Raw genomic sequence first — 57,671 nt, 5'->3', positions numbered from 1 at the left:
ATCTTTTCGTGCTCTCCGGCAGAGGGACCTACTGGATGGGCAGCGCCGCCAACGGGGGCGTCTTCGCTCCCGGCCAATTGCTGTTCTTCAAGCGCGGAATCATCCACGCGATGCCCGAACTCATCGAAGGTCCGGTCGTGTTCTTCTCGGTCGACACGCCAAGACGCGATCCCAAGGACATCATCTTCGTCAATCCGGAAGACGGCACGCCGGAAAGCTTTATCCAGGACAAGAGTAAGTAAAGCTCATCCGCCAGCCGCTGGATTTGCGCGACTGGCATTATCCCATAATCCCGATTAATCGAAGAACGATACGAGTTGCGCGGCATGATGGCGCAACGAATTTGGATCCCGGCAAATCGCATCTATAGTCTGGAGGGAACAGCTGAAGCTCCGTCCGGCCTCTGATCATGTTGGTTCGCCATCTATCCTATTTTGTCACCCTCGCTCGCGAGCGGCATTTCGCACGGGCCGCGGAAGTCTGCCATATCGCGCAGCCGACGCTCTCAGCGGCGATCCGCACGCTTGAGGAAGACCTTGACGTCCGGCTTGTCGTCAGAAATCACCGCTTCGTCGGTCTGACGCCCGAGGGCGAGAAGCTCCTCGTCTGGGGGCGCCAGATCCTGACGGACTACAACAGTCTGCGCGACGATCTTAACGGCCTGCGGCGCGGATTGACGGGCGTGCTGCGGCTTGGCGTGATCCCCGCGGCGATGCCGGCGATCTCATTTCTCACCGCGCGTTTTTCCGCCGCGCACCCGAAGGCGAGCGTCGAGATTCAATCGCTGACTTCACGGGCGATCCAACGCGCGCTCGACGCTTTTGAGATCGACGGCGGCGTCACCTATCTCGACAACGAGCCTCTCGAAAACGTGCGCCGGACCCAGCTCTATCGCGAGCGTTATGTTTTCGTGGTCAATCGTCTCCATCCGTTTGCCGCTCGTGCCGCCGTCACCTGGGCCGAGGCCGCGGCCGAGCCGCTTTGCCTGCTCAGCGAGGACATGCAGAACCGCCGTATCATGGATAAGGTCGCCGCCTCGATCGGCGTGACGTTAAGGCCCACCGTCGTCAGTAATTCCTTCCTCGGCGTCTGCTCGCATCTGCGTCACGGTGAATGGTCGAGCATCGTGCCGCACAATTTTTTTTATGTATTCGGCCAGGCGCGGGATCTTGTCGCGATCAATCTCATTGAGCCAGCCCATGCGCAGGCGATCGGCCTCGTCCTTTCGGACCGCGACCCGCCGTCGCCGATGGCCGGCGCGCTCCTCGCCGCGATAAAGGATATTGACCTCGACGCCGAATTCGACGCCGCCATGAAGTGGATCTGATCGAAAGCGCCTATCAGGCATTCCAAGCTTTTCATTGGCTTTTTTCCAAGCAATACGTAAGTCTTCGCATCGTTCGATGTGACAGACATTAAATAGAATTGTCGCAACTTCTCGAACGGGGAAACGTTCTTAATCCAGCGGCGGCTTAGAACAACCTATAACTAGGAAGTTCAGTGGTCTTGTCTGCTTGGAAATATGCGCTGCTTTAGGTGAAAATGCCTGGCAGCGAGGGCGTTTTCTCTTTTGCTTTCAGCTCAAAGGAGGAAAATATGGCAAAAATCGTTTGCGTTCTCTATGATGATCCGGTCGATGGATATCCAAAATCCTATGCGCGCGATGATCTGCCGCACATTGATCACTACCCCGACGGGCAGACTTTGCCGACGCCAAAGGCGATCGATTTCCAGCCGGGCGCGCTGCTCGGAAGCGTCACGGGCGAGCTTGGCCTTCGCAAATATCTCGAATCCCTCGGCCACACTTTCATCGTCACCTCGAGCAAAGACGGCCCCGATTCCGTGCTGGAGCGTGAGCTGCCGGACACCGAGATCGTCATTTCGCAGCCGTTCTGGCCGGCCTATCTGACCGCCGAGCGCATCGCCAAGGCGCCGAAGCTGAAACTGGCGATCACCGCCGGCATCGGCTCCGACCACGTTGACCTGCAGGCGGCGATCGATCGCAAGATTACAGTGGCGGAGGTCACCTACTGCAACTCGATCAGCGTCGCCGAACACGTCGTGATGATGATCCTCGGGCTCGTGCGCAACTACATTCCGTCCTATCAATGGGTGGTGAAGGGCGGCTGGAACATCGCCGATTGCGTCGAGCGTTCTTATGACGTCGAGGGCATGCATGTCGGCACCGTGGCGGCCGGCCGCATCGGTCTTGCGGTGCTGCGCCGCCTGAGGCCCTTCGACATGCATCTTCATTATTACGACCGGCATCGCCTGCCCGAGGCGACCGAGAAGGAGCTTGGACTGATCTGGCATCCGACGGTCGAAGACATGGCGAAGGTCTGCGACGTCGTCACCATCAACGCACCGCTGCACCCTGAAACCGAGCATCTCTTCAACGACGCGCTCTTGGCCAAGATGAAGCGCGGCGCCTATCTCGTGAATACCGCGCGCGGAAAAATCTGCGACCGCGACGCGATTGTCCGGGCGCTCGAAAGCGGCCGGCTCGCGGGCTATGCCGGCGACGTCTGGTTCCCGCAGCCAGCGCCTAAGGATCATCCCTGGCGCAGCATGCCCCATCATGGCATGACCCCGCATATCTCGGGCTCCTCGCTCTCGGCCCAGACGCGCTACGCGGCCGGCACGCGGGAAATTCTCGAATGCTGGTTTGAGGGAAGGCCGATCCGCGACGAATATCTGATCGTCGACGGCGGCAAACTGGCAGGGGCTGGGGCACATTCCTATAGCGCCGGCAACGCAACCGCCGGATCGGAAGAGGCGGCCAATTTTTCCAAAGCCAGCTGATTTCTTGGCGGCGCCCCCAGCGCCGCCTCCGCTGCGCCCCGCGCTTCCTTGTCGCGCATTCGATCGAGATCGAGCGACGGAGCCTCGAAATCAAGTCATCCAGATCGTTGCATTGCGCCGCGGAGCGTAGGGCTGGCCATTTCCGGCTCACGCCGCCATTCCCACTTAAAAAAGACGGCGACCCTCGTTGCTGCCCCGCGACGATCCGCTTAACGCCCACGACCCGCGTCTTGAGCCTTGATGAGAGGAGGCTTATTCCTCGGTCGGCCGGACCATAGCCCTCAATTATTTCCAAATCGACCCATTCGAGCCTTGACCGGGCGCCCCCTGAGAGGACTATTCCGGAGCAGGAAGGGATCGGCGGCGAAAACGCATCGTTCACTGGAAAAATGCGAGATGAGATGGATGTTGACGCCTTGGACGCTTTTTGGGCGTTCCGCCTTTCGACCGACTATCCGGGCCATAGATGGATCGTGTTTTGACGAGTTCAGGTAAGCCCGAACGGATCGTTATTTGCGCCCTGCAAACCTATTCGAAAATAGGCGGATTGCAGAATTTCAATCGCCGGGCGTTCCAGGCCCTCGCCGAGAGGGCGCAGCTGCGAGGGCAACCGAACCCGGCAGCGCTCCTTTCTGGAGATGAGCCCGCGTCGATCACGCCGATCCCCGGAATCGAGTTCATCCCCGTCAAGGATAGCCTGATTTTCCTGTCGAAGGCCGTTTGGCGCGGCGCGCGAGAGGCGGACATACTCATTTTATGCCATGTCAGACTGGCTATTATCGCGCCAGTCGTGCGGCTGTTGCGGCCAAAACTTCCGATTCTCATGTTTGTCCATGGCATAGAGGTGTGGACGCGGCCGCAACTGCCGAACTGGCATTACTTCGACCCCTGGTTCTTGCCCGCCGTAACGCGAGTCGCCTCCGTCAGCGCATTTACCGGCGCCACCATGTCGCGGGTTTTTAAGATCCCCGCCGGCAAATTCCGGCTTCTTCCCAACGCGGTCGACCTCCTTCCGGAACCGCCAGGCCCGCGGAAGCTCGAGGGGGCCACGATTCTTTGCGTTTCCAGGCTCAGCGCGCGCGATCGCAAAAAAAACGTCGATCAGGTGATCCGAGCCATCGCCAAGCTCAAGGATCTTATACCGTCCCTGAGGTTCGAGATCGTTGGAGACGGGAAGCTGCGAGCCGAACTCGAAACACTCGCAAAAGATCTCGGCGTCTTCGACAAGGTCACGTTTCTCGGACAAGTCGAGGACGAGGAGTTGAACGCCGCCTATGCACGGGCGACGGTTTTCGCCATGCCCTCCTCGAAGGAGGGGTTTGGGATTGTCTATCTCGAGGCCTGGTTGCGCGGCCTCCCGGTCATTTGCAGTTCGGAAGGGGCGTCAAGTGAAGTCGTGTCGGACGGCGTCGACGGTTTCGTCGTTGACCCAGACGATGTGTCGATGATCGCGGACCGGCTGCACCGACTGCTGACGCAACCCGAGCTTGCAAAAGCGATGGGCGAAAATGGTCTGCAGAAGGTCCGGCGGAACTATCTGGATGCAAATTTCCGCGCAAATCTCAACGCCATCCTCGATGAACTCGTCGATGAGGGAACGCCTCGAGCCCCGGCTCCATGCGAAGTTGGGAACGCGTGAATTCGCAACGCCAAATGAGGCGACAAAGCAGAGGGCGGCGAGGCGGGCAAATCGTCGCAGCTTGTTGAGGGGACGCGCCTTCGCCCTCGCTGGTTGAGCCAACAGCTACCATTCGATGCCTGACGATGCTAGCCTTCGAACGAGCCCGACGAAGCGGCAAAATCTCGTCGCACATCGCCTGCAAGAACTTTCCTGGAAGATTGCGCGCTGTGCTCTCTAACCTAAAATTGAGATATGCTTCGAGGAGGCATAATTTCCCTCAGCGATGATGATAGCTGAACGAGATAGCAGCGAGGCGCTGGATGTTGGAACCACTCGAAGCTTCTAAAGCCAATGCTTTACATGGCGGTCCAAGCTTCTCGCTCAAAAACCGGATCATCCGCGCGGTGTGGAATTTGACCTGGCTGCTGCTGGCGTCATGGACGCCGCCTCCGCTGCATGGCTGGCGGCGCTTTCTCCTGCGCGCCTTCGGGGCAAAGATCGGTCGTGGCGCCCGCATTTACGGCAGCGTTAAGGTCTGGCTTCCGTCAAATCTGGAAATGGGCGACCATTCGACCATTGGCTGGAACGTCAATTGTTATTGCCAAGGCAAGGTCACCTTGGAAGATTATGCGAGCGTCTCCCAATATAGTCACCTGGTGTCGGGAACGCACGATATCGACAGCCCGACTTTCCAGCTCTATACGCGGCCAATCCGCATCTGCCGATATGCGTGGGTCGCATCCGATGCGTTCGTCGGTCCTGGCGTGACCGTTGGAGAAGGCGCGGTTCTCGGCGCCCGAGGCGTCGCCTTCAAATCCCTGGAGCCATGGACCGTCTATGGCGGCAATCCGGCTCGTGTGATACGCAAGCGAAGATCCGCCATCGCGCAACAGCCAAATGAAATTCAGTCGGCCGATTGACATGGGCGCGACAGAATCCGGCACTGCGGTGGTGGTTGGCGTCGGCTCAGAAAAGGGCCTTGGCGCGGCGCTCGCGCGCCGCTTCGCCAAAGAAGGATTGCGCGTCATTCTCGCGGGACGAACCGCAAAACGCCTCGAGGCCGTCGCAGCGACGATCATGGACAGCGGCGGCCGCGCCCTGCCCTGCCAAAGCGATGCGACACGAGAAGAAGATGTCATCGCCCTCTTCGACCTAGCCGCAGCCGAAGGCGACCTCCGGCTCGTCGCCTATAATGTCGGCGGCAATGCGATGACTCCGCTTCTGCAGACCGATGCGATCGTTTTCGAAGCGATGTGGCGGCAGAATGCGCTCGGCGGATTTCTGGTTGGCCGCGAAGCCGTGGGAAAAATGCTTCCGCAGAAACAAGGCACGATTGTCTTTACGGGCGCGACAGCGTCCTTGCGGGCGCGGCCGCCTTTCACCGCCTTCGCATCCGCCAAAGCGGCGTTGCGGGCGGTGGCGCAGGGTTTTGCCCGCGAGTTCGGCCCACAAGGAATCCATGTCGCCCATCTCGTGATAGACGGGGTTATCAGCGGCGAATACGCGCGCAGCGCCTTCCCCGATTTCGTTCGCGCCAAAGGCGAGGACGGCCTGCTCGACGCCGATGCAATCGCCGATAGCTTTTGGGCTTTGCATCGCCAGCCAAAAAGCGCGTGGACGCATGAACTCGACCTCAGGCCATTCAAAGAACCGTTCTGATTTATAAATCGCGGCGCCGATCTAAGGCTGCGCGCCGGTTGCGAGTTCGGCCAGAGCCGCGAGCTTTTCGTCGAGCTTGAGGGCGGCGGCATGGACGTCATCGTTGCGAAGCCGCTCCATCAACGACGAGGGAAGATCATAGATAAGCCTCGTGCGGTCCGTCGCCGGATCTTCGAGGATCAGAGCGCGTACGGGCACGTTCAGCGCCGCGCCAAGATCATAGCGAACCATCGTCGCAGCGATGAGCGGATTGCCGAGGATATAAAGCCTCGCTCGCCCGCGGATGGCGAGTGCCTTCATCCAGGCGCTGTGATCGATGTCAAGGAATCGCATGAAACCGCTTGGCCCCTCAAAAGCGTGCATGCGCTTGATGAAGTCATCAGCGTTGCCTGCGGATGCGGCCACGGCGTCGCGAAACTGATCGTTGGTGACGACGCCAGTTGCGTCCTCGAACGCCGTGACGACCTCGTCGAACGTGCGCCCGCTCAGATATTCAAGATGGATCAGCGTGCTCTGGTCTTGCATCCGATGCTCCTTTTGCCGTAGCCGAGTGCGGAACTCGCGCCTATGCTGAGCGCGCGTCGGACGTCATTTGACGATAGCGCATCGACGCTCGACCAAGACGAATGAGATGCGACATGAATGCGATCCCCGAGCCCGTCGATATCGCCATTCTGGATGACTATCAGAATGTCGCGCTGGACATGGCCGACTGGTCGCAGCTTCAGGGCCGCGCAATCGTGACTGTCTTTAATGACCACATCGAGGACCCCGAGGCGCTGGTCGCGCGCCTGCTGCCCTTCGACATTATCTGCGTCATGCGCGAGCGCACGCCTTTGCCGCGCGCAATCCTTGAAAAGCTTCCCCAGCTTAAGCTGATCGTCTCCACTGGCCGACGCAATGCTTCGATCGACGTCGCCGCCGCCACTGAGCGGGGCATTCCGGTTGCGCGCACTGGCTACTCGTCCGATGCGACAATTGAATTCACATGGGCCATGATCCTCGCAAGCGCGCGCCACATCGCGTCCGAGAATGCTTCGCTGCGCTCTGGCGGCTGGCAACGCTCGATCGGCGCTCACCTGCGCGGCAGGACCCTCGCCATTCTCGGACTTGGCAATATAGGCGCGGAGGTGGCGCGCATCGGCGCTGCGTTCGGCATGAAAATCATCGCCTGGAGCCAGAACATGACGGCGGAAAACGCGGCGGCGGCAGGCGCTGAATTCGTCGCGAAGGACCAAGTCTTCAGTCAGGCCGACATCCTCACCATCCATCTTGTTCTCAGCGGCCGGACGCGAGGCCTGGTCGGCGCGCGCGAGCTCGCTCTGATGAAGCCGACCGCGCGACTCGTCAACACTTCGCGCGGACCGATCGTCGACGAAGCCGCGCTCATCGACGCGCTGCGGGCTCGCAAAATCGCCGGCGCCGCGATCGACGTATTCGACGTCGAGCCTTTGAGCCCTCTGCATCCTTTCCGCTCGCTCGATAATGTGCTCGCGACCCCTCACATCGGCTACGTGTCCGATAGCGCCTACCGCACCTTCTATTCCGACACTGTCGCCGACATTCGCGCCTTTCTCGACGGCGAGCCGTTCCCTTTGTCGCCCCCGCCGCGAGTCTGAGTCCGCTCTCGGAATCGATGCTGAGAGACGGAGCCTTGGGGGGCGGCGTTCAATCGCCATCGCCGGCGCCTCGCGTCGTTTTCATGCCTGATCCGCAGACCTTGTTAAGGCAGCCTAAATATGATGATGGACATCATACACTGACTGACGAAAAACTCAAGGGATCAATCCGGTTGCGTAGGGCGGCTCAGGCCGAGGCTCGCAAAGCGCGGTTTTTGCGGACGCCGACCAGCGATTCCCCCGCCGGGCCGTTGCCCTCTCCCGTGGCCTTCTCGAAGCTGATTCTCAGAGCGCGCAGACGCCTGTCGTTTTGCAGCGTTCCGCGCGGCCGCTCGAGAATCGCATGGCCAATAAAAAAGACGCCGCTCATCGCCCAGCCAAAGGCCAAAGGATGAAGCGGCGTCGCTTGAGTTGGGGACCTGCCATCGAAACAAGGAGATTAAAGCAATTGCGGCGCCAGATAGTTTCGTGGCGTGAAAATGATTTAACTTTGCCCCCGCGCGGAGAAATCCTCCTCGGGGCCTCGCGTCGGGAGGCTCGCTTGGTCCCGCCGGCCACCGCGGCGAAGCTCAAGCCATTGCCTTTGGCCCCGCTCCAATCGCAATCGCGATAGGCATATTTACGGGCGGAATGATTATATGCTGCGCAGCCGCAAATCGCGCGCCTCGTCAAGCTGGGCTATTGGCTTGCTTGATGACGCGGATTATGGGATATTGGTAGAGTAAAAATTCAAGGTCTGTTCGAGATAAGGTTTCGCCCAATGGCGCCAGCTAAGCTTATCTTTTCCATCCTGGGGCTCGGCATCGCGGCGCTGGCCCTTCCAGCCGCCGGCCACGCGAATTCATTGGGCACGGACGACACCTTGGGTTTCTGGGGCCGTCCCTATCCTTATGGTTACGTATACCACCGGCCGCCGGCGGAATGTTTCGACGTTCATCCCGTGGAGACGCCGGACGGTCCGCGGCTCGAAGAAACCTGGATTTGCGGAGCGCCCGTTTCTGCTCGCTATTGAGGCGCCTCTGACGCCGTTCGGCCCATCGCCCGGCGGCGCCTGTTTTCTGGCGTCCTGACACTCGCCAGGACTATCCTTTCAGCGCCTCCAGTTCAGCGCGCAGTTCCGCCGGCTCGCCAACCCGGAACTGCGCGGCGGTCATCGTCCGAGCCGCTCCGACGCGAATCGAAATTCCGCCCCGCGCATTGACAAAAACGAAGCCGCTCTCATCGGTCAGATCGTCGCCGATGAAAACGGGCGTTCGCCCGGCGAAAGGCGCGCTCGCCAGCAGAGCTTCGACGGCCGTCGCTTTGGTGTGGTCCGACTGCTTCAGTTCAGCCACCATCTTGCCCGGCTGCACGGCGAGCCCTGGACTGTCTGCGACAGATTCAAGCATCGTCAAAACCTCATCCGCAAGTTCCGGCCGCTGACGAAAATGCAGGGCAAGGGTCGCGCCCTTGTCTTCGAGCCTCAGGCCGGGATGAAGCTCGGCAAACGCGCGCAGCTTCGGCCGCGCGGCGTCCATGACGCCGCTGTGCGCAAAAATCCGGCTGCCGTCGACGAAACGGATCTCCGCGCCATGCAATCCGGCGGCGGGCAAAACCAGCGGCTCGAAGATGCGGTCGAGGTCGTCGATCTTGCGGCCGCTGACCAGCGCCAGAGCCGCCCCGGCTCGCCCGGCGACGTCCTGCAGCAGCGTGCGCAAAAACGCGTCAGCCGCGACATCCTCGGGCCGCGGCCTGATCTCGAGCAAAGTGCCGTCGACATCGAGAAAATAGGCCGAGGTCCGAGGCGGCGCCAGCCTTGCCAGTTCGCCCGATAGCAAAGACCGGGGAGCGGCGCTCAAAGCTACCACGCCCCTGTATTGGCCATCGAGGCCCAGGGCTCCTGTTTCGGCAGCGCGCCGCCTTTCTGCAACAGTTCGATCGAGATGGCGTCGGGCGAGCGAATAAAGGCCATGTGGCCGTCCCTTGGCGGTCTGTTGATCGTGACGCCCGCTTTCATCAGCCTGTCGCAGGTCGCATAAATATCATCGACGGCGAACGCCAGATGGCCGAAATTGCGGCCGCCGGTATAGACCTCGCTATCCCAATTATATGTCAGTTCGATCAGCGGAGCTTGCGATTCTTTGGCGCGAACCGCATCGCCGGGCGCCGCCAGATAAATCAGCGTGTAGCGGCCAGCTTCGCTTTCCACACGCTTGATTTCAACAAGGCCGAGCTTGTCGGTATAGAATTCAAGCGACTTCTCAAGATCCGAGATTCGAACCATCGTATGAAGATATTCCATGTTCAATTCTCCCTTTCCGCCGCTGCCCGGTCGCGGCCCGCGACGCTCCGTCGAACTGGCGAGCCTATAGCACGAAGCGCGTCGCCTGCCGCCCCGGGCAAGCTGCCGCAGCGCGGCGGACGAAGGAAGCTGTTCCGATGAGCGACAGCGTGAACGTCGAAAAGGCCGATCAGAGACTAAAGGAAGGCGCCGCGCTCGCGTCGATCGCTGTCAGCGCGGCGATGACGATCGCCAAGCTGATCGCCGGCCTCTTATCGGGCTCGCTCGCCGTGCTCTCCGAGGCGGGACACAATCTCGCCGACGTCGCGACAACGGCGCTCACCTATTTCGCAATCCGCATCGCCCACAAGCCCGCCGACGATGAGCACCAATATGGCCACGCCAAGGTCGAAGCTTTGGCCGCCTTGATCGAAACCGGATTCCTCTTCGCGCTTTCGGCCTTCATCCTGGTGGAAGCGGTGCGGCGGCTTTATAGTCACGACGTCGAAATCAGGGCGGGCTATATCGTTTTCGCGGTGCTGATGGCCTCGATCGTGGTGGATCTGATCCGCTGGCGCAGCCTGAGCAAAATCTCGAAGGCGACAAAAAGCGAGGCGCTCGCGGCGGACGCGCTGCATTTTTCGAGCGACATCATTGCGTCGCTGCTGGCCATCGGCGGTCTCGTCGCGGCGCGCTTCGGTTTCCCGCAAGGCGACGCCATCGCCGCGCTGGGGGTCGCCGCCTTTGTCGCCGTCGCCGGCTATAAGATCGGCCGCCGCACGATCGACACGCTGGTCGACGCCGCGCCGAAGGGTTTGACCGAAAAAGTGTGGGCCATAGCCGCGTCGGTTCCCGGCGTGATCAGGATCGAGAAGGTCCGGCTGCGGCCCGCCGGACCGCAGGTGATCGGCGATATAGAGATCACAGTCGCCCGCACGCTGTCTCTCGAGACAATGGCGACGATCAAGGCGAATGTCGCGGCGGCGATCAAAGCCCGGCATCCGGAAGTCGCCGTCACCATCTCGACGCAACCGATCGCCATCGACAGCGAAACCATCATCGAGCGCATTCTTCTCATCGCCGCCAAACGCCATCTGCCGGTGCATCACGTCACTATTCAGGAAATCGACGGGCGGGCGTCGATCAGCTTCGATGTCGAACTCGACGGCCGCATGCCGCATCGGAACGCCCATGAGATCGCTTCCGGGCTCGAAAACGAGATCAGCAAGGAACTCGGCTCCGGCATCGAGGTCGAGAGCCATATCGAGCCTTTGGAGCCGCGCCAGCTTCCAGGCCATGACGCGGAGCCGAAGGTCAGGGCGGACATCGAGGAGGCCCTGATCAAAAAAGCGCATGACCAGGGCGCCGAGCTGCGCGACATCCACAATGTTCGCGTACGGCGCACGCCGTCGGGACTCGTGGTGAATTATCACTGTCGCGTCGATCCGGCGCTTTCCGTCGACGAGGTGCATGACCAGGTCGATGCGCTGGAGCGCAAAGTCCGCGCCGCCTTCAAAACGATCATCCGGATCGTCGGCCACGCCGAGCCGGCAGAATGAAGGCGCCGATGTCCGCCGCGTCCCCCCGCGCCGCCATCGCGACGCTGGCGGCCCTAATGCGCAGCCGGCGCTTTGCGCCTTTGTTCTGGTGCCAGTTTTTTTCCGCATTCAATGACAATTTCGTGCGCAACATGCTCGCGATGCTCATCCTGTTCAGGCTTGGCGAGCAGGGAGCGGGCGTGCTGGTGACGCTCGCGGTCGGCATATTTGTGCTGCCATCGCTCCTGCTGTCGGGGCTCGGCGGCGAGATGGCGGACGCGCAGGATAAGGGACGTCTCGCGCGCATCTTGAAGGCCGCCGAAATTGGGGTTCAGCTTGTCGCGGCGGCAGGGCTGTGGCTCGCGTCCCTGCCGCTGCTTTATACGGCGCTGTTCGGCCTTGGCGTCATCGCCGCGCTGTTTGGCCCCCTCAAATACGCCATCCTGCCGGATCTCCTGAAGACCGAGGAGCTTATCGCCGCGAACGCTCTGGTGGAGGCGGCGACCTTCGCCGCCATCCTGCTCGGGCTTATCGCGGGAGGTCTCTCCGCGGCGCGCTCGTCCGAAAGCGTCACGCTGCAGCTTCTGCTCATCGCCCTCGCCTGCTGGGGTTTCAGTCTTTTCATTCCAGCGACAAGCCGCGCGGCGCCGGGCCTTCGCATCACGCCCAATATTCTCGTCTCGACTGGCGCGCTTTTGCGCGAGGTCAGGCGAGAGCGTCAGCTGTGGAGCCGCAGCGTCGCGGTTTCGTGGTTCTGGATGACGGGCGCGGTGGCGCTATCCCTGACGCCGGTCGTCATCCGCGACAGGACCGGCGGCGGCATCGGCGTCGAAACCGCCGTCAGCGCCCTCTTCGCAATCGGCATAGGAATCGGCTCGATGGCGGCGGCGCTGATCGCGAAGGGCCGCATCCTATTGCGTCCGGTTCTCTTCGCCGCGATCGGCATGGGGCTGTTCCTTATCGATCTCGGCGTCTCGACCTCAAGACTTCCCACCGCGCGCGCAACGATCGGGCTCGAGGCGTTCTTCACCTCGGCGGCGGGACTGCGCGTGTCCTTCGACGTCGCGGGGCTCGCCTGCGCGGGCGGTCTTTTCGTCGTGCCCCTGTTCACCGCGATTCAGGCCGACGCCCCCGCCGCTTGGCGGTCAAGAATCGTCGCCGGCGTCAATGTGCTCAATTCCAGCTTGATTGTCGCAGGCGTCGCAGCGACAGCCGCGTTGCAAAGCAGGGCCGTCGGCCTGTCCGAACCGTTCTTGCTCGGAGGCCTTGGCGTCCTCACTCTCGGCTTCGCAATTTACGTTCGCAGATGCGTGGCTGCAGCCGCTTGAAACATATGAAACCCAAAAGCGCCAAAAAGCGTTCATCGGGCGCCAAATGGCGTGGATAGAGGGGAGGAGTTGCACTGATAGGAGTTATCAGAATGAACATGATTTCGAAGACCGTTCTCGCTGGCGCGCTCTTTGGGCTGTGCCTCGCCGGCGGCGCCAGCGCCAGCGCGCGGGAAAGTGGTTACCCTTGGGGCAGTCCAATCGCGGCTGGGTCCGTCAGCCCCAACGGCTCACTCGGCCCTGTCGCCGCGCCATCGCTCTTTCATGGCCGTTCCGTCGCAACAGACGCGCGGCACGAATACCAGCGCCGCGCCGAGATGGGCAGCAGGCGGTAAGAACCGGCCGCTGCGCGCTTCCGGATTTCCATCACGGCGTTTTGCGCAAAAACGTTCCGAACCCGCGCGGACCGTCGCCGACCTGCATTTCGGCCGTGACCTTCAGCGTTTGCGCGTCGATCGCGAAAACGTCATTGGAAAACCAGTTCACGACATAGACCGTCCGCCCGTCGGAACTGGCTTGCAGCCCATCGGGATATTCACCTACCGAAACGCGCCCGACGGACTTCAAAGTTTCGAGATCGAAGGCCGAGACAGTGCCGCCATATTGGTCGCTGGTGAAGCCGCGCCCGTCGGCGAGAGCGACGACATAGGGCCGCTTTCCGGCTGGCGCCGTGCCGATCAGTTTTCGCGCCTGAAGGTCGACGATCGAAACATCGTTGCTTTCGACATTGGCCGTATAGACGCGCGCGCCGGCGGCGTCGATTGTGACGCCAAAAGGATGAGCGCCTACTTTGACGGTGGCGATGGCGTTGAAGCTCTTGGCGTCGATGATCGAGATGGCGTCGTCGTCTCGGTCCGCGACGACGATCAAGGCGCCGTCCGGCGACACCGCGACGCCGGAGGGCGATTTTCCGACGCTGGCGGTGGCGACGATCGCCCGCGCGGCAACGTCGATCTTATAAATGCGCGGGAGATAGAATCCCGCAACATAGATGAAGGCGCCGGTCGGATCGACGGCGATGCCGAGCGGCGTATCAGGCACGTCGATTTTCGCCCTGATCGCGCGGGAGGCCGCGTCGATCACAGAAACGAATTTGCCCTCGGTGCTGGTGACGAACGCCGTTTTGCCGTCGCGCGACATGGCTATTCCGGCCGGTTTGCCGCCAACCGAAATATGCGCCGCGACCTTATGCGTCGAAAGGTCGAGCACGCTCAGCCCGTCGCCATTCTGCTCCGTGATGAAAGCTTCGTCGGCCGTCGCCGGGCCGTGGCGCAGAAAGACGCCCAGCACGGCGAACGCGACCAGCGCCGCGCGGCGCATCGAAAACACGCCTATTTGGCCGAATCGATTTTCGTCTTGAGGGCCGCGAGGCCGCTCTTGTAGAGGTCGGAGACGGCCTTGATCGCAGCTTCGTCGTTGAGGTCCGGCGGCGGATCATTGTTGGGATAGCCGCGATAGAAGGCGCCGTGCCATTCGACGGTGCTCGTCTTGCCATCGTCGCTCGGCCGCACATCAATCGTCGATGAATAATTATTGACCGGCAGGACCTTCACGTCGATTTTCGGGACGTAATAGGAATAGCTGTATTTGTCGGCGTCATATTTGGTCAGTTCCTCGTCGATGGAGGCGCCGCCGCCGAGGTCGATGTGACGCTTCGCCGTGCCCGGGGTATTGCCGCCTTCGCCGGTCGTCGCCTTGACGACAGGAAGCCAGCTCATATCCTGAAAATTGCCGATGACCGCCCACACCTTCGCCGGCGGCGCGTTGACCTCAACTGTTTCGGTAACCTTCTGGCGCGTCGGCCCGTGCGCCCATGCCCCGCCCGGCAAAGCCGAAACGATCAGGGCGGCGCCCAACAGAGCAGACTTCAGTATGCGTTCAGCCATTGTTTCGCGTCCCTTAATAACTTGTTTGCGTGCTGATCCTTTGCATCGCACCCGCACTTTACGCCTCGCCGGCGCAAGCCCTATGATCGGCTCGACCCGCGAGCCCTTTTGCCGCCGCCTTGTGTTGAGGTTTTGATGCGTACCGACAGTGCCGAACCCGTTCGCCTGAAAGACTACAAGGCTCCAGACTATCTGATTGACGCGGTCGATCTCGATGTCAAGCTCCACGCGACCGCGACCCGGATCGTCTCGCGCCTCAGCATTCGGCCCAATCCACATGGCCGGCGCGACGCCGCGCTGGTTCTGGACGGGGACGGGCTCAACGCAAGGCGGATCACGCTGGACGGCGAGGCGATCGACCTCGACAAAGCCTTGCTCAGCCCGGATCAACTGACGCTCGCAGCGCCGCCGCAGCGGCCGTTCGCACTGGAGATCGAGACGGAAATCGATCCTTCGGCGAACACGCGCCTGATGGGCCTCTATCGCTCGGGCTCCGCCTATTGCACCCAGTGCGAGCCGGAGGGTTTTCGCCGCATCACTTATTTTCTCGACCGGCCTGACGTGCTCAGCGTCTATACGGTGCGCATCGAGGCGGATCGCTCGGAGGCGCCGCTGCTTCTCTCCAACGGAAATTTGATCGAGGCGGGCGATCTCGAAGGAGGCAAGCGCCATTACGCGGTCTGGCGCGACCCCTTTCCAAAACCCTCATATCTGTTCGCTCTGGTCGGCGGCGATCTTGGCTCCGTTCACGATGAATTCATCACGAAGTCGGGCCGCAAGGTCGCGCTTGGCATTCATGTCGAACATGGCAAGGAGCCGCACGCCGCTTACGCCATGGACGCGCTCAAGCGGTCGATGGCCTGGGACGAAACCGCTTTCGGGCGCGAATATGACCTCGACGTGTTCAATATCGTCGCCGTGTCCGATTTCAACATGGGCGCGATGGAGAATAAGGGCCTCAACATCTTCAACGACAAATATGTGCTCGCTTCGCCCGCGACCGCGACGGACGCCGATTACGCCCATATCGAGGCCGTGATCGCGCATGAATATTTCCACAACTGGACTGGCAACCGCATCACCTGCCGCGACTGGTTCCAGCTCTGCCTCAAGGAAGGCCTCACGGTCTTCCGCGACCATGAATTCTCCTCGGACATGCGCTCGCGCGCGGTTCATCGCATCGCCGACGTGCGCGCGTTGCGGGCCGCGCAATTCCCCGAGGACGCAGGCCCGCTCGCCCATAATGTGCGGCCTGAGACCTATCATGAGATCAATAATTTCTACACGGCGACGATCTATGAGAAGGGCGCCGAAGTCATTCGCATGCTGAAAGTGCTGATCGGAGAGGCGGCCTTCGCCAGGGGCATGAATCTTTATTTCGATCGCTATGACGGGACGGCGGCGACGATCGAAGACTTCATCTCCTGTTTCGCGGAAGCCGCCAACCGCGATCTGACGGCGTTCTCGCGCTGGTATCATCAATCCGGAACGCCGCTCGTTGAGGCGAATGGCGCTTATGACGCGGCGGCGCGAACGTTTACGCTTGAATTCCGGCAATTCTCGAAGCCAACGCCGGGACAGGACCACAAGGAGCCTTTCGTCATTCCGATCGCGCTTGGCCTCGTCGGCCGCGATGGCGATTTGCCGCTGAAGGTCGGCGCCCAGAACGGAGCCAGCGCGCTGGAGATTTCACGCGCCGTCTTCGAGCTTTCGGCTCCGAGCCGGAAGATCACTTTCCTCGACGTGCCGAGCCGTCCGGTGCCTTCCCTGCTGCGCGGCTTTTCGGCTCCCGTGCGGCTCGACTATCCGGCCAGCGAAGCCGATCTCATCACGCTCATCGCGCATGACAGCGACAGCTTCAACCGCTGGCAGGCGGCGCAGACCTACGCCAGCCGGCTGTTGCTGCGCTCGGTCGCCAATATCCGCGCCGGCGGCGAAGCGCGCCACGATCAGGGCTTCATCGACGCGCTCGGCGTCGTCCTCAATAAAAGCTCGGATCCCGCCTATACGGCGCAGATGATCACCTTGCCGAGCGAGGCCGACATCGCCCGCGATATGGGCGAGGATGTCGATCCCGACGCCATTCACGCCGCGCGCGACGCGTTGCGGCAGGCGATCGGCAAAAGCCTCGCCGCCGGTCTTCTCTCCGCCTATGCGCGGCACGCCGAGAACGGGCCTTATTCGCCTGACGCCGAGGCCGCCGGCCGCCGCGCCTTGCGCAACGCCGCGCTCGATCTTTATTGCGCGGGCGAGCCGGTCGAAGGCGCCCGCCTCGCCGCCCGCCAGTTCGAGGCCGCCGACACCATGACCAATGAGATCGCCGCCCTCGGCGCGTTGGCGCAGAGGGCGGGCTCGTTGCGGGAGGGGGCGCTCGACACATTCTATCGCCGCCACGCCGCTGAGGCTCTGGTCATCGACAAATGGTTCGCGCTGCAGGCGATGATCCCGGAAACCGACACGCTCGAGCGGATTCAGAAGCTGATGCGCCACGCCGCCTTTTCGCTTCAAAATCCGAACCGGGTGCGCTCGCTTATCGGCGCCTTCGCAACCGGAAACCAGACGCGCTTCAACGCGCCGGACGGAAGCGGCTATGATTTCGTCGCCGGCGTCGTGCTCGATCTCGACCAGAAAAACCCGCAGGTCGCCGCCCGGCTGCTCGCCGCCTTTAAGAGCTGGCGCTCGCTCGAGGCGAAACGGCGGGGGCTCGCAGAGGCGGCGCTGCGCCGCATCGCCGCCGAGGGCGCGCTTTCAGCGGACGTCAAGGACATTGTCGAGCGTTCGCTCGGCTAGCTGATCCGGCACAGCGCATAGGAACGCATCAGGACGATAAGGGAAGGAGAGGGCTTTCGGACTTTAAAGGGTCGGAAGCCTTCCTCACGCGCCGCTTTCAAGCCAAAGGACGAATGAATGAGCGAGCAGCTCTGGACCGCCGTCGACGCTTATATCTGTGACCTTCTCGCGCCCGGCGATCCGGCGCTCGACGCCGCGCTGGAGGCGAGCGCCGCCGCCGGCCTTCCCTCGATCCAGGTGGCGCCCAATCAGGGAAAGCTCCTGCAGCTGCTGGCGCGCATCCAGGGGGCAAGAAGCATTCTCGAAATCGGAACGCTCGGCGGCTACAGCACGATCTGGCTCGCGCGGGCCCTGCCGCCCGAGGGGCGTCTGATTACGCTCGAGGCCGATCCCAAACATGCTGAAGTCGCGCGCGCCAATTTTGCGCGGGCAGGACTTGCCGGCCAGATCGAACTGCGTCTCGGCCAGGCGCTCGATACGCTGCCGCAATTGTCGATGGAGCGCCTTGGCCCCTTCGATCTTTTTTTCATCGACGCCGACAAGGCGAACATTCCGGCCTATTTCAACTTCGCCCTTGGTTTATCGCGCCGCGGGAGCCTCATCATTGTCGATAATGTCGTGCGCAACGGCGCGGTGATCGACCCTGACAGCGCCGATCCCGACGTCCAGGGCGTGCGGCGGTTCAATGAGATTCTCTCCCGCGAAACGCGCGTCGCCGCAACGGCGATTCAGACGGTCGGCGGCAAAGGCTATGACGGTTTCGCGCTGGTGCTGGTCACCGCTGATCCTTGAGCGAAGCCGCGCGGCTTAAGGCTGCGCGAGGGGCCGCGCCTTCGCCGCTGCGGCGCTTGGCGTCCTTCACCTACGCAATTGTTTTTACGATCTTTTCGCCCCGGAGGCGAGCTGTTTCCCGGACGTAGGACCCACGCGCAAACGCTTCTTTTTCAAATACTTACGCAATTGACGCCGATTTTTTGCGAGAGCGCATCAGGATCTGCCGTCAACCTTAAAAATTACATTCATTCTTAATGAATTTTCTGGACAAAAAAGCGAAGTCGGAGTCTCATGATTCTCGACTCGGAGAGATGCGGCACATCACTCCGGTCAAGTTTCGAGGGGGCCTGACATGGCGCGTGCAAACGCGGCTGATGCGTCTGCGCATGCAGACGCATTGCTAGAACTTGCCGGGACTCCGGCGCTTCACGCCGCGTCGGCGCGGACTGCGCTCTCCGGGATAGGAAGTCTCGAGATCTGGGTGCGTCGCGGCGTTCCCGCGATGGTCGTTCTCTTCATCGCCGCCCTCATCGCCATGACGAGCGTGATGGCGCATGATTCCTATGACCGCACCGTCTCCGACGCCCTTTCAGACCTCGAACTGCTCTCCGCCGTCGTCACCGACGATCTTCGCGACATTCTGAAACAGACGCCGCAGAGCGATATCGGCGCCGCGCTCGCTGATACGGTCCCCTCACGCGCCATCGCCCGCGGACAGCAGGTGCTGATCACAAACCTCGCCGGCGACGTCATCGCATCCGCCCCAGGCTCCGAACGGGTGAGAGGCTCACTCACCGACTATCTTGGCGTGGCGCAACCGCTGACCATTTTCGCCGAAAAGGCCGGTGTCCTTCGCATCAATCTCGCCGACGGCACGGACGCCCTCGCGACCGTGCGCAACTTGCGCGCGCCGCTGGGGCAGATCGCCTTCATCGCCCCGATGTCGTCGATCCTCGCCGAATGGCGCACCGCCGCGTTGCGCACCGCCGTTCTTCTCGTCTCGACCACTCTCGTGCTCATCGCGCTCGCTGTCGCCTATTTCTGGCAGGCGTCCCGCGCACGCGAATCCGATCGCATCTGCGATCGCGTACGCGATCGCATCGACACCGCCCTGACGCGCGGCCGATGCGGGCTTTGGGACTGGGATCTCGCGCGTGGACGGATCTACTGGTCGGATTCGATGTATGAAATCCTCGGCATGGCGCCCGTCGGCAATTTTCTCTCCTTCGGAGACATCAACACGCTGGTGCATCCGCAAGATGGCGATCTTGCCGCCATCGCGGAAATGCTGACCGCATCGAAAGCCGAGAGCGTCGACCACGCCTTCCGGATGCAAAATGTCAGGGGCGAATGGGTTTGGCTGCGCGCGCGCGCCGAACTCGTGCGCGAACGGCCGGGATCAACGCCACATCTCGTCGGCATATGCGTCGACATCACTGAGCAAAAGACGCTTGCGGAACGCTCCGCCACGGCTGACCTGCGCCTGCGCGACGCTATTGAATCGGTGTCGGAGGCCTTCGTCCTCTGGGACGCCGACAATCAGCTCGTTATGTGCAATTCGAAGTTCCAGAAATTCCACAATCTGTCGAGCGAGGCCGTCACCGCCGGAACGCCTTACGCCCAGGTCATGGAACGGGGCACGCCGCCGCTCATCCAGGCGCAGACAGCGCTCGGCGAGAGGCCTCAGGCCGGCGCCCGGACCTACGAAGCCCGGCTCGCCGACGGGCGCTGGCTACAGATCAACGAACGGCGCACCAAGGACGGCGGCTATGTTTCCGTCGGCACCGACATCACCACCCTGAAGCGTCATGAAGAACAGTTGATGGAGAGCGAACGCCGTTTGATGGCGACCGTCGCGGACCTGCGCAAATCTCGTCAGACGCTGGAAGTCCAGGCGCAGCAGCTCGCCGATCTCGCCGAGAAATATCTCGAACAGAAAGCCGAGGCTGAAACGGCCAACCGCGCGAAGTCGGAATTCCTCGCCAATATGAGCCATGAATTACGAACGCCCCTTAACGCCATCATCGGTTTCTCCGAATTGATGCAGCAGGAAACGTTCGGCCCACTCGGCTCCAGCAAATATGTCGACTATTCCAGCGACATCAAACAGAGCGGCGAATATCTGCTGGCCGTCATATCCGATGTTCTCGACATGTCGCGCCTCGAGGCGGGCCGCGTGCGCCTGCAAAAGACCGATTTCGACATCGACACGGCGGTCAAACGCGCCGTCTCGACGATCGAACAAATCGCGCGCGAGAAAGACATCAGTGTCATCGCCGAAACCTTGCCTGAGAAGCACATTCACGCCGATCGCGACGCTTTCGAGAAAATCCTCACTATCCTTCTTCGCAACGCGGTGAAATTTACGCCCAATGACGGGCGCGTCAGCGTGCGCACGCGCATCGTCCAGGGAGCCCTCAACGTTTATGTGGAGGACACCGGCATGGGCATCGCGGCGGCGCCGCTGGCGCGGCTTGGACGGCCGTTCGAACAGTTGGACGGCGGCCTCGACAATGGCATGAAGGGCTCGGGGCTTGGCCTCGCGATCGCGCGCTCGCTCGTCGATCTGCATGGCGGCTCGATGCGTATTCGCTCAACCGTCGGCTCCGGCACCATCGTCCTCGTGCATCTGCCGCAATCGCGCGACGCGCCGCGCCAGAAGCTGCTGATGGCGGCGGCCGCGCCGCGCCGCCCGCACGCCCCGCCGCAAAAACTGCGCGCTTCAGTGCGCGGATAGCACCTGCCTGAAAATCCCGCGCACCTTCGAGCGCGCCTCGACGAGATCGCTTTCCAGAGCGCTGATGCTCGGCAGTTCAGCGGCGTTGGCGAGGCGGCGCTGCACGGCTTCGCTCGCAAGGCGTGGATCGGCGCCAGGGTCGAGGGTCAGCCGCAGCATTTGCGTGACATTCGTCATCAAGCGAAGGGCGTCGAGCAGCGTTCGCGCATCCTCGCGCTCGATCAAGCGGAGTTCCGCCGCGGTCTCGAGCACCGCCGATGTCGAAACGCTGATCAGCGAGGGATGTGCGTGCGCGTGGCGCAGCAGCAGATATTGCGCGAGGAACTCGATGTCGATGAGGCCCCCGGACGCCAGCTTCAGATCCCAGGGGTCCTTGTCGCCCTTGACGCTTGCGATCAGCTTGCGCATTTCGACGACGTCGCGCGCCAGTTTCGCAGGACGCTCGCGCATCAGAACGGCGCGGATGGCCTCGCCCGTCTCAAGGCTGAGGCCACAGTCGCCGGCGACAGGCCGCGCGCGCGTCAGCGCCATATGCTCCCAGGTTTCCGCCGCGTTGTTTTGATATTCGACGAAACTGCGAAGCTGCGTCGCCACCGGGCCCTGGCGCCCAGACGGACGCAGGCGCATATCAACCTCATAAAGCGGGCCACGTTTCGTCGCGACCGTCAAAGCTGAAATGAGGCGCTGTGCGATGCGCGTATAATACTGCACGGCGTGCAATGGTCTGGCGCCGTCCGACTCCGGACGGTCGCGGTCGAAATCATAGATGAGAATAAGGTCGAGATCGGACGCCGCGGTCATCTCGTATGAGCCGAGCTTGCCAAGACCAAGAACAATGCAGCGCCCTGCCGGCACGCGGCCATGTTCGGCGGCGAAAAGGCGCTCGATAAAGGCGAGCGCCGCCTCGACGATGGCGCCTGCGAGCGAGGAATAGTCGCGTGCCGCCGCCATCGGGCTGATCGCCCCCGACATGAGCTTGAGCCCGATCGGAAACATCTCTTCCTTGGCGAAATCGCGCAGCGCATCAAGAAATTCCTCAAGATGCGCCGAGGCTCCAAGGAGCCGCGCGGCGCGCTGCCCGTAAACGCTGTCATCTATTGGCGTTTCGAGGATGCGCGGATCGACCGTCGCGTCGAGGATATGGGGATTGTTGATCACCATGCGCGCAAGGCGCGGGGCGCCGCCAAGAATATCGGCGAATAATTCACAAAGCCGCGGGTTCGATTTCAGGAGCGAGAAGAGTTCGACCGCCGCGGGCATGCGCGCGAGCGCGCTGTCAAAACCGGCAAGCGCCATGTCGGGATCGCCTGAACTCGCGAAGGCCTGAACGAGCCCTGGAACAAGTTCGGTCAAAACCTCCCGCGCATGCGGCGTGCGCACCGCGGGCCGTCGGCCAAAATGCCAACCTCTGATCGTCTCCAAAGCTTTGGCCGGCTCCTTGAAGCCAAGCCGCGCCAGCGTCTCCAGCGTCTCGGGATCGGCTTCGGCCCCGGCGAAGACGAGACTGCCGACTTCGGCGTCAAGCGCCGGCGCATCCTCGAACAGGCGCGCGTAATGATGGGAAACCCGGCCCATGTGGCGCATGAGGCAGGTTTCGAAATCCTGTTCTTTCGCAAAGCCGCAAAAGCGCGAAAAGCGCGACAATTCTTCGCGATCGGCAGGCAGGCGCTGCGTCTGTTCGTCGGCCACCATCTGCAGACGGTGCTCGACTTCGCGCAGGATGATGTAAGCGGCGCTGAGATCGTTCACCGCCTCGCCCGTCACCCAGCCGTCGGCGCCAAGTTCGGCGAGCATGTCGAGCGTGCGCGAGCCGCGAAGGTTCGGCCTTTTTCCGCCGAAGATCAATTGCTGGGTCTGGACGAAGAATTCGATCTCGCGAATGCCGCCGCGGCCGAGCTTGACGTCATGGCCCGGCACGGTGACTTCGGCATGGCCGCGCACGGCGTGGATCTGCCGCTTCATGGCGTGAATGTCGGCGATGGCGGCGTAGTCGAAATATTTACGCCAGATGAACGGCGTCAGGGTCGCGAGAAACGTCCGGCCGAGCGCGCTATCGCCCGCGGCCGGACGCGCCTTGATATAGGCGGCGCGCTCCCAGTTCTGGCCGAGCATTTCGTAATAACTGTAGGCGGCGGGAAGCGAAACTGCGACGGCTGTCGAGCCAGGGTCCGGCCGCAGCCGCAAATCCACCCGCAGCACGTAGGAATCGACCGTGCGCTCCTGCAAGAGTTTGACGAGGCGTTTCGTCAGGCGAACGAAGACGGCGGAGGCCGCCGCCCCTTCGGCCAGGGCTGACGATTCAGGATCGTAAAAAACCGCGAGATCGACGTCGCTTGAATAGTTGAGCTCATTCGCGCCGAGCTTGCCGAGCGCGAGAATGACGAGGCCGCAGCCTGTCTCGGGCTCCGCCAATGAGGCAAGCTTCAGGCTGCCGGCGTGATGGGCCTCGCGCAGCAGAAAGCGCAAAGCGGCTTTGAGGAAGGCGTCAGCCGCGCGCGAAAGCGCGGCAGTCGTGCGCACAACATCAGTGACGCCGCCAAGGTCCTCGAGCGCGATCAAAAGCGCGGTTTCCTGCTTCGCCCGGCGCAAGATTCGCATGGCGACGGCCTCATCCGCCGTCTCGTCGCAGGCCGCGCTCATCGTTTTGAGGCAGGCGTCAATCCGCGCGTCCGGATCGCTCAAAAGGCATTGCGCGAGGCGGCCAGGATCGCAGGCCGCAAGGCGCCACAGAAAGGGCGAATGATCGGCCAGCGCCTCGAGCAGTGGCTTGACGTAAGGCTCGCCGGCGAGAGCGCGAAGATCAGCCGCCGCATCGGATTGAAGGAGATCATCGACCCCCCCGCGCGCGCGGCGCCGATCCGTGAGGCGCGGGGCCTGACGCAGACGCCGATACAATGGCAGATCGGCCTCGCCCTCAGGCCTGTCGGCGGCGCGCGCCGGGTTCTGCGGCTTTCGTTCGGTCACGCCGCGGCCTCCGGCGGCGGAAGCGCCAGTCGCGGCGGCGGTTCGCGCACGACGGCGATCGCAGGCAGAGCGATGACGACGCGCAGGCCCGGCGCATTATCCTCGATCCGCAAGGAGCCGTTATGCAGCCGCGCGACGGCGGCGGCCAGAGAGAGGCCAAGCCCCGATCCCGGCCGCGAGCGCGAATTCTCCAGCCGCACGAAACGATCGAGGACGCGGATGCGATCGGCCTCCGGGATACCCGGGCCATGATCGGCGACGCTGATCTCGACGTGAGCGCCACAGCGATGCGCGGACAGTTCGACGATGCGCTCGACGGTTGCCCGAGACTGCGCGCCGGCGGTCTGCTCCTCCGCCTCGCCGCCATATTTCAGCGCATTGTCGACGAGGTTTGCAATCGCCTGTCCGACAAGCTCGCGGCTGCCATGAACCATGAGATTAGGCTCGGCGTCGATTTTCAGCGCGAAGCCGCGCTCCTCGGCCGCCGGCTCATAGAGTTCGCCGACGTCGCGCGTCACACATTCTGCGTCGAAATCGATCATGCCTTCGCGCCCTGAGCCCGCCTCCGCGCGGGCGATATTCAGGAGGGCGTCGAAAATATGGATCAGGCGGTCGGATTCCTCGATCACTTTTTCCAGCGCGCTGCGATAATCCTCAGCCGTTTTGCCAAATTGCAGAGCCTGCTCGGCGCGGCTGCGCAAACGCGTCAGCGGCGTCTTGAGGTCATGCGCGATATTATCCGAGACCTGCTTGACGCCAGCCATGAGTTCGCCGATGCGGTCGAGCATGGCGTTGAGGTTCTGGACCAGCCTGTCGAGTTCATCGCCCGTGCCGGCGACGGGCAGCCGGCCGGAGAGATCGCCGGCGACAATCGTTCGGGCGTTGGCGTTGATGGCCTCGACGCGATTGAGCACGCGTCGCGCCACCCACAGGCCGCCAAGCGTGCCAATGACCACCAGCCAGAACAGGGACGTGAGCAGCGCGCCGCCGAGAATATGGCGCAGGCTCTCGCCTTCCTCGAGGTCATGTCCGACAAGCAGCCGGAAGCCGCCCGGCAGCGCGAAGATGCGCGCCATGGCGCGGCGCTTCTTGCCGACGCCTCCCGCCGGCTCATAGGCGGTTTCGACAAGCCCCGGACGCTCCAGGACGCCCGGCGGCAGATTTTTGATGTTGCCCGCGATCGGCTCGCCCGCCGCTGTGGTGACGAGATAGAGATCGGCGCCCGGCCGCTGCGTCCGCTTTTCGACGCTTTCGACGAGGCCGCGGATGCCGCCTTGCGCATATTGCTCAGCCAGTCCGCCGATGTCGGCGTCAACCGTCTGGGCGATCTGCTGGTTGATCAGCATCTTCACATTGTCGCCGACACTGCCAAGGACCAGTCCCGCGCCGATTGCCGATATCACCAGATAAGCCAGCGATACTTTGAAAACTGTTGTGCGAAAAAGCCTAGCGAGAGCCGTCACGGATCATATATCCCGCGCCGCGAATGGTTTGCAGAAGGGGCGGCTCGAAACCCTTGTCGATCTTGCCCCGCAGCCGGGAAATATGAACGTCAATGACATTGGTCTGCGGATCGAAATGATAGTCCCATACATTTTCGAGCAGCATGGTCCGCGTCACCACTTGCCCGGCGTGTTTCATCAAATATTCCAGCAGCCGAAATTCACGCGGCTGGAGCTGGATTTCCTTGCCTTCCCGCGTGACCTTGTGGGCCAAGCGGTCAAGTTCTAGGCCATTGACGCGATAGACCGTCTCCTCTCCCGTTCCCGTCTGCTTACGCCGCGCCAAAACTTCGACGCGCGCGAGAAGTTCAGAAAAAGCATAAGGCTTTGCAAGATAATCATCGCCGCCGGCGCGCAGGCCCTTGACGCGGTCATCGACCTGGCCGAGCGCCGACAGGATCAGCGCGGGCGTCTCGATCTTCTGAGAGCGAAGGCCGCCGATGAGCGAGAGCCCGTCGAGCTTCGGCAACATGCGATCGACGATCAGGACGTCGTAATCTTCTTCGCGCGCGCGGGCGTAGCCTTCCAGTCCGTCGCCGACGTGATCTGCGACGTGCCCCGCTTCGCGAAACGCCTTGGCCATGTAGTTGGCCGCTTCCGAATCATCTTCGACGATAAGTATGCGCATAAGGGACATAATACTCATTTCCTGAAAAAGCAGCAGGCCGGGAGTCGCCTCCCGGCCTGTCGCGTCCTGGAGCCCGCGCCGTGGCGGGGGGCGACCCGTCGCGGACTCGCAAAAGTCTCGCAGCCGAGACTTAGGAAGCTGAAACTTTGAACGACCTCTTCAAAATTGAAGCGATCATGTCCGGCGTCGCTTTATTCGCCGCATCAACTTGTCCGAAAAGTCTGCGACTTTTCGGGTTCATGCTTTTTTGGCGCCGCGCCAGCCGCATGAACTTGTCCGAAAAGTCTGCAACTTTTCGGGTTCATGCTTTAGGAAGCCGGATTGGTCGCAATCGCGACGAAGCGCGTGCCTTCGCCGCTCTTGACGCGAAGCAGCACGGCTTTGCGGCCATCCTTCTTGGCGTCGGCGATCACCGAAGAGATATCCGACGGCTTGCTGACCGCGTGACCGCCCGCCTCGAGGATCACGTCGCCGACGCGAAGGCCCTTTTGCGCAGCGACGCCATCGGGATTGATGTCCGCGATGACGACGCCATCGCTGCCCGCGCCCTGAATGGACGACGCCGGGGCGAGCTTCAGGCCAAGGCCGGTCAATGCGGAATTATCCGCCAGAGCCGCGGGCTTCGAGCCTGCCTTGCTATCGTCAGGAAGCGACCCGAGCTTGACCGCGACCGTCTTCTCTGACCCGTCGTGCCAGTAAAGAAGATCAGCCTTTTTGCCCGGCCCGAGCGCCGCCACCTTCTTTGCAAGATCGCGCGGACCATCGACGCGCTCGCCATTGACGCCCAAAATGACGTCGCCGGATTTGATGCCCGCCTCTTTCGCGGGGGAATTATCCTGCGCGTCCGCGACCAGCGCGCCCTTGCTCGACTTGAGGCCGAGGCTATCGGCGATTTCATCGGTGACAGGCTGAATCTGCACGCCAATCCAGCCGCGGGCGACGGAGCCCTTGTCCTTCAGCGTGGCGATGATCGACTGCGCCGTCTCCGCCGGAATGGCGAAGCCGATGCCAACGCTGCCGCCCGAAGGCGAGAAGATCGCGGTGTTGACGCCGACGACGTCGCCCTGGGTGTTGAAGGTCGGTCCGCCTGAGTTGCCGCGATTGACTGGCGCGTCGATCTGCAGGAAGTCGTCATAGGGGCCGGCGCCGATATCGCGGCCGCGAGCCGAGACGATGCCCGCCGTTACAGTGCCGCCAAGGCCGAACGGATTGCCGACGGCGATAACCCAATCGCCGACGCGCGGGGTCGCGCCCGCGAAATTGACGTGCGGATAGGTGCCCGGCTCCGTGATCTTGAGCAGCGCGAGGTCGGTCTTCTTGTCAGTGCCGACGACCTTGGCATGGAGAGTCTTGCCCTCATCCGTCGTCAGGGTCACGTCGGTTGCTTTCTCGACCACGTGATTGTTGGTCACGACATAGCCGTCCGACGAAATAATGAAGCCCGAGCCTTGAGCCTGCGCGGTGTGCGGGCGCGCCGGGCCGAACTGATGCGGTGCGCCCTGCTCGCCGAAGCGCTTGAAGAAGCGCTCGAGAGGATCGCCGGGAGCAAGATGGGGAACGGGGCTGCTCGGGGCGTCGCTGTCGTCATCGCTTTCGCTGTCGCTCGCGTCGGCGGTTTCGGTGATCTTGACTTTGACGGAGACGACGGCGTCGCGGACATGGTCGACAACGTCGGCGAAGGAAACCGGCGAGGCCGCTGGAGCCGCCTGAGCCGAGGTCTCGGCGATCGCCGGTTGCGTCGAGATGAAACTATTCGCGAGCGCTCCGGTCAGGGCGACCGTCGCCACGGCGCCGAGCAGCGCGAGGCGAAGTCCTTGCGGGCGGCGCGGCGCGTTATGCGGGGCGCCTGTCTGATCGGGGCCGGGAAGCAAGGGAAGAGCCATTGATCAATATCTCCATCGTGGCCGTTATGACAGCGCTGCGGCGTTGGCGCCGAGCTGATGGAGGCACTATGGATGCGCTTTGCTTACGCCGCTCTTTCGGCGAGATGAAACTTAGGTAAGGTTTGCCGAGCTAAAGTCGGCCTCTCTCGCCGACCGCCGGTCACTTGCGCCAAGGGCCGACAAAAACCGCGTCAGAAACCGTCGCCCGGAAAACGCTGGCTCGGCCGCCCGTTCGGTATGTCGGCTGGAGGAACCAGCGAATCCGGATCGTCCGCCGGACGGCGGGGGCGCTGCGTCGGAGCCTTGAAGCCCGGCGGCGGCGCGACTTCCACGGGGCCAGGACTTTGCTGCGGCAGCCCGTCGCCAAAATCATCGACGGGCGGCGGCGGCGTCTGCGGCTGGACGCGCCGCGGTTTGGAGGCCGGCTTTTTCGGCGCGGGCGCGGCGTTTTCTGGCGGCGGCGGGGGCGTGTTCGGTTCGGTCGCCGCGGACTCGGGGCTGGCGATGGTTTCGCCGCCGCCTTTGCAATCCGTCAGCCAGATATCATAGACGGGGTGTTCGATGCCGTGCAGGCCGGGGCTCGCCGCGAACATCCAGCCGGAAAAAATGCGCTTGTAGTCATTCTTCGCGTCGACTTCGTCAACCTCGACGAAGGTGACGGTCTGCGGCGCCTCGGTCGCCGGGCGGGTATAGCAGGCGCGCTCGGTGATCTGAAGCGTGCCGAATTGCACGGTCTCGTCGGTCGCGACCTCGAACGAAATGATTCGCCCGGTAATCTTGTCGAGGCCGGAAAACACTGCGATCGGATGCTTGATCTTGTCCGCAAGGGCGCCGTCGAGCGGCGCGAGCCCGGCGCAGACCGCGACGCCGGCGCACAGAAGCGATCGCATGGAGGCGCGGCGGCGCGCGGAGAGGCTCACCGGCGCGCATGCTCGGCGCCCTCGGGCGGCAGGCTGGAAATCCGCTTGTGTGGCCAGAGTGAAAACCTCAGCCTTCGGGCGTCCAGGCGTCGTAGTCGCCTGTCGCTTTCGGACGCGCATTGGCGCGCAGCATCGACCCCGGCGGGCGCCAGGCTTCCGGCGTGCCGGTCAGATTGGGCAGATGAGGGAGCTGCCAGCCGCGCGGCTTGTAATCTTCCTGCGTCGGCGGCGTATCGACCGTGTGATGGAGCCAGCCATACCAGCCGGGCGGCGTCATCGAGCCCTCGCTGACGCCGGCGTAGATCACCCAACGCCGCTCGAAGCCCAGCGCCGGATCAACCTTGGCCGCGCGGTAATAAGTGTTGCCGAACTCGTCCTTGCCGACGGCCTTGCCATGCAACAAAGTGTAAAACCAGGTGTTGAACGTCTGTCCGTTCCACCAGGTAAAAATCATCGTGAGCAGTTTCATCGGCAGCGCGCCTTGGGCTTTGCAGATTTTTCCACGTCGAGGCGCCTTTATGGCTGGCGCCAGCCGCGCTGTCCAGCCTGTGCGGCGTTACAAATCGCGCGCGGGCGGTTTGCCCTGATTCGCATTGCCTAATCGGGAGTTCTCCACAAGTCTCGAATTGCTGTGACTCCGGCGAATTTTTCATTTGTCCATTGATGAAAGATGTACGACATTTACGGCATCTTAAGCGATCAGCTACTATATCTAGTGATAAGAAGTTCCGGGGATACGATAATGCACATTGCGCGACGCTACACCAAAGAAGGTCAGTCCCCTTACGCCGGGATCGGGTTCCGCTCGACCAATAGTGAAATCCGCAACCCGGACGGCTCGGTCGTATTCGCGCTGGAGAGCATCGAAGTCCCGGCCGCCTGGAGCCAGGTCGCGGCCGACGTATTGGCGCAAAAATATTTCCGCAAGGCCGGCGTTCCCGCGCGGCTGAAGCGAATCGAGGAAAACGCGATCCCCTCTTTCCTTTGGCGCTCGGAAGCCGACGAAGAGGCGCTCGCGGCCCTGCCCAAGGCCGAACGCTTTGTGTCGGAAACATCGGCGCGGCAGGTGTTCGACCGTCTCGCCGGAACCTGGACCTATTGGGGCTGGAAGGGCGGCTATTTCGATTCGGAAACGGACGCGCAGGCGTTTTTCGATGAACTGCGCTACATGCTGGCGAAGCAGATCGCCGCGCCCAATTCGCCGCAATGGTTCAACACCGGCCTGCATTGGGCCTATGGCGTCGATGGGCCGAGCCAGGGCCATTATTACGTCGATCCGGAGACGAAAGAGCTCGTCAAATCGCTGACGGCCTATGAGCATCCGCAGCCGCACGCCTGCTTCATTCAGTCCGTCGCCGACGATCTCGTCAACGAGGGCGGCATCATGGACCTTTGGGTGCGCGAGGCGCGGCTGTTCAAATATGGCTCCGGCACCGGCTCCAATTTCTCAAAACTGCGCGGCGAGAACGAGAAGCTTTCGGGCGGCGGCAAATCCTCCGGCCTCATGTCGTTCCTGAAGATCGGCGACCGCGCGGCCGGCGCCATCAAATCCGGCGGCACGACGCGGCGCGCGGCGAAGATGGTCGTCGTCGACGCCGATCATCCCGACATTGAGGATTACATCGAATGGAAGGTGCGCGAGGAGCATAAGGTCGCAGCTCTCGTCACCGGCTCGAAAATCCTGAAGAAGGCTCTGAAAGCGATTCTCCGCGCCTGCGTCAATTGCGAGGGGCCGGGCGATGATTGCTTCAATCCTGAAAAGAATCCCGCGCTGAGACGAGAGATCAAGCTGGCGCGACGCGCTTTCGTGCCGGACGCCTCGATCAAGAAGGTGATCCAGATGGCCCGGCAGGGCGAGACGGACATCGACTTCGAAACCTTCACCACCGACTGGGACAAGGAAGCCTATCTCACCGTTTCCGGCCAGAACTCCAATAATTCCGTGCGCGTCACCGACGCCTTTTTGCGCGCGGTCGAGGAGGATGGCGACTGGACCTTGACGCGCCGGCTCGATGGCAAGGCGCACAAGGTTTTGAAAGCGCGCGCGCTGTGGGAAAAGATCGGCCACGCCGCCTGGGCCTCCGCCGATCCGGGGCTGCAATATCACACGACGATCAATGACTGGCACACCTGCCCGGCGGCGGGTCCGATCGTCGCATCGAACCCCTGTTCCGAATATATGTTCCTCGACGATACCGCGTGCAATCTCGCCTCGTTGAACCTGTTGCAGTTCCGCGATCCGGCGACCGGCGCCCTCGATGTCGAATCTTACGAACACGCCGTGCGGCTGTGGACGATCGTGCTCGAAATCTCGGTGATGATGGCGCAGTTTCCCTCAAAGGAGATCGCCGAGAATTCCTACAGATATCGCACGCTCGGCCTTGGCTACGCCAATATCGGCGGCCTTTTGATGTCGTCCGGCATCGCCTATGACAGCGACGAAGGCCGCGCCATCTGCGCCGCTTTTTCGTCGATCCTGACTGGCGTCTCCTATGCCGCCTCGGCGGAGATGGCGGCTGAACTTGGCCCCTTCGAGGGCTACGCCGAAAACGCGAGCGCGATGCTGCGCGTGATGCGCAATCATAAACGCGCGGCCAGGGGCGAGGCCTTCGGCTATGAGGCGCTGTCGATCGCGCCGGTTCCGCTCGACCACGCGGCCTTGCGCGTCAAGGCGCTCGGCGATCATGCGAAGGCCGCGTGGACAAAAGCCGTCGAACTTGGCGAAAAGCATGGCTATCGCAATGCGCAGGTTTCCGTCGTCGCGCCGACCGGCACGATCGGCCTTGTGATGGATTGCGACACCACCGGCATCGAGCCCGATTTCGCGCTGGTCAAATTCAAGAAGCTCGCCGGCGGCGGCTATTTCAAGATCATCAACCGCGCCGTTCCGGAAGGGCTGCGCTCGCTCGGCTACGCCGGCCACGAGATCGACGATATCATCACTTTCGCCGTCGGGCGCGCGACGCTGCAAGGCGCGCCCGCGATCAATCACGAAACCCTGCTCGCCAAGGGCTTTACGCCGGAAAAACTCACCGAGCTGGAGGCGACGCTGAAGAGCGCCTTCGACATCAAATTCGTCTTCAACAAATGGACGCTCGGCGCTGATTTCCTGAGCGGCGTGCTGAAGATTCCGGCGGAAAAGCTGGAGGATCAGAACTTCAATCTGCTCGCCCATCTTGGCTTCTCCCGCGCGGAAATCGACGCGGCGAATGTGTATGTCTGCGGCGCCATGACGGTCGAAGGGGCGCCGCATCTAAAACTCGAGCATTATGGCGTGTTCGACTGCGCGAGCCCGTGCGGGCGCACCGGCAAACGCTACCTCTCGGTCGAAAGCCACATCCGCATGCTGGCCGCCGCGCAGCCCTTCATTTCGGGCGCGATCTCGAAGACGATCAACATGCCGAACGACGCCAGCATCGAGGATTGCAAGGAAGCCTACATGCTGTCCTGGCGGCTCGGGCTCAAGGCCAATGCGCTCTACCGCGACGGCTCGAAACTGTCGCAGCCTTTGAACAGCCAGCTGATCGAAGACGATGACGAGGAAGCCGAGGAAGCGGTCGAAGTGTTGCTCGCCTCCAATGCGCCGGCGCGCGCCAGCGCGGTCGCCGAGAAAATCGTCGAGCGCGTCGTCGAGCGGATCGAGCGCATTCGCGAGCGCGAGCGCCTGCCCGACCGGCGCAAGGGTTATACGCAAAAGGCTGTTGTCGGCGGCCACAAGGTGTATCTGCGCACCGGCGAATATGTCGACGGCCGTCTCGGTGAAATCTTCATCGACATGCACAAGGAAGGCGCCGCCTTCCGCTCGCTGATGAACAATTTCGCCATCGCGATCTCGGTCGGCCTGCAATATGGCGTGCCGCTGGAAGAATATGTCGACGCCTTCACCTTCACGCGCTTCGAGCCGGCGGGTTTCGTGCAGGGCAATGACGCGATCAAGAACGCCACCTCGATCCTCGACTACATCTTCCGCGAACTCGCCATCTCCTACCTTGGCCGCAACGATCTCGCCCATATCGATCCAACCGACATCGGCCCCGATGTGTTGGGCAAGGGCGAGACTCAAGGGCGCCAGCCGCAAAGCCCGATGCCGCCCGCGACAGCGAAATATGTGTCGAGCGGTTTTGTGCGCTCGAAGACCGACAAGCTGATGCTGGTGCAGGGCGGATCGCAAGGCGCCACAGCGTTGAAAGAAAATCTCGAACAGGACGTCGAGGCGGAACTCGGCCAGCTCAACTGGACGACGCCAGCCGAAGGCGCGGCGATCGCCGAAAAGCGCACCCAGGCGCGCATGAAAGGCTATACGGGCGAAGCCTGCGGCGAATGCGGCAATTTTACGCTCGTGCGCAACGGGACGTGTTTGAAATGCGATACATGTGGGGCGACGACGGGGTGTAGTTGAAAAGGCGGTCGCCGGCCCCGCCATGCTTCACACTAATAGCTTTGTCCGATTTATCTGGCAAATCGGACAACGCCACACGTATTTCAGTCCGAGGACAGGGATTGCGACGAAGGTCGGTGGACTTTAGCGCCATGCGCAACTTTAAGAGAAGCCTCCAATGGACGGCCGAACAGCCTAGCAAGACTTCGTTCGCGAGCAAGTATTAATGTCGCCGCATGCGGCGCGCTGATGCCTTACTCGTTCGCCCTTGAAGGGAGACCCCGTACTATGGGTGAAAAGAAGAGCGCTACAAAACGCTTGCTGGAGAAATATGCCTACTGTTGCCTATGTGGTGGCGGCGTCAAAGCGAACACTCGAGAGCATGTTCCGCCAAAGGCGTTGTTTGATCGATCTCACCGGCCTAACCAAATGGTCGTGCCGGCGTGCTCTGCTTGCAATGAGGGCACCAGAACCGGCGATACGGTCGCTGCAATTGTAGCCCGTTGGGGATTTTCCGAGCCCACCACGGCCGAAAGGGAGGACTCACAACGTCTGATACGTGGAATTGCCAACAATCACCCTGATATTCAATTGGAGTGGCTACAGAACAGCGGATCCGTCAGTCAGCGACAAGCAAGACGACACTTAGCAAGTTACGGAGCTCCAATTCCAAACGAAGCGAAATTTATCACGATTGGCCCAGCCACACTCCCATATCTAAATCAATTCGCACTGAAGTTAACACTGGGGATCTATTTTGAACAGACTCTCAGATGCTTTCCAAGTACTGGACTTTTCCGAGCTTTTCTACGCTTTAAGGAAGATTTTCGAGGAACGGGATTGCCCCAGAAGATAATTGATATCGCCGGAGATCCGCTCGCACTTGCGCAGGGCGCGTGGAACACCCGTGAACAATTCGAATACCGAGCCAAATACAATCCAGAAAATGGACTTTTTATACACGCATCGAGGCTTAGAATGGGACTGTTCATCGTCGGAATGGCTTCGGAAGACCGCTCCGTGCTCCCGAACGAATTGATCGCGGATTGGATTTCTCCTGGTCCCTTATCAAAGATTCTCGATGATCCACATTATAGGGACAAGTTGTAGGGACCGAGCGATCGATTGTCGTGAGCCGCACGCCTTCATCGAATTGCTTTGGCGTTGCTTAAAAGTCTGGCCACACCACCCCATTCACCGCACGGCTGACCCGAGCGCATCCGGTCGCCCGCCTCTACGACGTTTTGCTTCGCAAACCGCTTCGCTCGCCGTGGAGCCTCGGGCTTCCTTTCGCCATGCGCTCAATGGTCTTTTCTGCGCCCGCGCCAACCAGCTCCACGCGTGGCCGGTTAACGCCGCAACGCAAAAAAGGCCCCGCTCGGCGCGGAGCCCCTTCTCTTTGTCGGGCCTGCTTCTCGGTTGCGCAGGCCGCGCCTCGCTAGAAGATGGCTTCTCCAGCCAGCAGGCCAAGCACAAGGAAGATGACGAAAATCACGACCGCAATGAAGAACAGGATTTTCGCGATCTGCGCCGTCGTCGCCGAAACTCCAGAAAATCCGAAAAAGCCGGCGATGATCGAAACAATAAAGAAAATAAGCGCCCATTTTAGCATTTGGCGTCCCCTGTCTGCCTGAGTATGTGAGCCCTGGCGAATCCCTCGCCCACCTGTTCAGGTCAGGCCAAAAACGGGATTGGAGCATCTTTGTTCCCGATCATCGGCCCGGCGTCGACGGGCGGCCGCCCGCGTTCAGGACAGGCTCCCGCTTCGCGCCGCCGAACCCCCTCCCCCCAAAAGGCGTATTTTGCCTCACATCAATGCTTGCCACTGTCGGCGATGGTCTAGGCGCGAGGGGAGGCTGCTCGCGCGGCGCGGCCCGTCAGGCAGGAGACAGACATGCGACTTGAAACTCTCATCAGCGGGTTGGCGCTGGCGGCGGGCCTTGGCCTCGCGGGCGGCGCATCGGCGGCTGGCGACGCGGCCGCCGGCAAAGCCATCTTCGCCAGGACCTGCCAGAACTGCCACTCGCTTGACATCGGCGTCAACAAGGTCGGCCCAAGCCTCAGCGACATCATCAATCGCAAGGCTGGCGTCGTTCCCGGCTTTGAATATTCCGACGCTCTCAAAAATTCCGGCAAGACCTGGACCGTCGAAGAACTCGACCTCTACCTCTCCAATCCGCGCGGCGTCCTGCATGGGGTGAAAATGTATTTTTCGGGCCTCAAGACCGAAGCCGAACGCGCGGATGTGATCGCTTATCTTTTGTCCGTGCAGCAGTAAGCCGCTTCAGGCCGGCTCCTTTCGGCCAGCGACAAAAACGCTTCTCTCTACAAATCTTATGGTCTAAGATGGTTTCGATCGGCGCGTCCGCTGGGCGCGCCGCCGCGGAGCTTACGGTTTGAACGCCGTAATGCTCAAAGAACGGGAAATGGCGCGCGCTTTGCGCCAAACATCGACCATTGGGAGACTTTGATGCCGGCTCCGACGCGTAAGCCAGAGACCCTTGCCCGGCACGCCGGCTGGCGCGCGGACCCTGCGACCGGCTCCGTCGCCGTGCCGATCTATCAGACCACCTCCTATCAGTTTCACGATACGCAGCACGCCGCGGATCTCTTCGCGCTGAAAGAGCTCGGCAATATTTACACGCGCATGGGTAATCCGACCCTCGACGTGCTGGAGCAGCGCGTCGCGGCGCTTGAGGGCGGCGTCGCGGCGCTGGCGCTCGCCTCCGGCCAGGCGGCCTCGGCCTTCGCCGTGCAAAACATCGCCCGCGCCGGCGACAACATCGTCAGCGCCACCGATCTTTACGGCGGGACCTGGAATCTTTTCGCCAACACGCTGAGGGATCAGGGCATCGAAGTCAGGTTCGTCGATCCGAACGATCCCGAAGCGTTCCGGCGCGCGACGGACGATCGCACCCGCGCCTATTACGCGGAAACGCTGCCCAATCCAAAGCTCACGGTCCTGCCCATCGCCGAGGTCGCCGCCATCGGACGTTCTCTTGGCATTCCGCTGATCGTCGACAACACCGCCTCGCCGATCCTGTCGCGCCCGCTCGATCATGGCGCCGCGGTCGTCGTCTATTCGGCCACCAAATATCTCGGCGGCCACGGCAATTCGATTGGCGGCGTGATCGTCGACGGCGGCAATTTCGATTGGGAAAGCCACAAGGAGCGGCAACCCGCGCTCAATACGCCCAATCCAAGCTATCATGGCGCAATCTGGACCGAGGCGGTCAAGCCGCTGGGACCGATCGCCTATATCATCAAGGCGCGCACGACGCTGCTGCGCGATATCGGCGCCTGCCTCTCGCCCTTCAACGCCTTTTTGATCCTGCAGGGAATTGAATCGCTGGCGCTGCGCATGGAGCGCCACGTCAAGAACGCCGAGGCGGTGGCGCATTTTCTCTCGCGTCATCCGGGCGTGCGAAAGGTCATCTATCCCTCGTTGCAGACGGGTCCAGCGCGCGAGCGGGCCGATCGCTATCTGACCGGCGGTTATGGCGGCCTTGTCGGCTTCGAACTGGACAATGCGGAAGCCGGCCGCAAATTCATCGATTCGCTGGAGTTGTTCTACCACGTCGCCAATATTGGCGATTCCCGCAGCCTCGCGATCCATCCTGCGACGACGACGCATTCGCAGCTTTCGAGCGAAGAACAGCTCGCGACGGGCGTGACGCCCGGCTATGTGCGCCTTTCCGTCGGCATCGAGCATATAGACGACATCATCGCCGATCTCGAGCAGGCGCTGTCGACCGCGACGGGCCTGGCGCGGGCCGCCTGAGCCTCGCCTGGTCGGGAACAGCGCACTGATCTTGCGCCTTCGCGAGGTCGCCAATAGAACGCTAGCCATTGCTGACCTTCGGCGCGAAGTGCAGCTCAACCAGATGGAGCAAAAATCATGGCGCAAACCGCTGCGCAGCAGGCTAAAGCCTCCGCTCCCGAGCAGGCTCCGGGCCGCGGACGCATTTATGATTCGATCACGCAAACGATCGGCAACACCCCGCTCGTGCGCCTTAGGAAAATCGAGGCGCTGAAAGGCCTCAAGGCCAATCTCCTCGCCAAGCTCGAATTCTTCAATCCGCTGGCGAGCGTCAAGGACCGCATCGGCGAGCATATGATTTCGACGCTCGAAGCGGAGGGCAAGATCACGCCCGGCAAGACGACGCTGATCGAGCCGACCTCAGGCAACACCGGCATCGCTCTCGCCTTCGTCGCCGCGTCCCGGGGCTACAGGCTGATCCTCGTCATGCCGGAATCGATGTCTATCGAACGCCGCAAAATGCTCGCGCTCCTTGGCGCTGAACTCGTCCTCACCCCTGCCCCGCAAGGCATGAAGGGGGCTATCGCCAAGGCGCAGGAAATCGCCGACGCGACGCCCGACGCCGTAATCCCGCGCCAGTTCGACAATCCCGCCAATGTCGAGATCCACAGGCTGACGACGGCTGAGGAAATCTGGAACGACACAGACGGCAATGTGGATATCTTCATCTCCGGCGTCGGCACTGGGGGGACGATCACCGGCGTCGGCACAGCGCTGAAGCCGCGCCGCCCGAGCCTCAAAGTCATCGCCGTCGAGCCCGAGGATTCGCCTGTCCTGTCGGGCGGGCAGGCGGGACCGCACAAGATCCAGGGCATCGGCGCCGGCTTCATTCCCTCGATCCTCGACCAGTCCGTCATCGACGAGGTCGTCACCGTCGGCAATCAGACGGCGTTCGATACGGCGCGGCTGCTCGCGCGCGTCGAGGGCATTCCCGTCGGCATCTCATCCGGAGCGGCGGTCGCCGCCGCTATTGAAGTCGCCTCGCGGCCGGCGAGCGAAGGCAAGAATATCGTCATCATCATTCCATCTTTCGCGGAGCGCTATCTTTCGACCGCCCTCTTCGACGGCCTTTGAACGGAGCGCGTCATCGCCCCGCATGGAACTTCGTCCTGTGCGGGGCGTTGAGGCAGCATGCATTCGGGAGGCCGAAATGCGCCCTCGAAAGAAGGATAGCTTTATGCGAACCTTGGCAATTCTCGCCGCCGCGCTTGTGTCGTTCAGGATTATCTCGAATCTCATCTATAATCGCCGGTTTATGGCGGCTCCGGCTTCCGTGCGGCGGCTCAATCGCCGCTATCTTTGAGACAATAATGGCACAGCCGATGTAAAAATTGGGCCGGCGGCTCGCCGTCGGCAAGGACTTGATCCAGCGGCATTCCCTTTTCTCACGCCTCCCGCGATCTCCCAAAGAACTTGAGATGCTCCGCTCGACTTGGCCGTCGTTGCTTGCCGTCTGCTTCGCGCACGCTTTTAGCCTGATCTTTGCCAGTCAGGCGCAATCTTCCCAAGCACCGCCGCCGTACATCATTGCAGCCCAAGCTGATGACTCAACGGCTTTACCTTCCGACCCAGCGAATTCATGGCGGATTACGCGCGCTCCCGGAGTCGACGGCGGGTCTGATTCTTCCGCTATACTGCATATCTCTGATATCAAACGCTCAGATCCGCGTTTAGCCGGACTAATGCTGCGTTGCAGCAAGAAAGGCGTGGACGCGATTATAGTAGTGATTGAACCGTTTCCTCCGCAAACACACCCCAAAATTACCTTGCACGTTGGAGGACAAGAGTTTTATTTTGTGAGTAGCGTAGTCGCGACCGGCGTCGGCCTTATCCTGCCAGCAGACGGAATGCAGTTGGCAAAAGGCCCCTGGCGGAACGCCGACGAGCTGTCTGTCAAGATTTCCGAGGGCGACGCCGAGATCAGCGGCGTCATAAAACTTTCGGGTCTTGAAGCCGCAATTCAGTCTCTCGCTGAATGTGCTGCAAAATGAGGCTTTGGATTTTTGAGCCGTTAGGGCAAACCCGTCGAAGGAAAACAGACAAGAATTAAAAAACTAAGAACGATAAGACGATCGGGAGGCATCGAAATGATAAGCTTACTGCTCGGGGCGGTCCTTTTCGGACTGGTCCTCGGACGTTTCTTCAGGGTCTATATTCTTATCCCGACTTGCGGGGTGGCCATCATTTTGGTGCTCACAGGCCCTGGGCTCATCAATCAAACCTTGACGGCGTCATGCCTGCAGATCGTCGGATTGGTCGCCGGCCTTCAGTTCGGCTATGTCGCAGGCCTTGTGCTCACGCAATATGCCGCTGGTTTTTCAGGCCGCAGGCAGAGCTGGAGTTCTCGCGCCCATGCGCTGCCTTCGCGCAGCTTGCACGTGAGATAGGCTAACGATCCCAGCGCGGCTGATGTCCGGTTGGGCTGGCGCCGACCCCTTATTGCCTGCACGACAAGCAGTGAGCGCGAACGGCCGGTCGAGCGTTGCCTTGAAACTGCTTACGGCCACTGGGACGCTGCCGTGAGCGCAGAATACGACGGACGCTCAATTATTGCAAATGCGAACGAATTGATGCGGCGCAAACCGGGGCGCGTTTGGTCTGCGCGGGCGCTCTATGGGGCCGAGCTTCCAAAACGCTAGACCTTGGTTAAGATTCAGTTTACCGCTTCTCAGGATTCGCGGATTTGGACGCCGGATTTCCCCGGCGCAAAGACGTGATCGAGCGTTCTGAATGCGTCTTGCTGCGGCCGCACGGCTTCGGGTCAAAAACCAAATTCGAGGTCAGAAGCAATTAAGGGGATGACACAAATGGCTCAGTCCTCCTCGTCGCGCCGGCGCAACCCGCAGCCGCGGGTCATAGCTGGCATCAGCTGCGTCATTTTATCCGCTAGCCTCGCTGGTTGCGTCGAGACAGCCCCCACCGCCGAGGCGCCGCAACCGCTCGTCAAACCCGTTGCGGCAAAGCAGCCCACCGGCGCCACGCCGCGCGGGGTCAGCGTTGCCCTGACGAGTTTGACCGGAGTTCCAGAACCGATCGAAGCTCAGATGCGGGATGCGTTCACCGCGCAGGCGAAGGAGCGCGACATCGCGCTTGGAGCCACGCAGGAGCCCGCCTATCTGATCCGCGGCTATGTGACGAGCTACCCTGCTGAAAAAGGGACCGCCATCGCCGTGGTGTATGATGTTTTCGACGGGATGAAAAAGCGCGCGCAAAGGATCGAGGACAGCGTTGTTGTCAAGGGCGACGGCGCCGATCCCTGGTCCGGCTTCGACGTCGCGGCGATGAACGAACTTGCCGCCAAAAGCGCGGACGACCTCGCGGCCTTCCTTGTCGCAACTCCCGAGGCGATGGCCGCCCGGTCCTCGCCGGCAACCGATACAAGCGCAAGCCTGGCAAGCGATTCATCGCGATCCAAGCTTTCCGCGAGCGCCAACTCGCCTCCATCCGGTCTGGACGACGGCCAGACAATCGTGCAAAGAGCGCGCTCGACGCAATCGGCGTCGGCCGGCGACTTCAGCGCCGCCGTCCTTCGCTGAGAAGTTACGCCGTCTTCGCCAGATTTTTGGGGCGGGTCGAAACACTGGACGGGTTTCGCCGCCACTGCGATAGCCGCGCGGATTAGACAACCGAAATAATCAGGCTGGAGGAACAATGAAGCGGATCATCTTGGCGGCGTTTGGATTTGCGGCCTTGTCCGTCGGGGCGGCCAGCGCCGATCCGATCGGCGAGTGGCGCGTCGGCGACGGCACCGCGACCGTGCGTATCAAAAAATGCGGCGCGGCTCTTTGTGGATTTGTCGCCTCGACGCGGGGAGCGCCCGGAAAGGACGTTCGCAATCCAGACCCCAGCAAGCGCACCCGCTCGGTGATCGGACTTGAAGTCTTGATCAATTTGCGCCCAGGCGGCGACAAGACCTGGACCGGCACGACCTACAACGCCGAGGACGGGCTGCTATATAATGCGACCGTGACCGAGGATGGCGAACGCGCCCTCCAGATCAAGGGATGCGGCGCCAATGGCGGAGTGTGCGGGTCAGAAACGTGGACCCGCGTCAAATAGCCGGCGCCCGCCCTGCCGCTACGCTCCGGCGCTCACGAAGCGGCGCGCGCCGCTTCGTGCGTTGAAAGAAGCACAAATCTCGAGGTTCCGGCCTGCCGCGCGAGGCGCATAGAATTTTGCTTCCCGGCCATTGCTCCGCTGAGGCTATTCTATTTAAGAGTGTGCTATCGACTGGCGGCGACGCGGGAATTTCATCAAATGAAGATTTTGTCAGGCAACTCCAACCGGCCGCTTACCGAGGCGATCGCCGCCTATCTCGGGCTTCCTCTCACCAAGTGCCAAGTCCGCCGCTTCGCCGATATGGAGATTTTCGTCGAGATCCAGGAGAATGTTCGCGGACAGGATACGTTTATCGTTCAGTCGACCTCCTATCCGACGAACGACCATCTGATGGAAATGCTGATCATGACCGATGCGCTGAGGCGCGCGTCGGCCCGGCGAATTACCGCTGTGCTTCCGTATTTCGGTTATGCCCGCCAGGATCGAAAGCCCGGCCCGCGCACGCCGATTTCAGCGAAGCTGGTCGCCAATCTCATCACGCGCGCAGGGGCGGACCGCGTGCTGACGGTCGATCTGCACGCGGGACAGATTCAGGGCTTTTTCGATATTCCGACCGACAATCTGTTTTCCGCTCCGGTTCTTGTGCGCGACATTCAAGCCCGGCTGAAGCTTGACAATGTGATGGTGGTTTCACCCGACGTCGGCGGCGTCGTGCGCGCGCGCGCTCTGGCGAAACGCATCGATGCGCCGCTCGCCATCGTCGACAAGCGTCGTGAACGCGCCGGCGAATCGGAAGTGATGAACATCATCGGCGACGTTGACGGTAAAATCTGCATATTGATCGACGATATCGTCGATTCCGGCGGCACCCTCTGCAATGCGGCGGATGCCTTGCGCGCCCAGGGCGCAAGCGATGTTTACGCCTATATCACGCATGGCGTTCTTTCCGGCGGCGCGGCGGCTCGAATCGCCGCATCGAGCCTCAACGAGCTGGTTCTGACCGATACGATTCAGACGACGGAAGCCGTTCGCGTTTCCAAGAACATTCGCGTCGTTTCGATCGCGCCTCTGATTGGCGAGGCGATTGCGCGCATCGCCAAAGAAGAAAGCGTGTCCAGCCTTTTCAACTGAACGATCCTTTTCCGATCGTTTCCTTGCGCAGGGCCGGCGCATCGCGGCAATCCGTGGCGGCGCTCCCGCACGCCGATGCGCCTGATGCCAGGCCCCCCTGCGCGATGGCGCAACCTGCATTCATCAAAAAGATGAGACGCATCTCGGCTCGGCGTAGCAGGGCGCGCCAGCCCGCGCAATTTCCCGGTTCACCGCGCATGCGGCCCGCGGCCCATCGGCCGAACACGACATCGGGATTGGAACCACAAGCCTGGCGCAACATTCCTATGGCGTTTTGCGCGACGCGGCGTCATCGCGCGCCACAATCCTCCAGGGTGGAACGGCTTTTGCGTCAGAATGGGATTACCGATGCGTTGACATTTACACTCTATAGATTTTATCAACTATTGGTCGCCCGTTAGAGGCTGGTCGAAGGGGAGCTTAATGCCCGACGCATATGTCATTCAAATCAGCGGCCGCACAGCCGGCATCGTCGCCCGGGACGGGCGTGACGTTTCGTTTAACTTTTTTGCCGCTTCTCATCTCTTCAATGCGATGGAAGGCCAGAGCTTCGCAGATCCCCTGGCGGCCGAACGCGCGGCGCGCTACCTGGCAAAGCACGGAAGCCTGCCGCGTCGGGGCGACCACCATCCCCCCGAAGCTGGGACGATCGAAGCATAGGTCGAAGAAAAAGGATTTTGGTGGCGCCTCGCTCGCCGCTTCCTTTGGCTCGACCCTCTTCGCTGCCGCCGTCTCCGCCAGAACTGTGTCGGCCGGCTCATCGCGGCGCTGCGTTTCAGGTCTCTGGCTTTGCAACGACCTTTTATTTCTTCGGTCAAACGCCCCTGTCTTAACGTCGCACCTGGAAATCACCTGGAGCGCCGTGGTCCGCCTTGAGGGCGCGGGAACAAATCCAGCGCTTTGCCGCCTAAATTTTCAGCCGCAGCGCGGCTGCCTGGTTGGAGTTTAGCCGAGCATCAACCACCTTTTCGCGCCCGCTCGACGCGCCGCCGCCAACGATCAAAGGACGCGCCAGGCGCGCGATCCAAAGAAGAAAGGCGGCGCCAGCGACGAACCAGCATGGCCGGACGGCGTAGGAAAAGTCGAAATTCGCTGCAAGGACGAGCGGCAAAGACGCGCCGGTCGAAATCTTGAACCAGACAGCTTCGCCGATTGCCGTGCCGACCGCCGCAAACGCCCCGACGCTGGGGACGGCCCCCGCCGACAGGTCGCCAAGCCGCCACGTCGCCACACGGCATCCCAGCAAAAGCGCAAAAATGCCCGCCATCGCAATCGGCTGGCTGACGTCGAGCTTGGCTTGCATGAAGTAGTGAATCGCCGATGCGATGGCGGCCGCATAGACGAGCTTATGCAAACGGCTCCATCTTTGCGCGCCGAGCCGGGCGATCATGGCGTCGGTCGAGGTAGCGCCGAGAGCGCACAATAAGCAAAGAGCCATAAAGCCGATCGTCAGATAGAATCTGGCGAAAATCTCCGATGCGATATGCGGCGCGTCAAAATGCTGTGCCCAAGCGTAGAGAATGACGTGCAGCAACGCATAAGCGAGGGCCGAGAGGCCGACGATCCGTCTAATCGAGATCAACCTGGACCAGCGCGTCGCACGCCTCAGCGGCGTCACCGCCAGCGTCACGGCAAGCAGCCACATGGACCAAAGCCCGGACTGATGGATCGCCTCGTTCAGCGGACGCGCCCCAAGCAGCCCCTGCCCCGCCTCTATGGCAAGCCAAAGAGCCGGCGCGAGCGCGCTCAAAAGAGCGACGGTCTTTAGCGGCGAAACACGGCTCTTCCGGCTGGTCGAAGGATAGATTGAGTGCGGCATCGCAAAGGAAACTCCGGGCGCGAGAGGTTCGCCCAATATCTTCGCCGCAAATCCGGCCTATGTTTCAGAGAAATAAAGACCATCACGGATTAGTGACGGCGCGGCTCAAGGCCGAGGACAAGCAAACGTCGAAGCCCCTCTCCCGGCCTGCAGACAAACCGTCGGGCGTGATAGGCGGCGGTTCGCGGTCACGTTTTCTCGTTTGGCGCAGCCTTGTTCGCGCCTCGGTAAGTTGTTAACGAGAACCTCATGCCCAAGCTTGATGCTTATTCTTCTTCGGCGGGATGCATCGCCCTCGAAGAGAGATTCCGCCAGCAGGAAACGAGACGTCACGCCAAAGCCGGAGCGTCAGGCCGACGCGGGCGGCTGACGCCCCGCCCGGCAGGACATTGGCTAAGACTGCAGCCGCAGCCTGGATGCACAGGCCACATTCTACGAATGAGCGAGCGCCGAGTGAAAACACTTCTCGCCTACCCGGCGCTGCTACTCGGGATGGGATTGGCCGTGGGCCTTTCGGCCTGCACCGTCGGTCCTGATTATATCAAGCCGCCAGCGCCGGAGCCGGCCAGATATAAGGAGCTCAAAGGGTGGAAAGTCGCAACGCCGCTGGACGCGGCGGACCGCGGCCCCTGGTGGGCGGCGTTCCGGGACGCCAAGCTCAACGAACTCGAAAGCCAGGTCGTGGTCTCAAATCAGACGGTCATCGGAGCCGAGGCCGCGTATCGGACCGCGCAAGCGCTGGTCAGGGAGGCGCAAGCGGGGCTTTTTCCGACCGTCGCGGTCAATTACTCCGCGACGGGATCGCATAATGGATCGAAAACGTCGGGGTTCACAGGCACGTCGAGCACCCTGGTAACATCCGATCTGTCCGCGAGCGCCGCCTGGACGCTCGACGTCTGGGGCCAGATCCGCCGCTCCGTCGAGAGCAATGTCGCCGGCGCGCAGCTTTCGGCGGCCGATTTCGCCAATGCAACGCTTTCCACACAGTCTCTGCTCGGAGTCGCCTATTTCAATCTGCGCGCCGCGGATGCGCTGCAAGACCTGCTCAACCGCACTGCTCAGAGCTACCAGAAAACGCTCGAAATTACGCAGCATCAGTATTCGGCGGGAACCGTGTCAAAAGCCGACGTCGCGACGGCGCAGGCGCAGCTTTTGAACACGCAGGCGCAAGCGATCAATGTCGGGATCAGCCGCGCGCAATATGAGCATGCGATAGCGGTGTTGATCGGCAAGCCCCCGGCGGAGGTGACAATCGCGCGAAACGCCTTCAAGAACGCCCTGCCGGCGATCCCCGTCAGCGTTCCTTCGATATTGCTGGAGCGGCGTCCCGACATCGCCGCGGCCGAGCGGTCGATGCAAGCGCAAAACGCGCTCATCGGCGTCGCCATCGGTGCTTATTATCCAACCATCAGCCTCTCGGGCGCGTTTGGCTTCGCGGGACGCGGGCCTCTCGCCGTCTCGCTCGCCAACGAAGCCTGGAGCCTTGGCGCCGCCGCCGTGCAGACGACCTTCGATGGCGGCCTGCGCAGCGCGACCGTCGACGCCGCCAGAGCCACTTACGATCAAAGCGTCGCAAATTACAGGCAGACGGTGCTGTCCGCCTTTCAGGGGGTCGAGGATCAACTCGCGGCTTTGCGCATTCTGGCGCAGCAGGCGAAAGTCCAGGACGCTGCCGTCAAGGCCGCGCAGGAAGAGGTCGACGTGCTCCTCAATCAGTATGCCGCGGGCACGGTCGCCTTCACGGCCGTGGTCGTGGCGGAGGCGCAGTTGCTGAGCAATCAGGAATCCGCGCTGACCATTCGCCAGGACCGTTTCCTTGCCAGCGTTCAATTGATCGAGGCTCTCGGCGGCGGCTGGGACGTCGCATTGCTGCCAAGCAGCGTGGCGCTCGAGGACGCCAACCCGCTGATCCCGCATTTTTGATTTTGAGTTTTCCTTGCCGCGGCTGCGCCTCGGAACAAAGCGCGCCGCGAATAGCAAACCATTTTATCAACAAAGAGTTGATTAGAGAAACGCCATGATTATGTTTCACTGATGCGCATGATTAACGCCGACGGTAGCGCGCATCAAGACCACAATCCTGTCTGGTTGCTTACGTTACGAAAACCTCATGCGTTGGATAGACGATAGCAATCGATTTTAGGCGATGATTGCTGAATGGGATCCATCCAAGGCGCAGTCAGACACGGGTATTGGACGCAAGACGATGGATGATCGCTCACGCACGGTGGAAAATGATGCTGCCGGCGCGTTCTTGCTCCGCGAGGCTGAGCCAAGCGCAGAAGCAAAGCCCGACACCGAAAAGGGTGCGCCGGCCGCGCCCGAATCCGAACCGGCGACGCGGAAAAGCTCGCCGCTGCGATCAGCGATTCTGATCGTGCTCGCGGCGGGGATCGCGTTTGCAACCTATCATTTCGTCACCGCCGAGCGGGCGCCTCCGAGCGGCCCTCCGCGTCACGCCGTCGCCCAGCCGGTGGGCGCGACTACCATCGCCCTCGGCGACATCAATGTCGTCGTCACGGGGCTTGGCACGGTGACGCCGCTCGCCAACATAACGGTGAAAACGCAGGTCAACGGCCAATTGATGGAAGTCGCCTTCACGGAAGGCCAGATCGTCAAGAAAGGCGACCTCTTAGCCCAGATCGACCCGCGCCCGTACCAGCTGGCGCAGGCTCAGTACGAAGGTCAGCTGGTGCACGACCAGGGGTTGCTCGACCAGGCGCGAAACGACATGACGCGCTATCAAACGCTGCTGAAGCAGAATTCGATCGCGCGTCAAACTGCAGAGGATCAGGTTTATCTCGTCAAACAGTACGAGGGCTCGGTCAAGACCGACCAGGCTCAGATCGACACGCAGAAGCTGAACCTCACCTATGCGCGGATCGTCTCACCGATCGACGGCCGCGTCGGCCTGCGTCTCGTCGATCCCGGCAACTACGTTCAGACGAGCGACGCCGGCATCGCGGTGTTGACGCAGCTTCATCCGATCTCGGTCATCTTCACCGTGCCGGAGGACGATATTCCGCAGATCATGGCGCAGACGAAGGCGGGCGCGCCGCTTGAAGTCACGATCTATGATCGCGCCAACATCAATAAGCTCGCCGTCGGCAAGGTGATGACGATTGACAACCAGATTGATACGACAACCGGGACCGTGAAAATCCGCGCCGAGTTCCAAAACCTCGACGACAAGCTCTTTCCCAATCAATTCGTCAATGCGAGGCTCCTGATCAGATCGTTGAACGGCATCGTCACGGCCCCGGTGACGGCGATTCAGCGCGGCGCCCCTGGAACCTATGTCTATCTGATCGGCTCGGACAACAAAGTCTCCGTGCGCAAGATTGAACTCGGCCCGCAGGAAAATGGCAACGTCGCCGTCACCTCCGGCCTCGCGCCGGGCGATCGCGTCGTTGTCGACGGCGCCGATCGGTTACGCGAAGGGGCGAGCGTCTTCGTCGCGGCGAGCGACGGCGTGGCGATGAACGCGTCCGGCGCCGTCGACGCCGCGCAGGGCAAACATCAACGCCATCCTGACGCAGCCGCGCAGGCGCCAAGGCCGCCCGCTGGCGCGCCGTGAGTGATTCCGGCGGCGCGCCAAGGCAAGCCAATGGCCCGGGGACTCTAAAATGAACCCGTCAAGGTTATTCATCCTCCGGCCAGTGGCGACCTCGCTTCTGATGCTGGCTATCCTTCTCGCCGGAGCGGTCGCCTACCGATTCCTGCCGCTGTCCGCCTTGCCCGAAGTCGATTATCCGACGATCGAGGTGCGCACTTTTCTGCCCGGCGCAAGCCCCGAGGTGATGACGTCTTCGGTGACGGCGCCGCTCGAGCGGCAGCTTGGACAGATGCCGGGCTTGAGCCAGATGACGTCGGAGAGTTCGGCGGGCGCCTCCGTCATCACTTTGCAATTCAGTCTGAGCCTCAGCCTCGACGTCGCCGAACAACAGGTCCAGGCGGCGATCAACGCGGCGACCAATCTGCTGCCGGCGGACCTGCCGGCGCCGCCGGTCTATTCCAAGGTCAATCCCGCCGACGCGCCGATCATGACGCTGGCGGTTACGTCGAAAACCCTCAGCCTGATCGACCTGCAGGACATCACCGAAACCCGCATTGCGCAGAAAATCGCGCAGCAGCCGGGCGTCGGCCAGGTGACGATCAGCGGCGGCGAACGGCCAGCGATTCGGGTTCAGTTCAATCCAACGGCGCTCGCGGCTTACGGGCTGAACATCGACGACCTGCGCACGACGATCGGCAACGCCAACGTCAACGGCCCCAAGGGCGGCTTTGACGGCGCCGCCCAATCATCGACGATCACCGCGAATGATCAGCTGAACAGCGCCGAGGGTTATCGCGACGTCGTCGTCGCCTATCGCAACGGCGCGCCCGTGCGCCTGTCCGACGTCGCCACGATTGTCCACGGTCCCGAGAACACGAAGCTGCGCGCATGGGCCAATGGCGAGCGCGCCATCATCCTCAATATTCGCCGTCAGCCGGGCGCCAATGTGATCGCCGTCGCCGATGGCATAAAGAAGCTGCTGCCGACGCTCCAATCCGGCCTGCCGGCCGCTCTCGACGTCACGGTTCTGAGCGATCGCACCACGACCATTCGCGCCTCCGTCGCCGACGTCGAGTTCGAACTCGCCCTCGCTATCGCTCTCGTCGTCGTCGTCATCTTCGTGTTTTTGCGCAATCTGCCGGCGACGATCATCCCGAGCCTCTCGGTGCCCTTGTCACTCGTCGGCACCCTTGTCGCGATGTATCTCCTTGGCTTCAGCCTCGACAATCTGTCCTTGATGGCGCTGACCATTTCGACCGGCTTCGTCGTTGACGACGCCATCGTCATGATTGAAAATATCAGCCGCTTCGTCGAGGACGGCGATCCGCCGATGGAGGCGGCGCTGAAGGGCTCAAAGCAGATCGGCTTCACGATCATATCGCTGACCGTCTCTTTGCTCGCCGTGCTCATTCCGCTTCTCTTCATGGGCGATGTGATCGGCCGCCTGTTCCACGAATTCGCCATCACCCTCGCGGTCACCATCGTCATTTCCGCGGTGGTGTCATTGACGCTCGTGCCGATGATGTGCGCGCGCCTGATCCATCATCGGCCGGCTGATCAGCGCGGCCGGTTCGATCTTTGGGCGGAGCGCGCATTCAACTCCATCGTCGAAGGCTATGGCCGCGCGCTGAGAATCGTTCTGCGTCATCAGCCGCTCACGCTTCTCGTCGCGATCGCGACGCTCGCTGTCACGGTCTGGCTCTATGTCATCATCCCAAAAGGCTTCTTCCCGGTGCAGGACACCGGCATGATCCAGGCCACTTCGCAGGCGGCCCAAAGCATCTCCTTCGAGGCCATGTCGAATTTGCAGCGACAGCTCGGCGACGCGATTTTGAAGGATCCGGCGGTCGACAGCGTCAGCTCATTCATTGGCGTCGACGGCGACAATGCGACGCTGAACAGCGGCCGCTTTCTGATCAATCTCAAGCCCCGCGAGGAACGCCGCCTCAGCGCGTCGGACGTCATGCGCAGGCTGCAAAAAGAAGTCTCGACGATACCAGGGATCCAGCTTTTCATGCAGCCAGTGCAGGATCTCACCATCGATTCCTCGATCGGCCGGGCGCAATATAATTTCATTCTCGAGAACGGCAACGCATCCGAGTTCGCGGCGTGGACGCCGCGCCTCCTTGAGCGTCTGCGCGAGATGCCGGCGCTGGCCGACGTCGCCAGCAATACGCAGGCGCAGGGCCACGCTGTCGACCTCGTCGTCGACCGCGCCACCGCGGCCCGCTTCGGCATCACTCTGGCGAGCGTCGACAACGCTCTCTACGACGCGTTCGGACAGCGCATCGTTTCAACCATCTACACGCAGGCCAACCAATATCGCGTCATTCTGGAGGTCGATCCGAAGCTGCAGCGCGATCTCTCGCAGCTCTCCTCGCTTTATCTGCCGTCATCGTCGTCGAGCGACAACGGGCAGACGCCGCTGTCGGCGATCGTGCATGTCGAAGAACGTCGAGGTCCGTTGCTGATCAGTCATTTCGGCCAGTTTCCGGCGACCTCCATCTCATTCAATGTCGCGCCGGGCCACTCGCTTGGCGACGCCGTCACGGCGATCGAGCAGGCGCAGGCGGACATCGGCCTGCCGCGCAGTTTCGTGGTCTCGCTGCAAGGCTCCGCCGCGGCGTTCCACGCCTCGATGACGAATGAGCTTTTCCTCATCATCGCCGCCGTCGTCACCATGTATATCGTTCTCGGCGTGCTCTACGAGAGCTTCATCCATCCGATCACGATCCTGTCGACTCTGCCGTCGGCGGGCATCGGCGCGCTGCTCGCTTTGATGGCCTTCGGCGGCGAACTCGACGTCGTCGCAGTGATTGGCATCATCCTGCTCATCGGCATCGTCAAAAAGAACGCGATCATGATGATCGACTTCGCGCTCGACGCCGAACGCAATGACGGGCTTTTGCCGGAAGAGGCGATTTTCCAGGCCTCGCTCCTGCGTTTCCGGCCGATCCTGATGACGACGATGGCCGCGATCCTCGGCGCCTTGCCGTTGATGCTTGGGACCGGCGTCGGCTCGGAGCTGCGCCATCCGCTCGGCGTCTCGATCGTTGGCGGCCTTATCCTCAGCCAGGCGCTGACGCTGTTCACGACGCCGGTCATCTATCTCTATTTTGACAGGCTCGCCGCGCGCCTTCGCCGGCGCCCGCCAGCGGCCGCGCTCGCCGGAGAGAGCGCGGAATGAATATTTCGGCGCCCTTCATCAAACGCCCGGTCGCGACGACCTTGGTCGCCGTCGGAATAGCGCTTGCCGGCGGCCTCGCCTTTTTGAAGCTGCCCGTCTCGCCGCTTCCAGAGGTCGATTTTCCGACTATTTCCGTGCAGGCGACGCTTCCCGGCGCCAACCCCGATACGGTGGCCTCGAGCGTCGCCAGCCCGCTCGAACGTTCTCTCGGCCGCATCGCCGCCGTCACCGAGATGACCTCGGTCAGCGCCATCGGCAACACCAACATTACGCTTCAGTTCGACCTGGATCGAGACATCGACGGCGCGGCCCGGGACGTTCAGGCGGCGATCAACGCGGCGCGCGCGGACCTGCCGACAAGCCTGCGCAGCAATCCGATCTACCGCAAGATCAACCCCGCGGACGCGCCGATCCTGATCCTGTCCCTGACCTCGCAAACGATGACTCCGGGGCAGATGTATGATTCGGCGAGCAATATTCTACAGCAGAGGCTGTCGCAGCTCGACGGCATAGGCCAGGTGGTAATCGGGGGCGCCGCCCTGCCCGCCGTTCGTATTGAAGTCAACCCTTACGCGCTGTCCAAATATGGCATCGGCCTCGAGGACGTGCGGGCGGCTCTCGCCGCAGCCAACGCCAACAGTCCGAAAGGCTCCATTGAGGGCGATGGCCGGCATTTGCAAATCTACACAAACGATCAGGCGACGGTCGCAGCCGATTACCGCCCGCTGATCGTCGCCTATCGTAATGGCGCGCCGGTGCATCTGATAGATGTCGCCGAAGTGATTGATTCCGTCGAGGACCTGCGCAACGAAGGCCTCGTCAAAGGCCAGCCCGGAATCATTCTTTTGCTGTTTCGCCAGCCCGGCGCAAACATCATTCAGGCGGTTGACGCGGTCAAGGCGGAGCTGCCGCATCTCATAGCCGCGATGCCGGCCGCCATCAACATCACGCTCGCGGCGGATCGAAGCAACACCATCCGCGCTTCGCTGCAAGACACCGAATGGACCTTGCTGCTTGCGATCAGCCTCGTCACGTTGATCGTCTTCCTTTTTCTGCGCGACATTCGGGCGACTTTGATTCCGGCGGTCGCGGTGCCGCTTTCGATCATCGGCACTTTCGGCGCGATGTATCTCGCAGGCTTCAGCCTCAACATATTGTCGCTGATGGCGCTCACCATAGCGACGGGCTTTGTCGTCGACGACGCCATCGTCGTGCTTGAAAATATCAGCCGCTATGTCGAGGCCGGAATGAACCCGCGCGAGGCGGCTTTCGTCGGCGCGCGGGAGGTCGGCTTCACGGTTGTGTCGATCAGCATTTCGCTGATCGCCGTGTTCATCCCGATCCTTCTGATGGGCGGCATTCTCGGTCGTCTTTTTCGCGAATTCGCCGTGACCCTGTCTTTCGCGATCCTCGTCTCGCTCCTGCTGTCGCTGACGCTGACGCCGATGATGTGCGCGCTTATGCTGAAGCCACGCCCACGCGAGCAGGCGCCGCGGCGGCGCCGTTTTGATCCATTGGCGGCGCTCGTTCATGGTTACGGAACAACGCTGCGTTGGGCGCTCCGCCACGGCGCCCTCATCATGTTGATCCTCTTCGCCACCGTATGTCTCAACGTGGCGCTGTTTACGGTCATACCGAAAGGGTTTTTCCCGCAGGAGGACACCGGCCGCATCATGGGCGCCATGCAGGGCGACCAGAGCATTTCTTTTCAGTCCATGCGAAAGAAGCTGAAGGCGCTGCAGGATATCGTTCAGGCCGACCCCGCCGTCGACAGCGTCGTCGGCTTTACGGGCGGCAGCCAAACCAACTCGGGGCGAAGCTTCATCACCTTGAAGCCGAAAGCGCAGCGCGACGTCACCTCGGATGAGGTCATTGCGCGCCTGCGCGGCAAGCTCGGGCATGTTCCAGGCGTCAATCTGTTTATGCAGTCGATCCAGGATATCCGCATGGGCGGACGTCTTTCCAACGCGCAATATCAATATACGCTGCAAGGGGATGACGCGAACGACATCTACGCCTTCACGCCAAAGCTCATCGAGGCGCTTCAAAAGAGCACTGTGATCACCGACGTCAGTTCGGACCAGCAGCAGGGGGGCCTTGCGACCAATATCGTCATCGATCGCGACACCGCCTCCCGGCTCGGACTGATCACAAGCCAGATCGACAACACGCTCTACGACGCCTTCGGCCAGCGGCAGGTCTCGACCATCTATAGCGCGGTGAACCAATATCATGTGGTGATGGAAGTCGCGCCTCGTTACTGGCAGGATCCTGCGATCCTCAAGGACATCTATGTCAGCACCTCCGGCGCCAATCCAAGCGGCACGGCGCAGAGCAATCTGCCCGCCGGCACCGTGCAAACCGCCGCGACGGCGGCGTCATCAACGGCGACAGCCGGCGCCAGCGACTCAGCGCGCAACGCGACGACCAATTCGCTGGCGAGCGTCGGCAACAGCAGCGCCTCGGCCGGCGCCGCTGTCAGCACCGCGCGGGAGAAAATGGTTCCGCTTTCGGCTTTCGCACATTTCGAGCACGCCAAGACGCCGCTGACGGTAAATCACCAGGGCCTCTTCGTCGCCAGCACCATCTCGTTCAATCTGCGACCGGGCGCGTCGCTCAGCGACGCCATCATCGATATCAACCGGACGGCGGCGCAGCTCAAGATGCCCGCGACCATTCACGGCGTTCCTCAAGGCACCGCCAAAGCTTTCCAGGATTCGCTCGGCAACCAGGGGCTGTTGTTTTTAACGGCGCTCGCGGCGGTCTATATCGTCCTCGGCATTCTCTATGAAAGCCTCATCCATCCGATCACGATCCTTTCCACCCTGCCGTCGGCGGGCGTCGGCGCGGTGCTGGCTCTCATGCTGTTTGGCTCCGAGTTCAGCATCATCGCCCTGATCGGCGTGATTTTGCTGATCGGCATCGTCAAGAAAAACGCGATCATGATGATCGACTTCGCCCTGGAGGCGGAGCGCACGCAGGGGCTGTCGCCCGAGGAGGCGATCTTTCAAGCCTGCATGTTGCGATTCCGGCCAATCATGATGACGACCTTCGCCGCGATCCTCGGCGCTGTTCCTCTGGCGCTCAGCTTCGGCGAGGGCGGCGAGATCCGCCGCCCGCTCGGCATCGCGATCGTCGGCGGATTGATTGTCAGCCAGCTTTTGACCCTTTATACCACCCCGATCCTCTATCTCTACATGGACGAGTTCCGCCTTTGGGCCAAACGGCGCTGGCAGGGCCTTTTTCCAGGTCTCTCGGCGCCGTCGCCCGCGAATCCCGCCTGAGAACCTCCTCGCCATTCCGGCTGTTTGACCGCGCGGCGTGTCCCCGCTTCGTCAAATCCTTGACTTCGCGCTGCAAAATCGCCAGTTTCCGCCCTCCCCGACGCATGATCGATTGACCATGCCGCCCCTTGTTTCCTTGCATGATCATGCCTCAACCAAGCCAGCGCCAATGCGAAGCTATCTCGATTTTGAAAAACCCGTCGCCGAACTCGAAGCCAAGGTGCAGGAGCTGCGCTCGCTCGCGTCGGGCGGCGACGCCGTCTCGATCAGCGAGGAGCTGGCGCGGCTGGAGGGCAAATCAGAGAAGGCGCTGGCCGACATCTACGCCAGCCTGACGCCCTGGCAGAAAACGCAGGTGGCGCGCCATCCGCAGCGCCCCCATTTCAACGATTATATCAAAGGCCTCATCACCGGTTTCACACCTCTCTCGGGCGATCGGCAATTCGGCGAGGACGCCGCTCTGATCTGCGGCCTTGGCTGGTTCCGCGGCTACTCGGTGTGCATCATGGGGCAGGAAAAAGGCACCGACACCGCGGCGAGGATCAAGCATAATTTCGGCATGGCGCGGCCCGAAGGCTACCGCAAAGCCGTGCGCGTGATGCAGCTCGCCGATCGGTTCAATCTGCCGGTCATCTCGCTGGTCGATACGCCCGGCGCTTTTCCCGGCGTCGACGCGGAGGAGCGCGGCCAGGCTGAAGCCATTGCGCGGGCGACGGACGCCTCGCTCTCGCTCGGCGTGCCCAACATCGCCGCGGTCGTCGGCGAAGGCGGCTCGGGCGGCGCCATCGCCATCGCCAGCTGCAACCGGGTCTTGATGCTTGAGCATGCGATCTACACGGTCGCCTCGCCCGAGGCCTCGGCGTCGATCCTCTGGCGCGACGCCGCGAAGGCGGAAGACGCTGCCACCACCATGAAAATCACAGCGCAGGATCTTTATAAATTCGGGATTATCGATGGCGTCATCCCCGAACCCATCGGCGGCGCGCATCGTGATCCAGCGGCGGCCATCACCGCCGTTGGCGACGCCATCGAGAGCGCGCTCGAGAGCCTCCTCATCCTGTCGCATGATGAAATCAAGAGCAGCCGCGCGGATAAATTTCTCGCTATTGGGCGCGCTCTTTGATGGGCTGAGGGTCGCCGCCCGGCGTTGCATCAGAGCCACAGACAGAAACAATTTTCAGATTCAGAGTTGACGCCCACCCCCTTCGGGCGCGGAGCCTTGCTTCACGGGCCGCGAAACCTGGAAGCAAGGCTGCCGCAAGCTTCGCCTCACTCCTGCCGTTTTGGAGAGGGAGATTGAGAGGGCTTCGGGGCGCGCGAATCGAATGAGGCCTCCGACGTCAAACCTGCAATTGGCCGATGGTTGGCTGATCGTGATGGCCTGTTGCGATTTTGCGTTCCATTCAAAGGGTTTATTTAACCTTTGAGCGTGAAATCTGGCCGGCTTCGGCAGCTTGCCAATAGGGATAAGGGCTGTACACTATAGCCCAGCCGCAGATCAAAACCTGATTGAACGCGCGAGATGCAAATGAGTTCCAAAAGCGCTCTCTCTTTCCGCATCGGAGCCTTTGCGCTGATCGCCGCCGCCGCAACTTTCTTGTCGGGGTGCGATGAGGGCGGCCTTGGCTCAAATTCGCGCGCCTATGCGCCGATCGCGCCCGAAACCCTCGCCCTGATGAAGGAAAAGGACACGACCAAGGCGGCGCCGGTCCTCATCCGCACGTATAAAAAGGAATCAGAGCTCGAAATCTGGAAAATGAAGTCGGACGGGCGCTACGCTCTTTTGAAGACCTATCCCGTCTGCCGCTGGTCGGGACAGCTTGGTCCCAAGACGCGGGAGGGCGACCGCCAGGTGCCGGAGGGCTTCTATTCGATCACGCCGGCGCAGATGAAGCCGAATTCCGCTTATTACCTCGCTTTCAACGTCGGCTATCCCAATGCCTATGATCGCGCGCTCGGGCATGACGGCGGCTCGATCATGGTGCACGGCATTTGTTCGTCAGCGGGCTGCTTCTCGATGACCGACCCCCAGATCGGCGAAATCTACGCCATTGTGCGGGAGGGTTTTTCCGCCGGCCAGCGCGAAGTGCAGATGCAGTCCTATCCCTTCCGCATGACAGCAGAGAACATGGCCAAGTACCGGCTTGATCCCAACATCGGCTTCTGGAAGCAGTTGAAGGAAGGTTCGGATAATTTCGAGGTGACGCAGCAAGAGGTGACGGTCGGCGTCTGTAGCAAGCACTATGTCTTCAATGCGACTCCGGTGAATGGACGCTTTGATCCGGATGGCCCGTGTCCCCAGTTGAAGCAGGATGAAGGCGTGCGCAATCTGGTCGCCGCGAAAGAAACGCGCGATGACGCCAAGGTCGCCGAATTGGCGGCGCAAGGGGTGAAGCCGGTGCGCACGGTCTACGCCGACGGCGGCGGCCATCCGAGCTTCTCCTCCATCTTCGCTTATGCGAGCCGGCCGGACGCCTTGGCGCGCGGACCTATCGACATCGCGCTCGACGAAGGCAAGGCCAGGAAGGGCCGCGCGTCGCCCGTGGTGCAGATGGCGGCGGGCAAACTCAATGCGTCCGCGCCGGATGTCAAACTCGCCGACGCGCGGGACGTTACCGGAGCCATCGCGCCCACGGCGCCAGCGAAAGAGGCCGAGAAGCCCTGGATGTTCGCGCACCTTTTCGGCGGCGAGAAACCAGCGGAGCCGGCAGAGCCCGCGGCGCCGGCGCCTGTTGCGGCCAACGAGCCGCTGGTGCCGCAATTCGCGGATGTTCCTCTGCCGCCGCATCGGAGCGACAGCGCCGCCAGGCCCGCGGCGACGAGCGAGGGCACCTCGTCGAGCAACCCGGCGCTTGCTCAGGCCGAACATTAGGCTATCAAACCTCGCTTCCCCTCGGTGCCCGCTGTTGAGTCGAGCGTACTTGAAAGGATGCTCGCCGCGGCCCATCTTGCGGCGATGAGCAAAGCCTTCACCAAGGAAATCGACGACGACGACGATCTCGAAGACGAGATTGCCCCGCTTCCCGCCGGTCTCAAGAATTACATCACGCCCGAAGGCCTGGCGCGCATGCAGGCCGAATTTGCGGAGTTGCAAAAGGTCGAGCGGCCCAAGGTCGTCGAAACCGTCTCCTGGGCGGCCGGCAATGGCGACCGCTCCGAAAATGGCGATTATATTTATGGCAAGCGCCGCCTGCGTGAGATCGACCGCCGCCTGCGTTTCCTGCGCAAGAGAATGGAAATCGCCGAGGTTGTCGATCCGGCGCGCCAGACAAACCACAGCCGCGTATTCTTCGGCGCCACGGTCGACTATCTGACGTCGCAGAACGAGACGAAACGCGTGCGCATCGTCGGCGTCGACGAGGCGCGCTCGGAGCTTGGCGAAGTGAGCTGGATCTCGCCCATCGCCAAAGCCCTTCTCAAAGCCGAGGCCGGCGACATCGTCGAGGTGAGGACGCCAAAGGGCATCGAGCGCGTCGAGATCCTTAAGGTCGCATATTAGCGGACGGTAAAGATTTTATTGCGCAAA

Annotated in this window: 47 protein-coding genes (1 of these 47 running past the window's edge); 33 read left to right on the top strand and 14 right to left on the bottom strand. The window is 61.8% G+C overall.

The window, feature by feature from the left end; translation table 11 throughout:
* From MPC4_RS04705 to MPC4_RS04680, 6 genes are all read left to right on the top strand, one after another.
* On the top strand, window positions 1-242 hold the 3' portion of the coding sequence (locus MPC4_RS04705; RefSeq protein ID WP_134486182.1) for a cupin domain-containing protein. Its footprint begins 187 nt before the window's first position; only the last 242 of its 429 coding nucleotides appear in the window; the start codon falls outside the window, past its left edge; the stop codon is at window positions 240-242.
* A 167-nt stretch (window positions 243-409) separates the two neighbouring features.
* Window positions 410-1,327, top strand: a complete 918-nt coding sequence (locus MPC4_RS04700; protein WP_174511501.1) for a LysR family transcriptional regulator — start codon at window positions 410-412, stop codon at window positions 1,325-1,327.
* 269 nt (window positions 1,328-1,596) lie between these two features.
* Window positions 1,597-2,802 (top strand): NAD-dependent formate dehydrogenase, encoded by a 1,206-nt coding sequence (locus MPC4_RS04695; RefSeq protein ID WP_174511500.1) that lies wholly within the window; start codon window positions 1,597-1,599, stop codon window positions 2,800-2,802.
* 478 nt (window positions 2,803-3,280) lie between these two features.
* On the top strand, window positions 3,281-4,441 hold the full coding sequence (locus tag MPC4_RS04690) for a glycosyltransferase family 4 protein (protein WP_174511499.1): 1,161 nt from the start codon (window positions 3,281-3,283) through the stop codon (window positions 4,439-4,441).
* Window positions 4,442-4,743: 302 nt separating this feature from the next.
* Window positions 4,744-5,343: an LbetaH domain-containing protein gene (locus tag MPC4_RS04685; protein ID WP_174511498.1), complete on the top strand. Its 600-nt coding sequence runs from the start codon at window positions 4,744-4,746 to the stop codon at window positions 5,341-5,343.
* 1 nt (window position 5,344) lies between these two features.
* The gene (locus MPC4_RS04680) at window positions 5,345-6,082 is read left to right on the top strand and encodes an SDR family NAD(P)-dependent oxidoreductase (RefSeq protein ID WP_174511497.1); all 738 of its coding nucleotides are present in this window, start codon (window positions 5,345-5,347) and stop codon (window positions 6,080-6,082) included.
* A 21-nt stretch (window positions 6,083-6,103) separates the two neighbouring features.
* Here MPC4_RS04680 and MPC4_RS04675 read toward each other — a convergent pair whose 3' ends face one another.
* The gene (locus MPC4_RS04675) at window positions 6,104-6,607 is read right to left on the bottom strand and encodes a DUF302 domain-containing protein (RefSeq protein WP_174511496.1); all 504 of its coding nucleotides are present in this window, start codon (window positions 6,605-6,607) and stop codon (window positions 6,104-6,106) included.
* Window positions 6,608-6,720: 113 nt separating this feature from the next.
* Here MPC4_RS04675 and MPC4_RS04670 point away from each other — a divergent pair, with 113 nt between their 5' ends.
* Entirely contained in the window at window positions 6,721-7,701 is a 981-nt protein-coding gene (locus MPC4_RS04670) for a D-2-hydroxyacid dehydrogenase family protein (RefSeq protein ID WP_174511495.1), read from the top strand.
* 187 nt (window positions 7,702-7,888) lie between these two features.
* Here MPC4_RS04670 and MPC4_RS04665 read toward each other — a convergent pair whose 3' ends face one another.
* Entirely contained in the window at window positions 7,889-8,071 is a 183-nt protein-coding gene (locus MPC4_RS04665; protein ID WP_174511494.1) for a hypothetical protein, read from the bottom strand.
* 390 nt (window positions 8,072-8,461) lie between these two features.
* Here MPC4_RS04665 and MPC4_RS04660 point away from each other — a divergent pair, with 390 nt between their 5' ends.
* Window positions 8,462-8,713, top strand: a complete 252-nt coding sequence (locus MPC4_RS04660) for a hypothetical protein (RefSeq protein WP_174511493.1) — start codon at window positions 8,462-8,464, stop codon at window positions 8,711-8,713.
* 70 nt (window positions 8,714-8,783) lie between these two features.
* Here MPC4_RS04660 and otsB read toward each other — a convergent pair whose 3' ends face one another.
* Together otsB and MPC4_RS04650 are read right to left on the bottom strand one after the other, a co-directional pair.
* Window positions 8,784-9,548, bottom strand: coding sequence for a trehalose-phosphatase (gene otsB / locus MPC4_RS04655; RefSeq protein ID WP_174511492.1), 765 nt, complete (start codon window positions 9,546-9,548; stop codon window positions 8,784-8,786).
* The gene (locus MPC4_RS04650) at window positions 9,542-9,982 is read right to left on the bottom strand and encodes a VOC family protein (protein WP_174511491.1); all 441 of its coding nucleotides are present in this window, start codon (window positions 9,980-9,982) and stop codon (window positions 9,542-9,544) included. The genes otsB and MPC4_RS04650 overlap by 7 nt, the downstream gene beginning before the upstream one ends.
* Window positions 9,983-10,119: 137 nt before the next feature.
* Between MPC4_RS04650 and MPC4_RS04645 the strand changes: the two genes are divergently transcribed.
* From MPC4_RS04645 to MPC4_RS04635, 3 genes are all read left to right on the top strand, one after another.
* A complete protein-coding gene (locus tag MPC4_RS04645; RefSeq protein WP_174511490.1) occupies window positions 10,120-11,520 on the top strand; it encodes a cation diffusion facilitator family transporter in 1,401 nt (466 codons plus the stop codon).
* 8 nt (window positions 11,521-11,528) lie between these two features.
* Window positions 11,529-12,827 (top strand): MFS transporter, encoded by a 1,299-nt coding sequence (locus tag MPC4_RS04640; RefSeq protein ID WP_174511489.1) that lies wholly within the window; start codon window positions 11,529-11,531, stop codon window positions 12,825-12,827.
* Between the two features lie 92 nt (window positions 12,828-12,919).
* A complete protein-coding gene (locus MPC4_RS04635) occupies window positions 12,920-13,162 on the top strand; it encodes a hypothetical protein (protein WP_174511488.1) in 243 nt (80 codons plus the stop codon).
* A 31-nt stretch (window positions 13,163-13,193) separates the two neighbouring features.
* Here MPC4_RS04635 and MPC4_RS04630 read toward each other — a convergent pair whose 3' ends face one another.
* A complete protein-coding gene (locus tag MPC4_RS04630) occupies window positions 13,194-14,147 on the bottom strand; it encodes a YVTN family beta-propeller repeat protein (RefSeq protein ID WP_174511487.1) in 954 nt (317 codons plus the stop codon).
* 11 nt (window positions 14,148-14,158) lie between these two features.
* Window positions 14,159-14,713 (bottom strand): SRPBCC family protein, encoded by a 555-nt coding sequence (locus tag MPC4_RS04625; RefSeq protein WP_134486156.1) that lies wholly within the window; start codon window positions 14,711-14,713, stop codon window positions 14,159-14,161.
* A 135-nt stretch (window positions 14,714-14,848) separates the two neighbouring features.
* Here MPC4_RS04625 and pepN point away from each other — a divergent pair, with 135 nt between their 5' ends.
* The 3 genes from pepN (at window position 14,849) to MPC4_RS04610 (ending at window position 21,014) form a co-directional block, all read left to right on the top strand.
* Complete coding sequence (pepN, locus tag MPC4_RS04620) at window positions 14,849-17,503, top strand: aminopeptidase N (protein ID WP_174511486.1); 2,655 nt, start codon at window positions 14,849-14,851, stop codon at window positions 17,501-17,503.
* Window positions 17,504-17,620: 117 nt separating this feature from the next.
* Window positions 17,621-18,295, top strand: coding sequence for an O-methyltransferase (locus tag MPC4_RS04615; protein WP_174511485.1), 675 nt, complete (start codon window positions 17,621-17,623; stop codon window positions 18,293-18,295).
* 334 nt (window positions 18,296-18,629) lie between these two features.
* On the top strand, window positions 18,630-21,014 hold the full coding sequence (locus MPC4_RS04610; protein ID WP_174511484.1) for a sensor histidine kinase: 2,385 nt from the start codon (window positions 18,630-18,632) through the stop codon (window positions 21,012-21,014).
* Here MPC4_RS04610 and MPC4_RS04605 read toward each other — a convergent pair.
* The 6 genes from MPC4_RS04605 to MPC4_RS04580 all read right to left on the bottom strand — a co-directional run bounded on the left by MPC4_RS04605 (window position 21,000) and on the right by MPC4_RS04580 (window position 29,380).
* Window positions 21,000-23,978 carry a bifunctional [glutamine synthetase] adenylyltransferase/[glutamine synthetase]-adenylyl-L-tyrosine phosphorylase gene (locus MPC4_RS04605; protein WP_244628843.1) on the bottom strand — a complete coding sequence of 993 codons (2,979 nt, stop codon included), beginning with the start codon at window positions 23,976-23,978 and terminating at the stop codon, window positions 21,000-21,002. The genes MPC4_RS04610 and MPC4_RS04605 overlap by 15 nt on opposite strands.
* Complete coding sequence (locus tag MPC4_RS04600) at window positions 23,975-25,441, bottom strand: sensor histidine kinase (protein ID WP_174511483.1); 1,467 nt, start codon at window positions 25,439-25,441, stop codon at window positions 23,975-23,977. Before MPC4_RS04600 ends, MPC4_RS04605 begins: the two co-directional genes overlap by 4 nt.
* Window positions 25,425-26,108: a response regulator transcription factor gene (locus MPC4_RS04595; RefSeq protein WP_134492231.1), complete on the bottom strand. Its 684-nt coding sequence runs from the start codon at window positions 26,106-26,108 to the stop codon at window positions 25,425-25,427. Before MPC4_RS04595 ends, MPC4_RS04600 begins: the two co-directional genes overlap by 17 nt.
* 308 nt (window positions 26,109-26,416) lie before the next feature.
* Window positions 26,417-27,991, bottom strand: coding sequence for a Do family serine endopeptidase (locus MPC4_RS04590; RefSeq protein ID WP_174511482.1), 1,575 nt, complete (start codon window positions 27,989-27,991; stop codon window positions 26,417-26,419).
* A gap of 191 nt (window positions 27,992-28,182) precedes the next feature.
* The gene (locus MPC4_RS04585) at window positions 28,183-28,881 is read right to left on the bottom strand and encodes a DUF2155 domain-containing protein (protein ID WP_134486145.1); all 699 of its coding nucleotides are present in this window, start codon (window positions 28,879-28,881) and stop codon (window positions 28,183-28,185) included.
* Window positions 28,882-28,978: 97 nt separating this feature from the next.
* Window positions 28,979-29,380, bottom strand: coding sequence for an NADH:ubiquinone oxidoreductase subunit NDUFA12 (locus tag MPC4_RS04580; protein WP_174511481.1), 402 nt, complete (start codon window positions 29,378-29,380; stop codon window positions 28,979-28,981).
* Window positions 29,381-29,653: 273 nt separating this feature from the next.
* On the opposite strand from MPC4_RS04580, the gene MPC4_RS04575 reads away from it, so the two are divergent.
* Both MPC4_RS04575 and MPC4_RS04570 read left to right on the top strand, forming a co-directional pair.
* Entirely contained in the window at window positions 29,654-33,310 is a 3,657-nt protein-coding gene (locus tag MPC4_RS04575; protein ID WP_174511480.1) for a vitamin B12-dependent ribonucleotide reductase, read from the top strand.
* Window positions 33,311-33,577: 267 nt separating this feature from the next.
* Complete coding sequence (locus tag MPC4_RS04570) at window positions 33,578-34,399, top strand: hypothetical protein (protein ID WP_174511479.1); 822 nt, start codon at window positions 33,578-33,580, stop codon at window positions 34,397-34,399.
* A 328-nt stretch (window positions 34,400-34,727) separates the two neighbouring features.
* On the opposite strand, the gene MPC4_RS04565 is transcribed toward MPC4_RS04570, so the two are convergent.
* Entirely contained in the window at window positions 34,728-34,901 is a 174-nt protein-coding gene (locus tag MPC4_RS04565) for a DUF1328 domain-containing protein (protein ID WP_174511478.1), read from the bottom strand.
* 282 nt (window positions 34,902-35,183) lie between these two features.
* On the opposite strand from MPC4_RS04565, the gene MPC4_RS04560 reads away from it, so the two are divergent.
* The 10 genes from MPC4_RS04560 (at window position 35,184) to MPC4_RS04520 (ending at window position 42,959) form a co-directional block, all read left to right on the top strand.
* A complete protein-coding gene (locus MPC4_RS04560; protein ID WP_174511477.1) occupies window positions 35,184-35,567 on the top strand; it encodes a c-type cytochrome in 384 nt (127 codons plus the stop codon).
* Between the two features lie 192 nt (window positions 35,568-35,759).
* A complete protein-coding gene (locus MPC4_RS04555; RefSeq protein WP_174511476.1) occupies window positions 35,760-37,070 on the top strand; it encodes an O-acetylhomoserine aminocarboxypropyltransferase/cysteine synthase family protein in 1,311 nt (436 codons plus the stop codon).
* A 117-nt stretch (window positions 37,071-37,187) separates the two neighbouring features.
* Complete coding sequence (gene cysK / locus MPC4_RS04550) at window positions 37,188-38,183, top strand: cysteine synthase A (protein ID WP_174511475.1); 996 nt, start codon at window positions 37,188-37,190, stop codon at window positions 38,181-38,183.
* A 103-nt stretch (window positions 38,184-38,286) separates the two neighbouring features.
* A complete protein-coding gene (locus MPC4_RS21460) occupies window positions 38,287-38,412 on the top strand; it encodes a hypothetical protein (RefSeq protein ID WP_280514732.1) in 126 nt (41 codons plus the stop codon).
* A 115-nt stretch (window positions 38,413-38,527) separates the two neighbouring features.
* The gene (locus MPC4_RS04545) at window positions 38,528-39,100 is read left to right on the top strand and encodes a hypothetical protein (protein WP_174511474.1); all 573 of its coding nucleotides are present in this window, start codon (window positions 38,528-38,530) and stop codon (window positions 39,098-39,100) included.
* Between the two features lie 96 nt (window positions 39,101-39,196).
* On the top strand, window positions 39,197-39,496 hold the full coding sequence (locus MPC4_RS04540; protein WP_174511473.1) for a hypothetical protein: 300 nt from the start codon (window positions 39,197-39,199) through the stop codon (window positions 39,494-39,496).
* Window positions 39,497-39,916: 420 nt separating this feature from the next.
* Window positions 39,917-40,645, top strand: a complete 729-nt coding sequence (locus MPC4_RS04535; protein WP_174511472.1) for a hypothetical protein — start codon at window positions 39,917-39,919, stop codon at window positions 40,643-40,645.
* A gap of 115 nt (window positions 40,646-40,760) precedes the next feature.
* A complete protein-coding gene (locus MPC4_RS04530) occupies window positions 40,761-41,168 on the top strand; it encodes a DUF2147 domain-containing protein (RefSeq protein ID WP_174511471.1) in 408 nt (135 codons plus the stop codon).
* 198 nt (window positions 41,169-41,366) lie between these two features.
* Window positions 41,367-42,299, top strand: a complete 933-nt coding sequence (locus MPC4_RS04525; RefSeq protein WP_134486124.1) for a ribose-phosphate pyrophosphokinase — start codon at window positions 41,367-41,369, stop codon at window positions 42,297-42,299.
* Window positions 42,300-42,722: 423 nt separating this feature from the next.
* Complete coding sequence (locus MPC4_RS04520; protein ID WP_174511470.1) at window positions 42,723-42,959, top strand: hypothetical protein; 237 nt, start codon at window positions 42,723-42,725, stop codon at window positions 42,957-42,959.
* 247 nt (window positions 42,960-43,206) lie between these two features.
* Here MPC4_RS04520 and MPC4_RS04515 read toward each other — a convergent pair whose 3' ends face one another.
* A complete protein-coding gene (locus MPC4_RS04515) occupies window positions 43,207-44,118 on the bottom strand; it encodes a protein-methionine-sulfoxide reductase heme-binding subunit MsrQ (RefSeq protein WP_174511469.1) in 912 nt (303 codons plus the stop codon).
* A 453-nt stretch (window positions 44,119-44,571) separates the two neighbouring features.
* On the opposite strand from MPC4_RS04515, the gene MPC4_RS04510 reads away from it, so the two are divergent.
* The 7 genes from MPC4_RS04510 (at window position 44,572) to greB (ending at window position 57,644) form a co-directional block, all read left to right on the top strand.
* Complete coding sequence (locus tag MPC4_RS04510) at window positions 44,572-46,041, top strand: efflux transporter outer membrane subunit (RefSeq protein ID WP_244628842.1); 1,470 nt, start codon at window positions 44,572-44,574, stop codon at window positions 46,039-46,041.
* A gap of 223 nt (window positions 46,042-46,264) precedes the next feature.
* Complete coding sequence (locus MPC4_RS04505) at window positions 46,265-47,695, top strand: MdtA/MuxA family multidrug efflux RND transporter periplasmic adaptor subunit (RefSeq protein WP_244628841.1); 1,431 nt, start codon at window positions 46,265-46,267, stop codon at window positions 47,693-47,695.
* A 49-nt stretch (window positions 47,696-47,744) separates the two neighbouring features.
* Window positions 47,745-50,861, top strand: a complete 3,117-nt coding sequence (locus MPC4_RS04500; RefSeq protein ID WP_174511467.1) for an MdtB/MuxB family multidrug efflux RND transporter permease subunit — start codon at window positions 47,745-47,747, stop codon at window positions 50,859-50,861.
* Entirely contained in the window at window positions 50,858-54,145 is a 3,288-nt protein-coding gene (locus MPC4_RS04495; RefSeq protein ID WP_174511466.1) for an efflux RND transporter permease subunit, read from the top strand. The genes MPC4_RS04500 and MPC4_RS04495 overlap by 4 nt, the downstream gene beginning before the upstream one ends.
* Before the next feature lie 169 nt (window positions 54,146-54,314).
* Window positions 54,315-55,268 (top strand): acetyl-CoA carboxylase carboxyltransferase subunit alpha, encoded by a 954-nt coding sequence (locus MPC4_RS04490; protein ID WP_174511465.1) that lies wholly within the window; start codon window positions 54,315-54,317, stop codon window positions 55,266-55,268.
* 405 nt (window positions 55,269-55,673) lie between these two features.
* Window positions 55,674-57,017 carry a L,D-transpeptidase family protein gene (locus MPC4_RS04485; RefSeq protein ID WP_174511464.1) on the top strand — a complete coding sequence of 448 codons (1,344 nt, stop codon included), beginning with the start codon at window positions 55,674-55,676 and terminating at the stop codon, window positions 57,015-57,017.
* A 57-nt stretch (window positions 57,018-57,074) separates the two neighbouring features.
* The gene (gene greB / locus MPC4_RS04480) at window positions 57,075-57,644 is read left to right on the top strand and encodes a transcription elongation factor GreB (protein WP_244628840.1); all 570 of its coding nucleotides are present in this window, start codon (window positions 57,075-57,077) and stop codon (window positions 57,642-57,644) included.
* Window positions 57,645-57,671: the final 27 nt, after the last annotated feature.

Origin of the sequence: Methylocella tundrae, from assembly GCF_901905185.1 — a bacterium.
Lineage (GTDB): Bacteria > Pseudomonadota > Alphaproteobacteria > Rhizobiales > Beijerinckiaceae > Methylocapsa > Methylocapsa tundrae.
The sequence above is the reverse complement of the archived record's forward strand: the minus strand, read 5'-3'. Positions and strand labels throughout refer to the sequence as shown.

What these genes read in the sequence shown, in the direction of transcription:
- MPC4_RS04530 (WP_174511471.1), top strand. Translation starts at nt 40,761, where the DNA reads ATGAAGCGGATCATCTTGGCGGCGTTTGGATTTGCGGCCTTGTCCGTC.
- MPC4_RS04700 (WP_174511501.1), top strand. Translation starts at nt 410, where the DNA reads ATGTTGGTTCGCCATCTATCCTATTTTGTCACCCTCGCTCGCGAGCGG.
- MPC4_RS04635 (WP_174511488.1), top strand. Translation starts at nt 12,920, where the DNA reads ATGAACATGATTTCGAAGACCGTTCTCGCTGGCGCGCTCTTTGGGCTG.
- MPC4_RS04535 (WP_174511472.1), top strand. Translation starts at nt 39,917, where the DNA reads ATGGCTCAGTCCTCCTCGTCGCGCCGGCGCAACCCGCAGCCGCGGGTC.
- MPC4_RS04495 (WP_174511466.1), top strand. Translation starts at nt 50,858, where the DNA reads ATGAATATTTCGGCGCCCTTCATCAAACGCCCGGTCGCGACGACCTTG.
- MPC4_RS04520 (WP_174511470.1), top strand. Translation starts at nt 42,723, where the DNA reads ATGCCCGACGCATATGTCATTCAAATCAGCGGCCGCACAGCCGGCATC.
- MPC4_RS04555 (WP_174511476.1), top strand. Translation starts at nt 35,760, where the DNA reads ATGCCGGCTCCGACGCGTAAGCCAGAGACCCTTGCCCGGCACGCCGGC.
- MPC4_RS04540 (WP_174511473.1), top strand. Translation starts at nt 39,197, where the DNA reads ATGATAAGCTTACTGCTCGGGGCGGTCCTTTTCGGACTGGTCCTCGGA.
- MPC4_RS04615 (WP_174511485.1), top strand. Translation starts at nt 17,621, where the DNA reads ATGAGCGAGCAGCTCTGGACCGCCGTCGACGCTTATATCTGTGACCTT.
- MPC4_RS04660 (WP_174511493.1), top strand. Translation starts at nt 8,462, where the DNA reads ATGGCGCCAGCTAAGCTTATCTTTTCCATCCTGGGGCTCGGCATCGCG.
- MPC4_RS04665 (WP_174511494.1), bottom strand. Translation starts at nt 8,071, where the DNA reads ATGAGCGGCGTCTTTTTTATTGGCCATGCGATTCTCGAGCGGCCGCGC.
- MPC4_RS04670 (WP_174511495.1), top strand. Translation starts at nt 6,721, where the DNA reads ATGAATGCGATCCCCGAGCCCGTCGATATCGCCATTCTGGATGACTAT.
- pepN (WP_174511486.1), top strand. Translation starts at nt 14,849, where the DNA reads ATGCGTACCGACAGTGCCGAACCCGTTCGCCTGAAAGACTACAAGGCT.
- MPC4_RS04590 (WP_174511482.1), bottom strand. Translation starts at nt 27,991, where the DNA reads ATGGCTCTTCCCTTGCTTCCCGGCCCCGATCAGACAGGCGCCCCGCAT.
- MPC4_RS04565 (WP_174511478.1), bottom strand. Translation starts at nt 34,901, where the DNA reads ATGCTAAAATGGGCGCTTATTTTCTTTATTGTTTCGATCATCGCCGGC.
- MPC4_RS04570 (WP_174511479.1), top strand. Translation starts at nt 33,578, where the DNA reads ATGGGTGAAAAGAAGAGCGCTACAAAACGCTTGCTGGAGAAATATGCC.
- MPC4_RS04595 (WP_134492231.1), bottom strand. Translation starts at nt 26,108, where the DNA reads ATGCGCATACTTATCGTCGAAGATGATTCGGAAGCGGCCAACTACATG.
- MPC4_RS04645 (WP_174511490.1), top strand. Translation starts at nt 10,120, where the DNA reads ATGAGCGACAGCGTGAACGTCGAAAAGGCCGATCAGAGACTAAAGGAA.
- MPC4_RS04610 (WP_174511484.1), top strand. Translation starts at nt 18,630, where the DNA reads ATGGCGCGTGCAAACGCGGCTGATGCGTCTGCGCATGCAGACGCATTG.
- MPC4_RS04515 (WP_174511469.1), bottom strand. Translation starts at nt 44,118, where the DNA reads ATGCCGCACTCAATCTATCCTTCGACCAGCCGGAAGAGCCGTGTTTCG.
- MPC4_RS04680 (WP_174511497.1), top strand. Translation starts at nt 5,345, where the DNA reads ATGGGCGCGACAGAATCCGGCACTGCGGTGGTGGTTGGCGTCGGCTCA.
- MPC4_RS04675 (WP_174511496.1), bottom strand. Translation starts at nt 6,607, where the DNA reads ATGCAAGACCAGAGCACGCTGATCCATCTTGAATATCTGAGCGGGCGC.
- MPC4_RS04485 (WP_174511464.1), top strand. Translation starts at nt 55,674, where the DNA reads ATGAGTTCCAAAAGCGCTCTCTCTTTCCGCATCGGAGCCTTTGCGCTG.
- MPC4_RS04585 (WP_134486145.1), bottom strand. Translation starts at nt 28,881, where the DNA reads ATGCGATCGCTTCTGTGCGCCGGCGTCGCGGTCTGCGCCGGGCTCGCG.
- MPC4_RS04505 (WP_244628841.1), top strand. Translation starts at nt 46,265, where the DNA reads ATGATTGCTGAATGGGATCCATCCAAGGCGCAGTCAGACACGGGTATT.
- MPC4_RS04625 (WP_134486156.1), bottom strand. Translation starts at nt 14,713, where the DNA reads ATGGCTGAACGCATACTGAAGTCTGCTCTGTTGGGCGCCGCCCTGATC.
- MPC4_RS04695 (WP_174511500.1), top strand. Translation starts at nt 1,597, where the DNA reads ATGGCAAAAATCGTTTGCGTTCTCTATGATGATCCGGTCGATGGATAT.
- MPC4_RS04630 (WP_174511487.1), bottom strand. Translation starts at nt 14,147, where the DNA reads ATGCGCCGCGCGGCGCTGGTCGCGTTCGCCGTGCTGGGCGTCTTTCTG.
- MPC4_RS04575 (WP_174511480.1), top strand. Translation starts at nt 29,654, where the DNA reads ATGCACATTGCGCGACGCTACACCAAAGAAGGTCAGTCCCCTTACGCC.
- MPC4_RS04640 (WP_174511489.1), top strand. Translation starts at nt 11,529, where the DNA reads ATGTCCGCCGCGTCCCCCCGCGCCGCCATCGCGACGCTGGCGGCCCTA.
- MPC4_RS04490 (WP_174511465.1), top strand. Translation starts at nt 54,315, where the DNA reads ATGCGAAGCTATCTCGATTTTGAAAAACCCGTCGCCGAACTCGAAGCC.
- MPC4_RS04525 (WP_134486124.1), top strand. Translation starts at nt 41,367, where the DNA reads ATGAAGATTTTGTCAGGCAACTCCAACCGGCCGCTTACCGAGGCGATC.
- MPC4_RS04685 (WP_174511498.1), top strand. Translation starts at nt 4,744, where the DNA reads ATGTTGGAACCACTCGAAGCTTCTAAAGCCAATGCTTTACATGGCGGT.
- greB (WP_244628840.1), top strand. Translation starts at nt 57,075, where the DNA reads ATGCTCGCCGCGGCCCATCTTGCGGCGATGAGCAAAGCCTTCACCAAG.
- MPC4_RS04650 (WP_174511491.1), bottom strand. Translation starts at nt 9,982, where the DNA reads ATGGAATATCTTCATACGATGGTTCGAATCTCGGATCTTGAGAAGTCG.
- MPC4_RS04560 (WP_174511477.1), top strand. Translation starts at nt 35,184, where the DNA reads ATGCGACTTGAAACTCTCATCAGCGGGTTGGCGCTGGCGGCGGGCCTT.
- MPC4_RS04545 (WP_174511474.1), top strand. Translation starts at nt 38,528, where the DNA reads ATGCTCCGCTCGACTTGGCCGTCGTTGCTTGCCGTCTGCTTCGCGCAC.
- MPC4_RS04500 (WP_174511467.1), top strand. Translation starts at nt 47,745, where the DNA reads ATGAACCCGTCAAGGTTATTCATCCTCCGGCCAGTGGCGACCTCGCTT.
- MPC4_RS21460 (WP_280514732.1), top strand. Translation starts at nt 38,287, where the DNA reads ATGCGAACCTTGGCAATTCTCGCCGCCGCGCTTGTGTCGTTCAGGATT.
- cysK (WP_174511475.1), top strand. Translation starts at nt 37,188, where the DNA reads ATGGCGCAAACCGCTGCGCAGCAGGCTAAAGCCTCCGCTCCCGAGCAG.
- MPC4_RS04580 (WP_174511481.1), bottom strand. Translation starts at nt 29,380, where the DNA reads ATGAAACTGCTCACGATGATTTTTACCTGGTGGAACGGACAGACGTTC.